This is a genomic window from Actinacidiphila guanduensis, from assembly GCF_900103985.1.
GTDB lineage: Bacteria > Actinomycetota > Actinomycetes > Streptomycetales > Streptomycetaceae > Actinacidiphila > Actinacidiphila guanduensis.
The window spans coordinates 1-56,617 of the sequence record NZ_FNIE01000013.1 but is presented as its reverse complement, the minus strand read 5'-3'; the positions used below and the strand labels follow the sequence as shown (position 1 = coordinate 56,617).

General features: G+C 74.2%; 49 protein-coding genes, 1 rRNA gene and 2 riboswitches (1 of these 52 cut by a window edge). Of the genes, 16 read left to right on the top strand and 34 right to left on the bottom strand.

The window, feature by feature from the left end:
* The 3 genes in view from BLR33_RS25960 to BLR33_RS25950 are tightly spaced (each overlapping or abutting the next) and all read left to right on the top strand, a layout consistent with a single transcriptional unit that may run on beyond the window.
* Positions 1-528, top strand: the 3' end of a protein-coding gene (locus BLR33_RS25960; protein ID WP_093787032.1) for an NtaA/DmoA family FMN-dependent monooxygenase. 867 nt of this gene lie to the left of the window's left edge; 528 of the gene's 1,395 nt are visible here — the last part of the coding sequence; its start codon lies beyond the left edge, outside the window; the stop codon is at positions 526-528.
* Complete coding sequence (locus BLR33_RS25955; protein ID WP_093787031.1) at positions 525-1,661, top strand: LLM class flavin-dependent oxidoreductase; 1,137 nt, start codon at positions 525-527, stop codon at positions 1,659-1,661. The genes BLR33_RS25960 and BLR33_RS25955 overlap by 4 nt, the downstream gene beginning before the upstream one ends.
* Positions 1,658-2,854: an LLM class flavin-dependent oxidoreductase gene (locus tag BLR33_RS25950; protein WP_093787030.1), complete on the top strand. Its 1,197-nt coding sequence runs from the start codon at positions 1,658-1,660 to the stop codon at positions 2,852-2,854. The genes BLR33_RS25955 and BLR33_RS25950 overlap by 4 nt, the downstream gene beginning before the upstream one ends.
* A 286-nt stretch (positions 2,855-3,140) precedes the next feature.
* Here the strand turns inward: BLR33_RS25950 and BLR33_RS25945 are convergent, their stop codons facing one another.
* The 3 genes from BLR33_RS25945 to BLR33_RS25935 form a co-directional block, all read right to left on the bottom strand.
* Positions 3,141-7,010 carry an ABC transporter ATP-binding protein gene (locus tag BLR33_RS25945; RefSeq protein ID WP_456049202.1) on the bottom strand — a complete coding sequence of 1,290 codons (3,870 nt, stop codon included), beginning with the start codon at positions 7,008-7,010 and terminating at the stop codon, positions 3,141-3,143.
* 253 nt (positions 7,011-7,263) lie between these two features.
* Complete coding sequence (locus BLR33_RS25940) at positions 7,264-7,890, bottom strand: TetR/AcrR family transcriptional regulator (protein ID WP_093787029.1); 627 nt, start codon at positions 7,888-7,890, stop codon at positions 7,264-7,266.
* Positions 7,891-8,078: 188 nt separating this feature from the next.
* Positions 8,079-9,509, bottom strand: coding sequence for a dihydrolipoyl dehydrogenase family protein (locus BLR33_RS25935; protein ID WP_093787028.1), 1,431 nt, complete (start codon positions 9,507-9,509; stop codon positions 8,079-8,081).
* A gap of 221 nt (positions 9,510-9,730) precedes the next feature.
* Here BLR33_RS25935 and BLR33_RS25930 point away from each other — a divergent pair, with 221 nt between their 5' ends.
* The 3 genes from BLR33_RS25930 (at position 9,731) to lnt (ending at position 13,178) form a co-directional block, all read left to right on the top strand.
* Positions 9,731-10,327 carry a histidine phosphatase family protein gene (locus BLR33_RS25930; RefSeq protein WP_093787027.1) on the top strand — a complete coding sequence of 199 codons (597 nt, stop codon included), beginning with the start codon at positions 9,731-9,733 and terminating at the stop codon, positions 10,325-10,327.
* 446 nt (positions 10,328-10,773) lie between these two features.
* Positions 10,774-11,322, top strand: a complete 549-nt coding sequence (locus BLR33_RS25925) for a DoxX family protein (protein WP_093787026.1) — start codon at positions 10,774-10,776, stop codon at positions 11,320-11,322.
* 296 nt (positions 11,323-11,618) lie between these two features.
* On the top strand, positions 11,619-13,178 hold the full coding sequence (lnt, locus tag BLR33_RS25920; protein WP_093787025.1) for an apolipoprotein N-acyltransferase: 1,560 nt from the start codon (positions 11,619-11,621) through the stop codon (positions 13,176-13,178).
* Between the two features lie 33 nt (positions 13,179-13,211).
* Here the strand turns inward: lnt and BLR33_RS25915 are convergent, their stop codons facing one another.
* Entirely contained in the window at positions 13,212-14,108 is an 897-nt protein-coding gene (locus tag BLR33_RS25915) for a Gfo/Idh/MocA family protein (protein WP_176930499.1), read from the bottom strand.
* Between the two features lie 152 nt (positions 14,109-14,260).
* Here BLR33_RS25915 and BLR33_RS35325 point away from each other — a divergent pair, with 152 nt between their 5' ends.
* Entirely contained in the window at positions 14,261-14,692 is a 432-nt protein-coding gene (locus BLR33_RS35325) for a hypothetical protein (RefSeq protein WP_176930481.1), read from the top strand.
* A gap of 52 nt (positions 14,693-14,744) precedes the next feature.
* Here BLR33_RS35325 and ung read toward each other — a convergent pair whose 3' ends face one another.
* From ung to BLR33_RS25885, 5 genes are all read right to left on the bottom strand, one after another.
* Complete coding sequence (gene ung / locus BLR33_RS25905) at positions 14,745-15,428, bottom strand: uracil-DNA glycosylase (protein WP_093787022.1); 684 nt, start codon at positions 15,426-15,428, stop codon at positions 14,745-14,747.
* A gap of 100 nt (positions 15,429-15,528) precedes the next feature.
* Positions 15,529-16,290 (bottom strand): SDR family oxidoreductase, encoded by a 762-nt coding sequence (locus BLR33_RS25900; RefSeq protein ID WP_093787021.1) that lies wholly within the window; start codon positions 16,288-16,290, stop codon positions 15,529-15,531.
* Between the two features lie 52 nt (positions 16,291-16,342).
* Positions 16,343-17,104 (bottom strand): 3-oxoacyl-ACP reductase FabG, encoded by a 762-nt coding sequence (gene fabG, locus BLR33_RS25895; protein WP_093787020.1) that lies wholly within the window; start codon positions 17,102-17,104, stop codon positions 16,343-16,345.
* Between the two features lie 145 nt (positions 17,105-17,249).
* Positions 17,250-17,633 carry a DUF3037 domain-containing protein gene (locus tag BLR33_RS25890; protein WP_093787019.1) on the bottom strand — a complete coding sequence of 128 codons (384 nt, stop codon included), beginning with the start codon at positions 17,631-17,633 and terminating at the stop codon, positions 17,250-17,252.
* Entirely contained in the window at positions 17,630-18,448 is an 819-nt protein-coding gene (locus BLR33_RS25885; protein WP_093787018.1) for a HipA family kinase, read from the bottom strand. The genes BLR33_RS25890 and BLR33_RS25885 overlap by 4 nt, the downstream gene beginning before the upstream one ends.
* Positions 18,449-18,500: 52 nt before the next feature.
* Here BLR33_RS25885 and BLR33_RS25880 point away from each other — a divergent pair, with 52 nt between their 5' ends.
* Together BLR33_RS25880 and BLR33_RS25875 are read left to right on the top strand one after the other, a co-directional pair.
* Positions 18,501-20,615 (top strand): S9 family peptidase, encoded by a 2,115-nt coding sequence (locus tag BLR33_RS25880; protein WP_093787187.1) that lies wholly within the window; start codon positions 18,501-18,503, stop codon positions 20,613-20,615.
* Positions 20,616-20,690: 75 nt separating this feature from the next.
* The gene (locus tag BLR33_RS25875) at positions 20,691-21,206 is read left to right on the top strand and encodes a Rieske (2Fe-2S) protein (protein ID WP_093787017.1); all 516 of its coding nucleotides are present in this window, start codon (positions 20,691-20,693) and stop codon (positions 21,204-21,206) included.
* Between the two features lie 223 nt (positions 21,207-21,429).
* On the opposite strand, the gene BLR33_RS25870 is transcribed toward BLR33_RS25875, so the two are convergent.
* Positions 21,430-22,338: a LysR family transcriptional regulator gene (locus tag BLR33_RS25870; protein WP_093787016.1), complete on the bottom strand. Its 909-nt coding sequence runs from the start codon at positions 22,336-22,338 to the stop codon at positions 21,430-21,432.
* Between the two features lie 72 nt (positions 22,339-22,410).
* Here BLR33_RS25870 and BLR33_RS25865 point away from each other — a divergent pair, with 72 nt between their 5' ends.
* Positions 22,411-23,481 (top strand): DMT family transporter, encoded by a 1,071-nt coding sequence (locus BLR33_RS25865; protein ID WP_093787015.1) that lies wholly within the window; start codon positions 22,411-22,413, stop codon positions 23,479-23,481.
* A gap of 235 nt (positions 23,482-23,716) precedes the next feature.
* Here BLR33_RS25865 and BLR33_RS25860 read toward each other — a convergent pair whose 3' ends face one another.
* The 3 genes from BLR33_RS25860 to BLR33_RS25850 all read right to left on the bottom strand — a co-directional run bounded on the left by BLR33_RS25860 (position 23,717) and on the right by BLR33_RS25850 (position 26,649).
* Positions 23,717-24,574, bottom strand: a complete 858-nt coding sequence (locus BLR33_RS25860) for a fructosamine kinase family protein (RefSeq protein WP_093787185.1) — start codon at positions 24,572-24,574, stop codon at positions 23,717-23,719.
* 5 nt (positions 24,575-24,579) lie between these two features.
* Entirely contained in the window at positions 24,580-25,044 is a 465-nt protein-coding gene (locus tag BLR33_RS25855; RefSeq protein ID WP_093787186.1) for a low molecular weight protein-tyrosine-phosphatase, read from the bottom strand.
* A gap of 273 nt (positions 25,045-25,317) precedes the next feature.
* Complete coding sequence (locus tag BLR33_RS25850; RefSeq protein WP_093787014.1) at positions 25,318-26,649, bottom strand: aminotransferase class I/II-fold pyridoxal phosphate-dependent enzyme; 1,332 nt, start codon at positions 26,647-26,649, stop codon at positions 25,318-25,320.
* A gap of 36 nt (positions 26,650-26,685) precedes the next feature.
* On the opposite strand from BLR33_RS25850, the gene BLR33_RS25845 reads away from it, so the two are divergent.
* Both BLR33_RS25845 and BLR33_RS25840 read left to right on the top strand, forming a co-directional pair.
* The gene (locus BLR33_RS25845) at positions 26,686-27,453 is read left to right on the top strand and encodes a pyridoxamine 5'-phosphate oxidase family protein (RefSeq protein ID WP_093787013.1); all 768 of its coding nucleotides are present in this window, start codon (positions 26,686-26,688) and stop codon (positions 27,451-27,453) included.
* Entirely contained in the window at positions 27,453-28,097 is a 645-nt protein-coding gene (locus tag BLR33_RS25840) for an FMN-binding negative transcriptional regulator (protein WP_093787012.1), read from the top strand. The genes BLR33_RS25845 and BLR33_RS25840 overlap by 1 nt, the downstream gene beginning before the upstream one ends.
* Before the next feature lie 254 nt (positions 28,098-28,351).
* Here the strand turns inward: BLR33_RS25840 and BLR33_RS25835 are convergent, their stop codons facing one another.
* The 3 genes from BLR33_RS25835 to BLR33_RS25825 all read right to left on the bottom strand — a co-directional run bounded on the left by BLR33_RS25835 (position 28,352) and on the right by BLR33_RS25825 (position 33,274).
* Positions 28,352-29,326, bottom strand: a complete 975-nt coding sequence (locus tag BLR33_RS25835; RefSeq protein WP_093787011.1) for a DMT family transporter — start codon at positions 29,324-29,326, stop codon at positions 28,352-28,354.
* Between the two features lie 852 nt (positions 29,327-30,178).
* Positions 30,179-30,895, bottom strand: coding sequence for a pyridoxine/pyridoxamine 5'-phosphate oxidase (locus tag BLR33_RS25830; protein ID WP_093787010.1), 717 nt, complete (start codon positions 30,893-30,895; stop codon positions 30,179-30,181).
* 93 nt (positions 30,896-30,988) lie between these two features.
* The gene (locus BLR33_RS25825; protein ID WP_176930479.1) at positions 30,989-33,274 is read right to left on the bottom strand and encodes a glycoside hydrolase family 3 N-terminal domain-containing protein; all 2,286 of its coding nucleotides are present in this window, start codon (positions 33,272-33,274) and stop codon (positions 30,989-30,991) included.
* Positions 33,275-33,470: 196 nt separating this feature from the next.
* Between BLR33_RS25825 and BLR33_RS25820 the strand changes: the two genes are divergently transcribed.
* Positions 33,471-34,499: a LacI family DNA-binding transcriptional regulator gene (locus BLR33_RS25820; protein ID WP_093787184.1), complete on the top strand. Its 1,029-nt coding sequence runs from the start codon at positions 33,471-33,473 to the stop codon at positions 34,497-34,499.
* 76 nt (positions 34,500-34,575) lie between these two features.
* Here BLR33_RS25820 and BLR33_RS25815 read toward each other — a convergent pair whose 3' ends face one another.
* From BLR33_RS25815 to BLR33_RS25790, 6 genes are all read right to left on the bottom strand, one after another.
* Entirely contained in the window at positions 34,576-35,214 is a 639-nt protein-coding gene (locus BLR33_RS25815) for a PadR family transcriptional regulator (protein ID WP_093787008.1), read from the bottom strand.
* A gap of 208 nt (positions 35,215-35,422) precedes the next feature.
* On the bottom strand, positions 35,423-35,878 hold the full coding sequence (locus tag BLR33_RS25810; protein WP_093787007.1) for a hypothetical protein: 456 nt from the start codon (positions 35,876-35,878) through the stop codon (positions 35,423-35,425).
* A 141-nt stretch (positions 35,879-36,019) separates the two neighbouring features.
* On the bottom strand, positions 36,020-36,811 hold the full coding sequence (locus BLR33_RS25805) for a helix-turn-helix transcriptional regulator (protein WP_093787006.1): 792 nt from the start codon (positions 36,809-36,811) through the stop codon (positions 36,020-36,022).
* A gap of 70 nt (positions 36,812-36,881) precedes the next feature.
* Positions 36,882-37,970 carry an ArsR family transcriptional regulator gene (locus BLR33_RS25800; RefSeq protein ID WP_093787005.1) on the bottom strand — a complete coding sequence of 363 codons (1,089 nt, stop codon included), beginning with the start codon at positions 37,968-37,970 and terminating at the stop codon, positions 36,882-36,884.
* A 134-nt stretch (positions 37,971-38,104) separates the two neighbouring features.
* Complete coding sequence (locus tag BLR33_RS25795; protein WP_245771667.1) at positions 38,105-38,893, bottom strand: CPBP family intramembrane glutamic endopeptidase; 789 nt, start codon at positions 38,891-38,893, stop codon at positions 38,105-38,107.
* 376 nt (positions 38,894-39,269) lie between these two features.
* Entirely contained in the window at positions 39,270-40,763 is a 1,494-nt protein-coding gene (locus tag BLR33_RS25790) for a glutamate--cysteine ligase family protein (protein WP_093787003.1), read from the bottom strand.
* Positions 40,764-41,268: 505 nt separating this feature from the next.
* Between BLR33_RS25790 and BLR33_RS25785 the strand changes: the two genes are divergently transcribed.
* Together BLR33_RS25785 and BLR33_RS25780 are read left to right on the top strand one after the other, a co-directional pair.
* Positions 41,269-41,856, top strand: a complete 588-nt coding sequence (locus BLR33_RS25785; RefSeq protein ID WP_093787002.1) for a hypothetical protein — start codon at positions 41,269-41,271, stop codon at positions 41,854-41,856.
* Positions 41,857-42,149: 293 nt separating this feature from the next.
* A complete protein-coding gene (locus tag BLR33_RS25780) occupies positions 42,150-42,356 on the top strand; it encodes a DUF5999 family protein (RefSeq protein WP_093787183.1) in 207 nt (68 codons plus the stop codon).
* Between the two features lie 138 nt (positions 42,357-42,494).
* Here the strand turns inward: BLR33_RS25780 and gcvP are convergent, their stop codons facing one another.
* Entirely contained in the window at positions 42,495-45,383 is a 2,889-nt protein-coding gene (gene gcvP / locus BLR33_RS25775) for an aminomethyl-transferring glycine dehydrogenase (RefSeq protein ID WP_093787001.1), read from the bottom strand.
* A 58-nt stretch (positions 45,384-45,441) separates the two neighbouring features.
* A riboswitch (glycine riboswitch) is annotated at positions 45,442-45,560 on the bottom strand.
* A riboswitch (glycine riboswitch) is annotated at positions 45,561-45,671 on the bottom strand. It abuts the riboswitch before it with no gap.
* A 160-nt stretch (positions 45,672-45,831) separates the two neighbouring features.
* On the opposite strand from gcvP, the gene BLR33_RS25770 reads away from it, so the two are divergent.
* Positions 45,832-46,200 (top strand): PRC-barrel domain-containing protein, encoded by a 369-nt coding sequence (locus BLR33_RS25770; RefSeq protein WP_093787000.1) that lies wholly within the window; start codon positions 45,832-45,834, stop codon positions 46,198-46,200.
* Here BLR33_RS25770 and BLR33_RS25765 read toward each other — a convergent pair.
* From BLR33_RS25765 to rrf, 11 genes are all read right to left on the bottom strand, one after another.
* Positions 46,125-47,678, bottom strand: a complete 1,554-nt coding sequence (locus tag BLR33_RS25765; protein ID WP_093787182.1) for a DNA polymerase IV — start codon at positions 47,676-47,678, stop codon at positions 46,125-46,127. The two genes, BLR33_RS25770 and BLR33_RS25765, sit on opposite strands and share 76 nt — an antisense overlap.
* A 108-nt stretch (positions 47,679-47,786) precedes the next feature.
* Complete coding sequence (locus tag BLR33_RS25760; protein WP_093786999.1) at positions 47,787-48,380, bottom strand: MerR family transcriptional regulator; 594 nt, start codon at positions 48,378-48,380, stop codon at positions 47,787-47,789.
* A 300-nt stretch (positions 48,381-48,680) separates the two neighbouring features.
* Positions 48,681-49,154, bottom strand: a complete 474-nt coding sequence (locus BLR33_RS25755; protein WP_031518684.1) for a bifunctional nuclease family protein — start codon at positions 49,152-49,154, stop codon at positions 48,681-48,683.
* Between the two features lie 139 nt (positions 49,155-49,293).
* Positions 49,294-50,043, bottom strand: coding sequence for a transcriptional regulator FtsR (ftsR, locus tag BLR33_RS25750; RefSeq protein ID WP_093786998.1), 750 nt, complete (start codon positions 50,041-50,043; stop codon positions 49,294-49,296).
* A 50-nt stretch (positions 50,044-50,093) separates the two neighbouring features.
* On the bottom strand, positions 50,094-50,888 hold the full coding sequence (locus BLR33_RS37005) for an FHA domain-containing protein (RefSeq protein ID WP_322987195.1): 795 nt from the start codon (positions 50,886-50,888) through the stop codon (positions 50,094-50,096).
* 106 nt (positions 50,889-50,994) lie between these two features.
* On the bottom strand, positions 50,995-51,891 hold the full coding sequence (locus BLR33_RS25740; RefSeq protein ID WP_093786996.1) for a DUF881 domain-containing protein: 897 nt from the start codon (positions 51,889-51,891) through the stop codon (positions 50,995-50,997).
* A gap of 7 nt (positions 51,892-51,898) precedes the next feature.
* Positions 51,899-52,231, bottom strand: a complete 333-nt coding sequence (locus BLR33_RS25735) for a small basic family protein (RefSeq protein WP_093786995.1) — start codon at positions 52,229-52,231, stop codon at positions 51,899-51,901.
* Positions 52,228-53,139 (bottom strand): DUF881 domain-containing protein, encoded by a 912-nt coding sequence (locus BLR33_RS25730; RefSeq protein ID WP_093786994.1) that lies wholly within the window; start codon positions 53,137-53,139, stop codon positions 52,228-52,230. The genes BLR33_RS25735 and BLR33_RS25730 overlap by 4 nt, the downstream gene beginning before the upstream one ends.
* A 117-nt stretch (positions 53,140-53,256) precedes the next feature.
* Positions 53,257-55,752, bottom strand: coding sequence for a mannose-1-phosphate guanyltransferase (locus BLR33_RS25725; protein ID WP_093786993.1), 2,496 nt, complete (start codon positions 55,750-55,752; stop codon positions 53,257-53,259).
* A gap of 23 nt (positions 55,753-55,775) precedes the next feature.
* The gene (locus BLR33_RS25720) at positions 55,776-56,384 is read right to left on the bottom strand and encodes a CDP-alcohol phosphatidyltransferase family protein (RefSeq protein ID WP_093786992.1); all 609 of its coding nucleotides are present in this window, start codon (positions 56,382-56,384) and stop codon (positions 55,776-55,778) included.
* 112 nt (positions 56,385-56,496) lie between these two features.
* Positions 56,497-56,613, bottom strand: a 5S ribosomal RNA gene (gene rrf / locus BLR33_RS25715).
* Between the last annotated feature and the right edge of the window lie 4 nt (positions 56,614-56,617).

Sequence of the window (56,617 nt, the reverse complement as noted above, 5' to 3'; positions counted from 1 at the left end):
GAGGCCGCCGAGCGGGCGCACGAGGTGCGCCGGGCGCAGGTCAGCGGCCAGACGGCGATCAAACTGCTGGAGCAGGTGTGGAACCGGGACCTGTCGGCCTACGACCCCGAGGGGCCGCTGCCGGAGATCGACCCGGACCCGGGCGAGCACACCGTGGCGCGCGGCCGGGCCAGCGTGCGGCAGGTGCGCGACCCGCTGGCCGTCGCCCGCGAGTGGCGCGAACTGGCCGCCGCCGAGAACCTCTCGATCCGCGAGGTGATCATCAGGACCAGCGCCCGCCAGGTCTTCGTCGGCTCGCCCGCCACCGTGGCCCGCACCATCGACGAGTACGTGCAGGCCGACGCCAGCGACGGCTTCATCCTGGTGCCGCACATCACCCCCGGCGGGCTGGACGAGTTCGCCGACAAGGTGGTGCCGCTGCTGCAGGAGCGCGGGGTCTTCCGCACCGAGTACGAGGGCACCACCCTGCGCGACCACCTGGGCCTGCGCACCCCGCAGCCGGGCGAGCGGCAGGAGGAGGCGTCGTGAGGTTCCTCGCCATCACGCTCATCGTGCACGCGCCCGACCCGGTGACGGGCGTGCAGGTCCCCACCGCCGACCGGTTCCGTGAGGTGGTCGACAACGCGCTGCTCGCCGAGGAGCTGGGTTTCGACGGTTTCGGTGTCGGCGAGCGGCACGAGCGGCCGTTCATCTCCTCCTCGCCGCCGGTGGTGCTCAGCCACATCGCGGCGCTGACCTCCCGTATCCGGCTCTTCACCGCCGTCACCACGCTCAGCCTGCTCGACCCGGTGCGCGCCTTCGAGGACTACGCCACCCTCGACCACCTCTCCGGCGGCCGGCTGGAGCTGATCATCGGCAAGGGCAACGGCTCGGCGCAGCGCGAGCTGTTCTCGGTGACCGCGGAGGACCAGTGGGACCGCAACGCCGAGAGCTACGAGCTCTTCCGGCGGATCTGGCGGCAGGACACGGTGACGGCGAGCCCGCGCTTCCGGCCCGCGCTGGAGAACGCCGAGGTGTGGCCGCGCCCGCTGCAGCAGCCCATCCGGATCTGGCACGGCAGCGCCACCAGCCGCGAGTCGGTGGACCTGGCCGCCCGCTACGGCGACCCGCTGTTCTCGGCGAACGTCACCAACCCCATCGAGCCGTACGCCGAGTTGGTCCGCCACTACCGGGAGCGGTGGGCGCACTACGGGCACGACCCGGCGCTGGCCGCGGTGGGCGCCGGCACCGCGGGCTACTACGCGGCCCGCACCTCGCAGGAGGCGCTGGCGGCCTACCGGCCGGTCTTCGAGGGCACCCTGGCCTTCCAGCGGCGGCTCGGCCTGCAGCCGGTCTTCCCCACCCTCGAGGACTTCGTGGAGCGCAGCTCGGCGCTGATCGGCAGTCCGCAGCAGATCGTGGAGAAGGTCCATCGCTACCACGAGCAGTTCGGGCACACCGTGCTCCATCTGCACGCGGACGCGAGCGGCCTGACGGCGGCGCAGCACCGCTCGGCACTGGAGCTCTTCCAGTCCGAGATCGCGCCGGTGCTGCGCAAGGAGATCCCCGACCCGCCGTGGCCCTGGGGCCCGGCCCCCCTCAGCCCCACGGAGCGGCCGTCCGTACCGGCCGCGCCCGCGCAGCCCGCGGCTCCCGCATCCCAGGAAGGCGGCACCCGATGAGCCCGCAGTTCCCGCTCCCCGACGGCCCCCGCACCGGCCCGGTGCCGCTGTCGGTGCTCGACCTGTCGCCGATCAGCTCCGGCTCCACCCCGGCGCAGGCGCTGCGCAACACCGTGGACCTCGCCCAGCACGCCGAGGCCGCCGGCTACGCCCGCTACTGGCTCGCCGAGCACCACCTGGCCACCGGTGTCGCGGGCATCTCCCCCGCCCTGCTCATCCAGTTGGTGGCCTCGCGGACCGAGCGGATACGGGTCGGCTCGGGCGCGGTGCAGCTCGGACACCGCACCGCCTTGTCGGTGGTCGAGGAGTTCGGCCTGCTGGACGCGCTCTTCCCCGGCCGGATCGACCTGGGCCTGGGCCGTACCGGCTTCCGCAAGCCGAAGCCGGCGGCGGACGGCGGCCCGGCAGACCCGGCCGCCGCCGGCCGGGTGGCGCCCCGGCACACCGAGGAGCGGACCACGCCCGAGGGGCTGCTGATCCCCAAGCCGTTCGACTTCTCCCAGCTGATCGGCTCGCCGCTGCTCGCCCGCTACACCGAGCTGGTGCACTACCCCGGGGCCGAGGTGCCGGACTACCGCGAGCAGGTGGAGACGATCCAGGCGCTGATCCGCGGCGACCTGCGCACCGCCGACGGCCTGCCCGCCCGCGCGCTGCCCGGCGAGGGCGCCGACCTCCAGCTGTGGGTGCTCGGCAGCAGCGCGGGGGCCAGCGCCCAGGCCGCGGGCGCGCTCGGCCTGCCGTTCGGGGCGAACTACCACGTCAGCCCGGCGGCCGTGCTGGAGGCGGTGGAGGCCTACCGGGCGGCCTTCGTGCCGTCCAAGGTGCTCGACCGGCCCTACGTGCTGGTGTCCGCGGACGTCGTCGTCGCCGAGGACGACGCCACCGCCCGGCACCTCGCCTCGCCGTACGGGCTGTGGGTGCACAGCATCCGCTCCGGGCGCGGCGCGATCCCCTTCCCCTCGCCCGAGGAGGCCGCGCAGCACGCGTGGACACCGCAGGAGCGGGCGCTGGTCGAGGACCGCGTCCGCACGCAGTTCGTGGGCTCTCCCGAGACCGTGGTCGCCCGCCTGCGCGCGCTCCAGGCCGCCACCCAGGCCGACGAGTTGCTCCTCACCACGATCACCCACTCCCACGAGGACCGCGTCCGCTCCCAGTCCCTCCTGGCATCCGCCTGGTCCGCCCGAACCCCCTGACCCCCCACACGGTTCCCCACCGACGCCCCCAACCCCCGCGCCCCAAAGGCAAGCCCCCACAGGGGCACCGGGGGTACCTCCCAGCCGAAGCTCCGGGGGAGAAATCGCGCGAGCAACCACCGACCGGCCCGCGGCCGGAAACGGCGAGATCGGGGCACACGCGACGCCGAAGGGGCGCTGGGGGTACCTCCCAGGCGAAGCTCTGGGGGAGGAACTGCGCGAGCAACCACCGACCGGCCCGCGGCCGGGAACGCGCGGAACCCCCGCGGCGAGGAACCCTCCCCGCTCAAAAGGAGTCGCTGAGCTGGTCCACCGTAGCGGCAGCGCCCTGGTGGCGGAAGGCGTCCCAGAGTCGTCGGTAGGGCCCCGCGGCGGCGAGGAGAGCGGCGTGGGTGCCGCTCTCCACCACGGTGCCGTGGTCCAGGACGATCACCCGGTCCGCGCGGGCCGCGGTGGTGAGCCGGTGCGCGACGACGAGGGTGGTGCGGCGGCGGCTCAGCGCCTCGGTCGCGGCGGTGACCCGCGCCTCGGTCGCGAGGTCGAGCGAGGCGGTCGCCTCGTCGAGCAGCAGTACGTCGGGATCGACGAGTTCGGCCCGGGCCAGCGCGAGCAACTGCCGCTGTCCCGCCGACAGGTTGCGCCCCCGCTCGCCGACCGGCTGCAGGTATCCCAGCGGCAGGCCGGCGATCATCTCGTGGGCGCCGACCCGGCGCGCCGCGGCCTCCACCTCGGCGTCGCCGGCCTCGGGCCGCCCGTAGGCGATGGCGTCGCGGACGGTACCGCTGAACAAGTGGGCCTCCTGCGGCACCACCCCGAGCCGCCGCCGGTACCCGGCCAGGTCCAGCTCGCGCAGGTCGTGGCCGTCCACCCGGACGGAGCCCGACGTGGGGTCGTAGAAGCGGGCGATGAGCTTCATGACCGTGGACTTGCCCGCACCGGTGGCGCCCACCAGCGCGACGGTCTCGCCGGGCGCGATCCGCAGGTCCACCGCGTGCAGTACCTCCTGGCCGCCGCCGGCGTAGGCGAAGGAGACGCCGTCGAGGACGACCTCGCCCCTGATCGGCCCGACCGGCAGCGGGTGTTCGGCGACCGGTGTGCCGGTGGGTGTGCGCATCAGGGCGCGCAGCCGCGAGAGCCCGACGGCGGCCTGCTGGTAGCCGTCGAACACCTGCGAGAACTGCTGGATCGGCGAGAAGAACAGGTCGACGTAGAGCAGGAAGGCGATCAGGGTGCCCGCGGTGAGGGTGCCGGAGCGGACCTGGCCCGCGCCGACGGCGAGCACGCACGCGGTGGCCACCACGCCGAGGAACTCCACGAAGGGGAAGAAGGTGGCGATGTAGCGCTGGGCGCGCAGCCGCGAATCGCGGAAGGACCAGGCCAGCGCGGCGAAGTCGCGGGCATTGCGACTCTCCCGGCGGAAGGCCTGGGTGACGCGGATCGCGGTGACGTTCTCCTGGAGGGCGGCGTTGACCGCGCTGACCCGCTCGCGGGCCTCGTGGTAGGCGGGCACCGAGTGACGGCGGAAGACCACGGTGCCGGCGGCGAGCAGCGGCAGGGCGGCCAGCAGCACCAGGGCCAGCCCGGCGTCGATGACGAGCAGGGTGACGAGCACGCCGAGGACGGTCAGCAGCGAGACCACGGCGGTGATCAGGCCGGTCTGCAGGAAGCTGGACAGGGCGTCCACGTCGGTGGTCATCCGGGTCATGATCCGGCCGCCGAGTTCGCGCTCGTAGTAGTCCAGGCCGAGGCGCTGGAGTTGCGCGAAGGTCTTCACCCGCAGCGTGTAGAGCAGGCGTTCGCCGGTACGGCCGGTGGTGCGCAGTTGCGCGACGCTGATCGCCCAGTCGGCCAGGACCACGGCGGCCGCGGCTCCCGCGGCGGTCAGCAGGACGCTGCCGGAGTGGCGGGCGACGCCGGCGTCGACACCGTGCCGGACCAGCACCGGCAGCAGGATCTGGGCGAGCGCGTCGAGCCCGACGAGGGCCAGGCCGAGAGCGAGCGGGAGCCGGAAGGGGCGCAGCAGGGGCCGCAGGCCGAAGTCGGGGTCGGCGGCGCGGGCACGTTCGGCCGGCACCTTCGGATCGGCGGGCCGCAGCGGCATGCGGGCCAGCGCGGCGAGCAACTCCGGTGTGGGCGGGGCCGATCCGAGGACGCCGCGGCCGCGGCCGGCGGTGGCGGAGCTGAGGGCGACGGCCTGGGCGGCCCGCAGGGCGGCGGCCTCGTTGGGGCCTTCGGCGTCCCCGGTGTCCGCGGTGTCCGGATGGCGCCACAAGTGGGCGGTGACGGCGGCCGGTTCGGCCGCGGCGGCGCTCTCGCCGGAGCCTCCCGCGGGCGCCGGGTGCGGCTCAGGTACCTCGGGCGCCGACAGCAGCGAACGGAACAGGGCGGAGCGGGCCCGCAGTTCGTCCATGGTGCCGGTGTCCACGACCCGTCCGCCGTCCAGCACCGCGATGCGGTCGGCGAGTTCCAGAGTGGAGCGGCGGTGGGCGATGATCAAGGTGGTGGGGCGGCGTACGGCGTCGTGCAGGGCGGTGTGGATCTCGGCCTCCACCCGGGCGTCGATCGCGGAGGTGGCGTCGTCCAGGACGAGCACCACCGGGTCGCAGAGCAACGCCCGTGCCAGGGCGACCCGTTGGCGCTGTCCGCCGGACAGGGTGAGGCCCTGCTCGCCGACGACGGTGTCCCAGCCCTGCGGGAGCCGGTCCACGAACTCGTCGGCGCGGGCCACGCGGGCGGCGGCGCGGATCTCCTCCTCGGTGGCGTCGGGCCGCCCGTAGGCGATGTTGGCGCGCACCGTGTCGGAGAGCAGCACGCTGTCCTCGAAGACGAAGCCGATGCGCGAGCGCAGGGAGTCCAGGGTGAGGTCGCGCACGTCGTGGCCGCCGATCAGCACCCGGCCCGCGGCGGTGTCGTAGAAGCGCGGCAGGAGGGCGGCGGCGGTGGACTTGCCCGAGCCGGCCGGGCCGATCAGGGCGACGGTCTCGCCGGCGGCGATGTCGAGGCTGAAGCCGTCCAGCAGCGGGGTCCGGCCGTAGCCGAAGGTGACGTCCTGCCAGGACAGGGTGGGCGGCCGGTCGGGCAGGGTGCCGGCGCCGGGCCGGTCGGCGATGGCGGGCTGCTCGTCCACGACCTCCAGCACCCGCTCGGTACCGGCCCTGGCCTGCTGCCAGACCGTCAGAAGGGTGGCGACCTGGCGGACGGGGGTGACGAGGGAGCCGAGGTAGCTGGTGAAGGCGAGGAAGGTGCCCAGCGAGATGCGGCCGTGCAGGGCGAGCCAGCCGCCGAGGGCGAGGACGGCGACCTGGCCGAGCGCCGGGACGGCCTGCAACGCCGGGTTGTAGCGGCTGGTGCAGCGCACCACTCGCAGCCGGGAGGCGAACAGCCGGCGCACCCGCTCCTCGAGGCCGGCCAGCTCCCGCTGCTCCTGCCCGAAGCCCTTGACGACGCGCACGCCGGTGACGGTGGCCTCCACGCCCGAGGCGACCTCGGCGGCCTGCTGCTGGGCGTGCCAGTTGGCCGGGAACAGGTCGCGCCGGCTGCGCAGGGCGATCAGCCACAGCAGCGGGCCGACCACGAGCGCGACCAGGGTCAGCATCGGTGACAGCCACGCCATGAAGGCCAGCGACACCAGGAACATCAGGACATTCCCTGCCATATTGGGGAGGAACTGCAGCAGGGTCTGGATCAGGGTGATGTCGGAGATGGAGCGGCTGACGATCTGGCCGGTGCGCAGGGAGTCCTGCTGGGCGCCGCCGAGCCGCAGCAGGGCGGCGAAGGCGTCGTTGCGCAGGTCGTACTGGACGCCCAGGGAGAGCCGGCCGGCGGTGAAGCGGCGGGTGAAACCGGCGGCGAAGCGGATCGCGCCGAGCCCGGCGAGCACCGCGGTCCACAGCGTGAGTGCGCCCGTGCGGCCGTCGGCGACGCGGTCCACGACGTGCCGCAGCACCAGCGGCAGGATGGCGGTGGCCACGGCCGCGGTCATGGCGGCACCGAAGGACAGGTAGACGTCCACGCGGTGGCGCATGCAGTAGCCGCCCAGCCGCCGCACCCAGCCGGCGCCGTCCTGCCCCGGGTTCCGGGGACTCGGGGATGCCGCGGACTCCTCCGCGGAGGATACGGGTGGGTCGGCCTTCTCGCGACCGGTACGGCCCGTCACCGGGCGGCCGTCGAAGCGATGCCGGAGGCCGGGTTGTGCGGCTGCCGCCCCGCGGCCTCGTGGTGCCAGACCGACCTCATGGGGCGCAACGTAACCGGGCGGACGGAAAGCGGTCAAAGGGCCGACCACATCGTGGACGGGCCGCCACGCGGTTCCGGCCGCACCTGACTCCCCGTCAACGGGCTCCGGCCGGAGCGCCCGAGGCCTGCGCCCCCACCCGGTGGGCCGGCGAAGAAAGCCGGCGAGGTACGGCTCAGGCCGCCTCGGTGATCCCCGCCGCGTCCAGCAGCGCGGCCGCCGTCGTGACCGCGAGGCCGTCCAGTTCCTCGACGCCGATGCCGGCGCGGGCGGCGGCACCGTCGTAGACGAGGGTGAGCCGGCGGGCGAGCAGCGCGGGGTCGGCGGCACCGGCCCGCTCGCCCTCGGCGCGGAAGAAGTCGGTCATGCCCTGCTTGGCCCGGGCGGCGACCACGCTCGCCACGTGCCCGGGGTCCTTCAGCTCCACCTGGGCCGACAGGTACGGGCAGCCGCAGTAGCCGGGGTCGGCCGCGGCCCGCTCCAGCTGCCGGAAGACGTGCAGGATGCGCTCGCGCGGCTCGGCGGGCTCGCCCGGCGGGGGCAGCAGCAGCGCGTCCAGCCGCGGGACCTGCCGCTCCAGGGCGGCCGCAAGCACCTCGTCCTTGCCGGCGAAGAGCTGGTACATCGAGCGCTTCGAGACGCCCGCGGCCTTGCACAGCGCGTCGATGCCGGTCGCCACGCCGTGCCGGTAGAAGACGTCGGCCGCAGCGTCGAGCAGCCGGTCCCGGGGCGACGCCTTGGCGTCGGGGGCGGACGCGGTGGCGGCGGACGGGCTCGGGGCCTGCGGCGGGGTCGTGGTCATGCCGTCCAGGCTAGCGCGCCGGCTCGACATCGGAAACCGATCGGTCTACGGTAGGGCAAAGGGCGACACATACGACAGTCGCCCCCCGGAATCGTCAAGGCCGGTCTCTCCTCGGACCTCACCGCGCTCTACCGGCGCTGCGGCACTGAGCCGCGCCCGCACCGGGCGGGCGCGGCCAGGGGCGGGGGTCAGCCGCGCAGGGTCTCCAGCAGCCGCAGCCACACCTCGCTGATCGTCGGGTAGGAGGGGACGGCGTGCCACAGGCGGTCGACCGGCACCTCGCCGACGACCGCCACGGTGGCCGAGTGCAGCAGCTCGCCGACCCCGGGGCCGACGAAGGTGACGCCGAGCAGCACGTTGCGGTCCAGGTCCACCACCATGCGGGCCCGGCCGCGGTAGTCGTCGCCGTACAGGCTCGCGCCCGCGACCTGCGCCAGGTCGTAGTCCACCGCCCGCACCCGGTGCCCTGCCTGCTCGGCCTCCTGGGCACTCAGGCCCACCGAACCGACCTCGGGGTCGGTGAAGACGACCTGCGGCACCGCGGCCGCGTCCGCGGTCGCCACGTGCGCGCCCCACGGCCGGTCGTCCACCGGCTCGCCCTTGGCCCGCGCGGCGATGGCCGCGCCCGCCATCCGCCCCTGGTACTTGCCCTGGTGGGTCAGCAGCGCCCGGTGGTTGACGTCGCCGACCGCGTACAGCCAGCCGTCCTCGACCGCGGTGACCCGGCAGGTGTCGTCGACATCGAGCCAGCCGCCGTCGGCGAGCCCCACGGTGTCCAGGCCGATCCCGCCAGTGTGCGGGCGGCGGCCGGTGGCGAACAGGATCTCGTCCGCGGTGAGTTCGCCGCCGTCGTCCAGCCCGACCCGGACCTGGCGGCCCTCGCGCAGCACCGAGGCGACCGACACCCCGAAGCGCACATCGGCGCCGGCCTCGCGCAGCCCGTCGGCGACCAGCTCGCCGACGAAGGGCTCCATCCGCTCCAGCAGCGCCCGGCCGCGCACCAGCACGGTCACCCGCGAGCCCAGCGCCTGCCAGGCGGTGGCCATCTCCACGGCCACCACGCCGCCGCCGACCACCACCAGGCTCTCGGGCACCTGCTTGGCGCTGGTCGCCTCCCGGCTGGTCCACGGCTCCACGTCCGCCAGGCCCGGCAGGTCGGGCAGCGCCGCGGTGGTGCCGGTGCAGACCGCGACCGCGTGCCGCGCCTGCAGCACCACGCTCTCACCGCCGGGAGTGTCGACCACCACCCGGCGCGGCCCGTCCAGCCGCCCGCGGCCGCGGACCAGATCGATGCCCACGGAGTCCAGCCAGCCGACCTGCCCGTCGTCCTTCCAGTGCGAGGTGAAGGAGTCGCGGCGGGCCAGCACCTCGGCGGAGTCCAGCGGCCCGGCCGCGGCCTGACTCAGGCCCGGCAGCCGGCGCGCGTCGGCGCGGGCGATCACCGGCCGCAGCAGCGCCTTGCTCGGCATGCACGCCCAGTACGAGCACTCGCCGCCGACGAGTTCGCTCTCCACGACCACCGTCGACAGGCCCGCGGCCTTCGTGCGCTCGGCCACGTTCTCCCCGACGGGGCCCGCTCCGATCACGACCACGTCGTACGTGCGGGGTGCGTCGTTCATACCGGCTCCTGTGCTGGTCGCTGTCGGACTGCGGGCGGGTGCGGCGCTGCTGACGGGCGCCGCGGGCTCCCCCTGCCGCGCGCCTCATCGTACTGACGCCGTGTGAGGGGAAGCCTTTCGCGCCTCTTACGGTTCTCCGAACGGCGGCACGCACCCGACCGGTGCGAGCCGACCGCATATGATCGCAAAAGGGCGCCGCACGGCGCCGCGGGAGGTGTCCCATGGGCGAACTCGTCCTGATCCGGCACGGCGAGACCGAGTGGTCGCTGTCGGGTCAGCACACCAGCTACACCGACCTGCCGCTGACGGAGCACGGCGAGGACCAGGCCAGATCGCTCGCCCCGCTGCTCGCCTCGCGGCACGTGTGGTGCGTCATCTCCAGCCCGATGCAGCGCGCGCAGCAGACCGCGAAGCTGGCCGGTCTGGACCGGGTCCGCCTCGACCCGGACCTCCACGAGTGGGACTACGGCGGCTACGAGGGCGTCACCACTCGCGACATCCACCGCACAAGGCCGAAGTGGGACATCTGGACCGACGGGGTGATCCCGGGGCCCGAAGGCCATCCGGGTGAGACGCCCGAGCAGATCGGCGAGCGGGCCGACCGGGTGCTCGCCCGGGTGGAGGCGGCGTTCACCAACGGGGACGGCGGCGACGTGGTGCTGGTCGCCCATGCCCACTTCCTGCGGGTGCTCACCGCCCGCCGCCTCGGCCTGCCGCCCGCCGACGGCGCCCTCTTCCAGCTCGCCACCGGCACGGTGAGCCGGCTGGGCACCGAGCACGGGCGCCATGTGCTGACGGCGTGGAACCGGCTGCCATGAGGTCAGTGAGCACAGTGAGCGCCGAGGGTGCCGGGGGCGCCGGGGCCTGACCGGGTGCGGGGCTGCTCCCCCGACCCGGCCGTGGGGCTCCGGGCCGTCCCGTTGCCGGGGTGGGCTCCTCCTTGCACCCTGCCGCGTACGCGACCGTTCCTTTCGTCAAGGTGCGGGGCCGCTCCCCCGGACCCGGCCGGGGGCCACGGGCCTTCCTCCCGGCCGCGGGTGCTCAGGATGCGGGCCCCTCGCACCCCCGAGGGAAGACGCGACGGGTGCTCCCCTTGCCGCCCTGGGCGCCCACACCTGCCCCTTCGCCCACCCGCCGCCCGCCCGTCGCCTCCCTGTCGCCCGGACAGACCGCCTGGCACGGCGTGATCGGGACGGACCCGCCCACACTGGGCAGGACGAGGTCCGCCGTGACGGGGCGGGCCGGGCGAGGAGAGGACGCGGCCATGGGCGCGGACTGCCGCAAGGATCTTGGACTGCTCGCACTGCGGCTCGGCGCGGGCTCCGTGCTCTTCGCGCACGGGGCGCAGAAGCTCTTCGGGTGGTTCGGCGGGGGCGGGCTCGACGCCACCGCGGGCGCCATGGAGCACATGGGCTTCCGCCCGGGCCGGCAGGCCGCGCTGGCCGCGGGCCTGGGCGAGGCGGGCGGCGGCGCCCTGCTGGCGCTCGGCTTCGCCACCCCGGCGGCGGGCGCGGCGGCCGCGGGCGCGATGGCCGGCGCCGTCTCGGTGCACGCGCCGGCCGGCTTCTTCGCCATGTCCGGCGGCTTCGAGCACCCCGCCTTCCTCGGCTGGACCGCGGCCGCCCTGGGCCTGGCGGGCCCCGGCCGCTTCTCCCTCGACGCGGTCACCGGCCACTGCCTGGACCGCCCCTGGGTCATCGCGGGCGCCTTCACCGCGACGGCCCTGGGCGCCGCCTTCGTGGTCACGACCCGCCAGCGCACCGTGGCCGCGGAGGCCCGCGCGGCGGCGGAGAACGGCTCCGAGGGGCCCTGAGCCCCGTTTCCGCCCGGGATCACCGCCCGCAACCCTCACCGGCAGCCGCGCCCCGGCGGACGACGGCGGGCCCGCGCCGGATCGGCGGCGGCCGGCAAGCCGCGTGCCTTCGGGGTCCGCGCCGCCGTAGGCAGGCAGGGCACCCCGGCCTGCGGAACACGATGCCGGACACGCCCGTCTGCCGCCGCCGGTCACCCTCGGGGGTGCCGCGGAACGGATCGGGGGCGCGGGGCACGCTCGACGGCAGGCGCGGGTGGGCAGGATGGGGGGAGGGTCGGGCGAGGTGAGGAGGGCTGATGGCGGTCACCGTCGGGGCGCGGGTGCGGGCGGAGGCCGGGCCGGCGCGGGCGCGGTTGGCTTCCGGGTGGGTGCGCGGGCCGGTCGCCGCCGCGGCGGGCGCGCTGCCCGCGCTCGCGTTCCCCGCCCCCTCGCTGTGGTGGTTCGCGTACGTCGCCCTCGTGCCCTGGCTGCTGCTGATCCGCTCGGCGCCCACCGCCCGCCGGGCCACCCTCGACGGCTGGCTGGGCGGCGCCGGCTTCATGCTCGCCGTGCACCACTGGCTGCTGCCGAGCCTGAACGTCTTCCTCGTCGTGCTGGCGCTGCTGCTGGGCGCGCTGTGGGCGCCCTGGGGCCGGCTGGTGCACCGGCTGCTCGGCGCGGGCGGCTCCCCCCTCGCGGCTTCGGTCCTCGTGCCGTGCGGCTGGCTGATGGTGGAGCTGGTGCGCTCCTGGCAGTACCTCGGCGGGCCCTGGGGGCTGCTGGGGGCGAGCCAGTGGCAGGTGCCGGCCGCGCTGCGGCTCGCCTCGATCGGCGGGGTGTGGCTGGTGAGTTTCGCCGTGGTGCTGGTCAACACCTGCCTGGCGGTGCTGGTCGCGCTGCCGCGGGCCCGCAGGCGTGCGCTGGCCGCGCTGCTGGCCGTCGCGGTGGTGACCGCGGGCGTGTGGCTGTGGGCGCCGCGGCCGCACCGTACCGGCTCGGTGCGGGTCGCCGTGGTGCAGCCGGGCGTGATCACCGGGCCCGACGCGCGCTTCGCCCGCGAGGAGCAGCTGACCCGCGCGCTCGCGGGCACCCACCCCGACCTGGTGGTCTGGGGCGAGAGCAGCGTCGGCGTCGATCTCGCCGACCATCCCGCGACCGCCGCCCGGCTCACCGCCCTGTCCCGCGCGGTCGGCGCCGACGTCCTGGTGAACGTGGACGCGGAGCGGGCCGACGGCACCGGCATCTCCAAGACCTCGGTCCTGGTCGGCCCGCACGGCGTCACCGGGCCGCGGTACGACAAGATGCGGCTGGTGCCCTTCGGCGAGTACATCCCGCTGCGGCCGCTGCTGGGCTGGGCGACATCCGTGGGCAAGGCGGCCGGGCAGGACCGCAGGCCCGGCACCCGCCAGGTGGTCATGGACACCGGCTCGCTGCGCTTCGGGCCGCTGGTCTGCTTCGAGTCGGCGTTCCCCGACATGAGCCGCCATCTCGCCGGCGACGGCGTGCAGTTGCTGGTCGCGCAGTCCTCTACGTCGTCCTTCCAGCACAGTTGGGCGCCCGCGCAGCACGCCTCGCTCGCCGCCGTGCGGGCCGCGGAGGACTGGCGGCCGATGGTGCACGCCACGCTCACCGGCATCAGCGCGGTCTACGGCCCGGACGGGCGGCCGGTGGGGCACCGGATCGGCACCGCGAGCAGCACCTCGGCGGTGTACGAGGTGCCGCTGGCGACCGGGACCAGCCCGTACGTGCGGTTCGGCGACTGGGTGCCGCACCTCGCGCTGCTGCTGCTCGCGGCGGCGGGCGCCTACGCGGGTGTCCACCGGCTGCGGGCGGTACGCACCCCCGCGCCGGTGCTCGGCCGCACCACCGACCTCTGAGCGACGCCGGGTCCCCGGTCGCGCCCCGGCCTCCTATGCGGCCGCGGTGATCTCGGCGACGATCCGCTCGCACAGCTCGTGGGTGCGCAGCGCGTCGGCGCCGTCCAGGGGCTTGCCGGTGCGGACCGCGTCGAGGAAGGCGAGGGTGATCTGCTCGATGCCGCGCTGCCTGGCCACCGGCACCCAGTCGCCGCGCCGCCGGACGGTCGGCTGGCCCTTGTGGTCCACGACCTCGGCGAGGTTGAGGACTTGGCGGCGGGTGTCGGCGCCGCTGACGTCCAGGCTCTCCTCGGTGGAGCCGCTCATCCGGTTCATCGAGCCGATCGCGGTGAAGCCGTCGCCGGACAGGTGGACCACGACGTGGTGCAGGAGCCCCTCGCGCACCCGGGCCGAGACCCGCACCTGCTCGACGGGCCCGGGGGCCAGGAAGCGCAGGGTGTCGACGACGTGGATGAAGTCGTCGAAGACGACCGTGCGCGGGTCGTCGGGCAGGCCGATCCGGTTCTTCTGCATGAGGACCAGGTCGCGCGGGTGGTCCAGGCACTGCGCGTAGCCGGGCGCGTAGCGGCGGTTGAAGCCGGTCATCAGCGGGACGCCCCGCTCGCGGGCGCGTTCGGTGAGGCGGCGGGCGCCCGCCAGGTCGTAGGCGAGGGGCTTGTCGACGTAGAGCGGGACGCCGGCCTCGACCAGCCGCAGGCCGATGGCGACGTGGTCGGCGGTGGGGGCGTGCACGAAGGCGGCGTCGAGGTCCTGGTCCAGCAGCGCGTCGAGCGTGGCGTGCCGGTGCGGCAGGCGGTGGGCGTCGCCGACCGCGTCCAGGGTGGCGCGGGTGCGGGTGTGCAGGTGGAGTTCGAGGCCGGGTTGCGCGGCCAGCACCGGCAGGTACGCCTTCTGCGCGATGTCGCCGAGTCCGATGACGCCGATCCGCAAAAGGGCGCTGCCTGCCATGCCTGCTCCTGTCCTCGGTGGGCGCCGGGCCCGGCGCGGCGGTGGTGCGGTGGCGGGCGGCGTCCACCGCAGCATACGGGGCTCACTCCTGCGGGGAATGGCAGGTCAGCGGGAGGGTGCGGGACAGTGGCGGGGTGCGTCGACTCCCCGCGTTCGTGGTGCTGGTGCTCGCGGTGTCCGCCACCGCCGGCTGCACGACCGTCTCCGCCCCGCCCGACCCGCGCCGGGCCCCGCAGCAGCCCTCCGCCGTGCCGGAGAGCCTGCCGGACCGTGCGAACGACCTGCGGGTGGCGAGCCCTTCGGCGCCCGGAGCGCGTCCGGACGGGCATCCGGCGCCGGCCGCGCGCCCGGCGCTGTCCCCGCCGGCCGCCGCCTCGGTGCCGCCCCGCACCGCGCCCTCGGCCCGGCCGCCGGCCCGCGCCGAGGGCGCCCGCCGCCCGCGCGGGCCCGTGCCCAGCGCGAGCGGCACCCTGCGGATGAAGGACGTGTGCGCGATGGGCGAGTCCTACGGCACGTGGGAGCCGAGTCCGGCGCGGACCATGTGCCGCCAGGTGTACGGACGTTGAACCAGCACGCTGCGGGCGGGGCCTTGAGCGGCCGGCCCCCTCCCGCGGCCGCTCAGTCCTGCTTCAGGTCCGGGATGCGCCAGTCGATCGGCTCGTGGCCCTGGGCCTTGACCGCCGCGTCGATCCGCCCGAAGGGGTGGCTGCCGAGGAAGAGCTTGGCCGACAGCGGGGAGGGGTGGGCGCCTTCGATGACGGTGTGCTTCGCGGTGTCGATCAGCGGCAGCTTTTTGCGCGCGTAGTTGCCCCACAGCACGAACACCGCCGGGTCCTCGCGGTCGGAGAGCGCGCGGATGACGGCGTCGGTGAACTTCTCCCAGCCCTTGCCCTTGTGCGAGTTGGCCTCGCCCTCGCGGACGGTGAGCACCGCGTTGAGCAGCAGGACGCCCTGCTCGGCCCAGGGCATCAGGTAGCCGTTGTCGGGTACGGGGTAGCCGAACTCGTCCTTGAGCTCCTTGAAGATGTTCCGCAGGGAGGGCGGGATCTTCACGCCGGGGCGGACCGAGAAGCACAGCCCGTGGCCCTGGCCCGCGCCGTGGTACGGGTCCTGGCCGAGGATCAGCACCTTCACCCGGTCGAACGGGGTGGCCTCCAGCGCGGCGAAGACCTCCTCGCGCGGCGGGTAGATCCGGTGTTCCGCCCGCTCGGCCTCCACGAAGGCGGTGAGCTGCTGGAAGTAGGGCTTGTCCGACTCCCCGCCGATGGCGGCCTGCCAGGAGTCGGGCAGCTTGCTGAGCACGTCGGGAACCTCCGGTACGCGATCCGTTACTGCCCCGAACGTACCGCGCCCCACCGACAGTGCCGCGCCCGCGCCTGGCCTGCTCCCCCGGGCCCGCAGGTCAGGCGCCGCCCGCGTGCAGGAAGAGGCCGCCGTCGATCACCAGGTTCTGGCCGGTGATCCAGGCGGCCTGGTCGGAGAGCAGGAAGGCGGCGGCGCCGCCGATGTCCTCGGGCACGCCGAGCCGCCGCAGCGGGTAGGCGGCGGCCGCCTCCTCCTCGCGGCCTTCGTAGAGCGCGGCGGCGAACTTCGTCTTCACCACGGCGGGCGAGATCGCGTTGACCCGTACGCCGGGGGCGAGTTCGGCGGCGAGTTGCACGGTGAGGTTGGCCATCGCGGCCTTGCTCATGCCGTAGGCGGCGATGAACGGGGAGGGGGCCAGGCCCGCGATCGAGGTGATGTTGACGATCGCGCCGCCGTTCTCCTTCTGCCACGCCTTCCAGGTCTGCTGGGCGAAGCCGAGGGCGGAGACGACGTTGGTCTCGTAGACCTTGCGGACGACGGCGAGGTCGACCTCGGCGAGCAGGCCGTAGACCGGGTTGGTGCCGGCGTTGTTGGCGAGGTAGTCGACGCGGCCGAACGCCTCCATGGTGCGTTCGACGGCGGCGGCCTGGTGGGCTTCGTCGTGGGCCTTGCCGGCCACGCCTATCGCGCGGTCGGCGCCGAGCCGCTCGACGGCCTCCTTGAGTGCGTCCTCGTTGCGGCCGGTGATGCAGACGCGGTCGCCGCGGGCGACGAGCGCCTGGGCGATGCCGTAGCCGATGCCGCGGCTGGCGCCGGTGACGATCGCCACGCGCCCGCTGTCCGGGGGGAGTTCGGTCATGGTGAAAGGGGTGCCTTCGCAGTCGGGGGGCGGTCGGGGGGCGGGGTGGGCGTCAGTCGAGCGGGCCGCCGGCGACGTAGAGCACCTGGCCGGAGACGAAGCCGGCCGCGTCGGAGGTGAAGAAGGCGATGGCGCCCGCCACGTCGTCGGGGACGCCGACCCGCTGGACCGGGATCTGGCTCGCGGCCGCGGCCTGGAACTCCTCGAAGCCCATGCCGACCCGGGCGGCGGTGGCGGCCGTCATGTCGGTGGCGATGAAGCCGGGGGCGACCGCGTTGGCGGTGACGCCGAACTTGCCCAGTTCGATGGCGAGGGTCTTGGTGAAGCCCTGCATGCCCGCCTTGGCGGCCGAGTAGTTGGCCTGGCCGCGATTGCCCAGCGCCGAGGAGGAGGACAGGTTCACCACGCGGCCGAACTTGGCGTCCACCATGTGCTTCTGGACGGCGCGGGTCATCAGGAAGGCGCCGCGCAGGTGCACGCCGAGCACCGTGTCCCAGTCGGCGGCCGACATCTTGAAGAGCAGGTTGTCGCGGAGCACGCCGGCGTTGTTGACCAGGATCGTCGGGGCGCCCAGCTCCTGGGCGACGCGGGCGACGGCGGCCTCGACCTGGGCCTCGTCGGAGACGTCCGCGCCCACCGCGAGCGCCTTCCCGCCGGCCGCGGTGATCGTTTCGACGGTCTCCTTGCAGGAGCTCTCGTCGAGGTCGAGGACGGCCACGGCCCGCCCCTCGGCCGCCAGCCGCACCGCGGTGGCGGCGCCGATCCCGCGGGCGGCCCCGGTCACGATCGCCACCCGCTGCTCGCTGCTCGGCATCTGTCTCTCCTCACGCCCGGCCGGCCGGCCGCCCGTACGTCGTCCGCGCACATGAGCGACCGCTTAGTAGGTCCCGCCGGAAACCGTAGGATCACGATGACCCAGTGTCAACGGCATGCCGCCGCGGGTGTGGCGCCCCGCCGGGTCAGTGCACCAGGAGCCGCAGCAGCCGGTCGGCCTCCTTGTCCGCCTCGGCGGTGAGCCCGGTGTGGACGGGGCCGGGCTGGACGATCGTGCTGCGCGGCGCGGTCAGCCAGCGGAACCGCCGCCCGGGGTCCTCGCCGGCCGCCTGGCCCGCGCGCTCGCCGCCCTCGCAGATCCCCTCGTAGCCGCGCAGCGCCGCCCGCACGCCCTCGACGTCCACCTGCGGGTCCAGGCAGCGCAGCCGCCCCTCGTCCAGGTGCACCCGGGCGCCGACGTAGGTCTGGGCCCGGCAGTAGACGAGCACCCCGGCGTTGATCATCTCGCCGCGCTCGATCCGCGGCACCACGCGCAGCAGCGCGTACTCGAAGACGTCCCGGCCGCTCATCGCGCGTTCTTCCCCTCGACCCAGGTGCGCAGCCATTCCGGCGGCGGCTGCTGCTCGCGGCTGCGGCCGGTGGTGATGCGGGTGTGGATGTCCGCCGCCCGCGCGGCCAGCAACTCGCGGTAGGCGGCGCGTACGTCGTCGGGCGAGCCGAAGCCGGGCTCGTCGACCAGCCACTCGTCGGGCACCAGCGCGGTCACCTCCGCCAGCAGCTCGGGGGTCACCTGCGCGGCCATCTGCGGTGCCACGGCGGCCGGTTCGGGCGAGAAGCGGGCCAGCGCGTGGTCCGAGGCGTCGTACGGCTTGGCCGAAGCGGCCTTTGCGGAGGGCCAGTTGTGGTGCCAGATGAGGGAGGCGCCGTGGTCGATGAGCCACACGTCGCGGTGCCATACCAGCATGTTGGGGTTGCGCCAGGAGCGGTCCACGTTGCCGATCAGGGCGTCGAACCAGACGACGCGGCTCGCCTCGACCGGGTCGACGGTGAACACCAGCGGGTCGAAGCCGAGCGAGCCGGGCAGGAAGTCCATCCCGAGGTTGAGGCCGCCGCTCGCCTTGAGCAGGTCCTGGATCTCCTCGTCGGGCTCGCCGAGCGCGATGACCGGGTCGAAGTCGAAGCGCACCAGCTCCGGCACCCGCAGGCCCAGCCGCCGGCCGAGCTCCCCCGCGATCACCTCGGCGACCAGCGCCTTGCGGCCCTGGGCGGCGCCGCTGAACTTCACCACGTACGTGCCGAGGTCGTCCGCCTCGACCACCCCGGGCACCGAGCCGCCCTCGCGCAGCGGCGTCACGTAGCGGATGCCCGTCACCTCTCTCAACATCCCCCCAGGTTAAGCGGTGGAGGAGGCCGCCCAGGACCGGGAGACTGTCCGGATGGACACGACCCCCGCACCCGGGACCACGGCCGGCCGCCACGGCTTCCCCGCCCAGTACGCCCGCACCGCCCGCTTCTCGCTGGGCGTCCCGCGGGCCTTCGTCCTCGCCCCCGACGGCCGCTCGGCGCTCTTCCTGCGCACCCGCGGCCCGCAGGACGGCACGGGCTGCCTGTGGCGGGTGGACGCAGCCGGCGAGCACTTGCTGGCCGACCCGGCCGCGCTCGGCGGCGCCCCGGGCGAGGTGCCCGAGGCGGAACGGGTCCGGCGCGAGCGCGCCCGCGAGCGCACCTCGGGCATCACCGCCTACAGCACCGACACCGCCGTGCGCCGGGCCGTCTTCGCCGTCGACGGCGCCCTGTGGCGGCTGGACCTCACCGGCGGCGAGCCGCGCCCGGTGGCGACCGCCGGGCCCGTGGTGGACCCGCGGCTCGACCCGACCGGGCGCCGCGTCGCCTACGTCACCGGCGGCGCCCTGCACGTCGTCGACCTGGAGACCGGCGCCGACCGGGCGCTCGCGGTACCGGAGGCCGCCGAGGTGACCTACGGCCTGGCCGAGCACGTGGCCGCCGAGTCCATGTACCGCTACCGCGGCCACTGGTGGGCACCGGACGGCGAGCGGCTGCTGGCGGCCCGGGTGGACACCTCGCCCGTCACGCGCTGGTGGATCGCCGACCCGGCCGACCCGGCCCGCCCGCCGCGCGAGCTGGCCTACCCCGCCGCGGGCACCGCCAACGCGGAGGTCACCCTGCACGTCCTGGGCACCGGCGGCACCCGCGCCGAGGTCGTCTGGGACCGCAAGGGGTACGAGTACCTGACCTCCGTGGCGTGGGACGCGCACGGCCCGCTGCTCGGCGTGCAGAGCCGCGACCAGCGCAGCCTGCTGCTGCTGGCGGCCGACCCGGACACCGGCGCCACCCGCGTGCTGCACGAGCGGCGGGACCCGGCCTGGGTGCAGATCGTCGTCGGCACCCCGGCCCGCACCGCCTCGGGGGCGCTGGTCGGCACCGCCGACGAGGGGGACACCCGGCACCTGTCGGTCGGCGGCCGCCCGGTCACACCCGAGGGCCTGCAGGTGCACGAGGTCGTCTCCGTGGACGGGGAGTCCGTGCTGTTCGTCGGGAGCGAGGAGCCCACCGAGGAGCACCTGTGGTCCTACGACCCCGGGGCGGGCGCGGTGCGGCTCAGCGAGGGCCCCGGGGTGCACACCGGGCAGCGGGCCGGCGACGGGCTGCTGCTGGCCTCGCACACCGAGGACGGCCACACCTTCCGGCTGCGTGCCGGCGGCGAGGAGCTGGCGGTGGAGTGCCTGGCCGCCGAGCCCGTGGTGCGGCTGCGCCCGACCTGGCTCACGGCCGGCGGGCACGGCATCCGCACGGTGCTGCTGCTCCCCTCCTGGTACGAGCCCGGCAGCGGCCGGCTGCCGGTGCTGATGGCGCCCTACGCCGGCCCGGCCCAGCAACTGGTGCTGCGGGCCCGGACCTCGGCGCTGCTGACCGCGCAGTGGTTCGCCGAGGAGGGCTTCGCGGTCGTGGTCGCCGACGGCCGCGGCACCCCCGGGCGCGGGCCGCGATGGGAGAAGAGCATCCACAAGGACTCGCTGGGCAAGCCGGTCGAGGACCAGGTGACGGCGCTGCACGCGGCCGCCGCGGCCTGTCCCGACCTGGACCTGGACCGGGTGGCGATCCGCGGCTGGAGCTTCGGCGGCACCCTGGCGACGGCCGCCGTGCTGCGCCGCCCCGATGTCTTCCACGCCGCGATCAGCGGCGCGGGCCCCAGCGACCAGCGGCTGTACGACACGCACTGGCGCGAGCGGTTCCTCGGCCACCCCGACGAGGACCCGGCCGCCTACGAGCGCTCCTCGCCCATCGGCGAGGCGGCCTCGCTGCGCCGCCCGCTGCTGCTGGTGCACGGCCTGGCCGACGACAACGTGGTGGTCGCGCACACCCTGCGGATGTCGGCCGCGCTGCTGGCCGCGGGCCGCTACCACCAGGTGCTGCCGCTCTCGCAGGCCACCCACGCGCCCAGCGACCCCGTGGCGATGGAAGGGCTGCTGAGGCACCAGTTGGGATTTCTTCGCGCCTCGTTGAACACCTCGCCGCCGGCCGCCGTATGAGAGGGCACGCGTGACAACGCGTGCCGGGCGGCGTAGCCCCGCCGCCCGGCTCCATCGGCGGAACAGGAATGCACCATGGCCGAATCCCCCCGCTCCCCCGAGTTCCTCACCCGCCGCGGCGTGGTCGCGGCGGCAGGCGGGGCCGGGCTCGCCGCCGTGCTGACGGCCTGCGGCGGCTCCGGCTCCTCCTCCGACGACTCGGCCTCGGACACCGCGTCCGCGGGAGCCGGCTCGGGCGGGTCGAGCGCTCCCTCCGACACCTCGACGGGGACGCAGAGCCCGTCGGGCTCCGGTGGCTCGGGCGGCACGCCGCTGGGCAAGACCTCGGACGTACCGGTCGGCGGCGGCAAGATCTACGACGCCCAGAAGGTCGTGGTCACCCAGCCGACGGCCGGCACCTTCAAGTGCTTCTCCGCGGTGTGCACGCACCAGGGCTGCACGGTCGCCCAGGTCTCCGGCGGCGTCATCCACTGCCCCTGCCACGGCAGCGGCTTCCACATCGCCGACGGCAGCGTCGCCAACGGCCCGGCCACCGCACCGCTCCCGGCCAAGCAGGTCACCGTCTCCGGCGGCGAGATCACCCTGGCCTGAGCCCGCCCGGGCCGCGCGCCGCGCGGCCCCTCGATCGGCCGGTCCGGGCTTCCCGGGGGCGGGCCCTGGTCCCGGACCGGCTCCGCGCCGCCGCGGGCACCCTTCGCGGGTGCCCGCGGCGGCGTTCTCCTTCCTCCGCTTCCTCCGCTTCCTCCGCCCGGCCCGCCGCCGCCCCGAGCCCCGCGTCCATCCGGCCGCGCCGACGCGGCCGCTGCCCGGCCCGTCACCCCTCGGCCAGGTCCGCCCCACAGGCGGCCAGCGCGTCCACGGCGGCCCGGATCGCCGGACGGCGGTCGGCGTCCTCGCGCCAGACCGCGTACACGTGCCTGCGCATGGTGTGCCGGACGGGGACGATACGGGCGCCGGGCGGCATCGGGTCGCGGCCGAGCCGCGGCATCACCGCGACGCCGAGCCCCGCGGCCACCAGGGCGAGCACGGTCGCGTGCTCCATGGCGCGGTGGACCACGTGCGGTTCGATGCCCTTGCCGCGCAGCGTGAAGAGCAGCCACTCCTGGCACAGGCCGCCGTCCGGCCAGGCGATCCAGTCCTCGTCGGCGAGTTCGGCGAGGTCGAGTTCCGCCCGGTCCTCCAGCCGGTGGCCGGCCGGCAGCGCGACGTCCACGATGTCGTCCACCAGCGGGGCCTTGGCGAGCCCGGGCGGCAGCGACAGCGGCTTGTTGTACCAGTCGAGGACCACCGCGAGGTCGATGTCGCCGCGGGCCAGCCGCGCCAGCGCGTCCATCGGCTCCAGCTCGTGGACGACCGTGTGCAGGTGCGGGTGGTCCGCCCGCAGCCGGCGCAGCACGGCGGGCAGCAGGCCGCGCACGGCGGTGGGGAAGGCGCCCGCGACCAGCTCGCCGACGGCGGCGCCGCGGTGCGCCTCCAGGTCGGCGTGGGCGAGTTCGACCAGCGAGAGGATGCGCTCGGCGTGCCCGGACAGCAGCCGCCCGGCGTCCGTCAGCCGCACCCCGCGGCCGTTGCGCCCGAGCAGGGTCTGGCCGGTCTCGCGCTCCAGCTTGGCCATCTGCTGGGAGATCGCCGAGGTGGTGACGCCCAGAACGTCGGCGGCGGCGCTCACCGAGCCGTAGGTGTCGATGGCGTGCAGGACCCGTAGCCGCTCCAGACTCAACATGTTAGAGATGCTACGTCGTCGGCTCACGAATTCTCGCTTGTGCTACGACGTGTGAGCCGCCAAGGTGTCGCCATGAGCACACCCGCCGAGAGCCGCAGCCTTGCCGTGCCGCCCGTGGAAGCGCCTTCGGGAGCAGCTTCCCGAGCCGCGGTGGAAAGCCGAGCGGCGGCCCCGGCGGAAGTGGCGGCCACAGCGGGCAGCGCCGTCCGCCCGGCGCTGCGCGGGCTGCTGGACTGGCGGGTGCGGTTCGCCGCGCTCGGGCTGGTGTGGGGCTTCAGCTTCCTGTTCATGAAGGTGGGCAACGAGGCGTTCGCCCCGCTCCAGGTGACCCTGGGACGGCTGGTGTTCGGCACCGCGGTGCTCGCCGTCGCCGTGGTGGTCAAGCGCGAGCGGCTGCCGCGGTCGGGGCGCACCTGGCTGCACCTGTGCGTCGCGGCCTTCTTCCTCAACGCACTGCCGTTCAGCCTGTTCGCCACCTCGGAGCAGACCATCTCCTCGGTGCTCGCCGGGATGTGCAACGCGGCCACCCCGCTGTTCTCGATGCTGGTCTCGCTGGTCGCCCTCTCCGAGGACCGGCCCTCGCGGCAGCGGTTCGCGGGTGTCGGCGTCGGCTTCGTCGGCGTCCTGATCGTGCTCGGCGCCTGGCAGGGCTTCTCCGGGGAGGACCCGAAGGGCACCGTGATTGCGCTGACGGCGGCGTGCAGCTACGCGGTCGGCTGGGCGTACGTGCGGCGCACCCTGTCCGGGGGCGGCAGCTCGCACCTGGCGATGTCCACCGGCCAGCTCCTGCTGGGCGCCCTCCAAGTGCTCGCGCTCACCCCGTTCGTCACCTCGATGCCCTCCTCCTATCCGCTGCGCCCGGTGCTGTCGGTGGTCGCCCTGGGCGCGCTCGGCACGGGGCTGGCCTTCCTCGTGCAGTACGGCCTGGTCGCCGAGAAGGGGCCGACGATCGGCGCGATGGTGACCTATCTGATCCCGATCGTGGCCACCGCCGCCGGGGTGCTGCTGCTGGGCGAGTCGCTGTCCTGGAACGAGCCGGTGGGCGCGGCCGTCACCCTCGCGGGCGCGGCCCTCACCCAGCGCCGCCCGAAGCCGCGGGGCCGGGGGGACACGCGGCCCGCGTCCGGCTCCGGGCGCGGCTAGGGCGTCTCTGACAAATAGCGGCGTCCGCCCGTGAGGGCGGGGGCGGCGGGGTCTGGTGCGTGCGATCGCAAGGCGGAGGGTGGGGGTACCTCCCGGGCCGCAAGGCCCAGGGGGAGAGAGCGCTGGGGGTACCTCCCTGGCCGCAGGCTCAGGGGGAGGGCTGCGCCGACGACCGACAACGCAGCGAGCGTGCGTGCCAGACCCCGCCGCCCAGGCGGGATTTGTCAGAGACGCCCTAGAGCGCGAGTGCCGCGCGGGCCGCGTGCAGGGCCTGGCCGGCGTAGGAGCGGCCGAACAGGACGGTGTGGACCAGCAGCGGGAAGAGCTGGTGGAGGGGGACGCGGGCAGTGCGGCCGGGGGCGAGCGGGGCGGCCCGGTCGTAGGCGGCCAGGACGGTGTCCAGGTGCGGGCAGCCGAAGAGTTCGAGCATGGCGAGGTCGCTCTCGCGGTGGCCGCCGTGCGCGGCCGGGTCGATGAGCCAGGCGTCGGCGGACCACAGGACGTTGCCGCTCCACAGGTCGCCGTGCAGCCGGGCGGGCGGTTCCGCGGGCCCGGCCAGCTCCGGCAGCCGTTCGCAGACCTGCTCGAAGGTGCGCGCCTCGGCCGGCCCCAGGGTGCCCGCGTCCACGGCCGCGCGCACGTAGGGCAGGACGCGGCGCTCGGCGTACCACTGCGGCCAGTCGCCGCCCGGGGTGTTGTCCATGGGGGCGCGGCCGATGGTGGCGTGCTGCGGTCCCCCGGGGGGCGGGGAGCCGAAGGCCGTGGCGCCGGCGGCGTGCAGGGCGGCGAGGCCGCGGCCGAAGCGCTCGGCGGCGCTCGCGGTGGCCCGGCCGTCGGGGACCCGGGTGGTGACCAGCCAGGCGTCGTCGGCGCCGCGGACCTCGGGCACGGGCACCGTGCCGGGCTCGGCCAGCCAGCGCAGCCCCGCGGCCTCGGCCTGTACCGCACGGCGGCTCTCGCCGCGTTTGACGACGACCTCCGTGCCGTCCGCCAGCACCGCCGCGGTGAGGGCGCCGGTGAGCCGCCGCCCGCCATTGACCTGCTGCCCGGTGAGCCGGGCTGCGGCCGCCAAGGGCTCCTCGCTGTCCGGCACCGGGCTCACACCCCCAGGTGCTCGCGGACCCAGTCGAGCAGGCCGGGTGTGGCCGCCTCGATCATGGCCAGCACCTCCTCGAAGCCGTCCGGGCCGCCGTAGTACGGGTCGGGGACCTCGGCGCCGGCGGGCGCGGAGGGGTCGAAGGAGCGCATGAGGCGGACCCGCGAGGGGTCGGGGACGAGCCGGCGCAGCGCCTTGTCGTGCCCGCGGTCCATGGCGAGGAACAGGTCGGCGTCCAAGTGCTCCGCGCCGACCTGCGCGGCCACGTGCTCCACCGGGTAGCCGTGCCGGGCCAGCACCTCGCCCGCCCTGGCGTCGATGGGCTCGCCCACGTGCCAGGGCCCGATGCCGGCGCTGGTCACCCGCACGCGGTCGTCCAGCCCCTCCCGGCGGAGGTGTTCGGCGACGACGAGTGCGGCGGAGGGCGACCGGCAGATGTTGCCCGAGCAGACGAAGCACAGATGCAGCACGGGGACCAGGGTACGGGGGCCCGGGCTGCGTACGGGGGCGAGGTAGGGCGGACGGGTGCCGCGCGAGGGCTGCGGGGAGGGCGCCGGACGGGGTACTGCGGGAACCGTACGCGCCCGGCGTCGGCCCGGGGCCCGAACCCGAAACCGATTGCGCTGGGACGGGAGCCGTACGTGCGCGGCCTCGGGCCGGAACCGGAAGCCGACTGCGCTGGGACGGGAGCCGTACGTGCCTCGGCCCTGCCGCACCGGTGCCGACCCGGGCCGTCGCGGTCAGCCCAGCCGTTGCGCGCCCGCCCGCGACAGGACGGCGGCGACGGCGTCGGCGAGCGGTCCGACGTCCGCGGCCGTCAGCGGGGAGACGGTCAGGCGGATGCCGGGGGCCGAGCGCAGGCGGAAGCGGGCGCCGGGCGCGACGGCCCAGCCGCGCTGCAGCAGTCCGGCGACCGCGCCGGTCTCGTCGCCGACGGGCACCCACACGTTCATCCCGCAGCGCCCCTGGGCGGCGACCCCGCGCCGGTCAAGGGCGTCGAGCAGGGCCTGGCGGCGGGCGGTGTAGCTGCGGGCGGTGGCCGCGGGGTCCACGGCGCCGCTCTGCCACAGGTGGACGACCGCGCGCTGGAGCAGGTGGCTGACCCAGCCGGCGCCCAGGCGGTGTCGGCCGCGCACCCGGCCGACGGTGACCTCGTCGCCGGTGCAGACGGCGAGCCGCAGGTCGGGGCCGTACGCCTTGGCGGTGGAGCGGACCAGGGCCCAGTGGTCGGTGGCGCCGGACAGGCAGTGCAGGGGGTGCTCGACGAGGCCGTGCAGGTGGTCGTCGTCGATGACCACGACGTGGCGGTGGGCGGCGAGCAACTGCCGAAGTTCGGCGGCCCGTTCGGCCGACAGGGCGGCTCCGGTCGGGTTCTGGCCGCGGTCGGTGACGATCAGGGCGCGCACCCCGGCGGCCAGCGCGCGGGCCACCTCGGGGGTCAGCGGACCCTCGTCGTCCAGCGCGACGGGCACCGGGCGCAGGCCGAGCGCGGGGACGAGGTCCATGACGCTGCCCCAGCCGGGGTCCTCCACGGCGACCGCGTCTCCCGGGCGCAGGTGGGCGGACAGGACGCGCTCGATGGTGTCGAGGGAGCCGGAGGTCAGGGCGATCGGCCCGGCGGGCACGCCGTCCTCGTCGAAGGCGGCGCGGGCGAGGCGGGCGAGGTCGGCGTCGATGGGCGGACCGCCGTAGAGGGCGGGCTCGGCGGCGTGCTGGGCGGCGGCGTCGGCGAGAGCGGCCGCCAGCGGCGGCAGCAGGGCGGTGTCGGGGTTGCCGGTGGAGATGTCCCGCACGCCGGCGGGCACGTCGATGCGGATCGTCTCGCGGGCGCTGGTGGCCGGGCGCGGCCGGACCCGGCTGCCGCGGCGGCCGGCGGTCTCGATGACGCCGCGGTCGCGCAGCAACCGGTAGGCGGCGGCCACGGTGTTGGGGTTCACGTCGAGGTCGCGGGCGAGGTCGCGCAGCGGCGGCAGCGGCGCGCCGGGGCGCAGGGTGCCGCTGCTCACGGCTGCCTCGATGTCGGCCGCAATCGCCGATGCGCCGCGACCGGTGATTCGATACTCTCCTATCACAAACAACAGTATGCACTAGTGCAAAGGAGAGTGCCAATGAGCTCCGCGCTCCCGGCGCCCGAAGTGTCGACGGCGTCCACCACTGCGTCCACTGCACCGATCGAGGCGGGGCAGGCGCCCGAGGACCCGCCCCCGTACCCGCCCACCGAGCGCACGGTGCCCACCCGCTCGCGCGAACGGGCTTCCTACGACCGGGAGTTCGTGCACGCGATCCTGGACGAGGGGTACCTGTGCCACCTCGGCTTCGTGCGCGACGGCGCCCCCGTGGTGCTGCCCACGCTCTACGCCCGGGTCGGCGAGCGGCTCTACGTCCACGGCTCCACCGGCTCGCGCCCGCTGCGGGGGGCGGCCGACCCCGGGCTCGCGGTGTGCCTGACCGTCACCCATCTCGACGGGCTCGTGCTCGCCAAGTCCGCCTTCCACCACTCGATCAACTACCGCTCGGTCGTGGTGCACGGCACCGCCCACCAGGTCACCGACCCCGAAGAGCGGTCGCTGGCGCTCGATGCGATCGTGGAACAGGCCGTGCCGGGCCGTTCGGCCGACGCGCGCCGGGCGAACGGCAAGGAACTGGCCGCCACCGCCGTCATACGGCTCGACCTGCGCGAGGTCTCGGCCAAGTCCCGTACCGGCGGCCCCAACGACGAGCCCGAGGACCTGGCGCTGCCGCACTGGGCGGGCGTGGTCCCCGTCGCCCCCTCGTACGGCTCGCCGCTGCCCGCCGACTACAACACCGCTGCCGCGCTGCCGGATTACCTCGCTCCCGGCACCGCACGCGCTGCCGCCCGGAAGGAGCCGGCCTGATGCTCATCCACCCCTGGGACGCGGCGGCGGACGACGAGGAGTGGCAGGAATGGCTCTCCGGCCACGACTTCGGCCAGCTCGCCGTCAACGGCCTCGCCGGCGGGCCCCCGTTCGTCCAGCCGGCGCACTTCCTCTACGACGCGGCCGCCGGACCGCGCGGGCAGGTGCTGCTCCACCTGGCCCGGCCCAACCCGGTGTGGCCCGCGCTGGAGGCGTGCCCGCAGGTCGCGTTGAGCGTCGTGGACGACTACACGTACGTCCCCGGCCCCTGGCACGCGCCCGACGGCGAGCCGCCCGAGCACGGCACGCCCACCAGCTTCTACGCGGCCGTCCAACTCCTCGGCACCGCGCACCTCGTGGACGACCCGCAGGCCAAGTCGGCGCTGCTGGAACGCCAGCTCGCCCATTTCCAGCCGGGCGGCGGCACCGCACCGGTCACCCCGGACGCGCCGCCCTTCGCCCGCATGCTCGCGGGCATCCGCGGTGTCCGGATCGACGTCACCGAGGTGCGGGCGAAGTTCAAGTACGGCGCGAACAAGGCGGAGCCGGTACGGCGGCGGGTCACCGCGCTGCTCACCGAGCGCGGGGGGCCGCACGACGCTGCGGCCCGCGCGCACCAACTGCGGCAGCTGGCACGGGGGTAGCGGGCGCGCGACGGGCACGGACCGCCGCGGGCTCCAACGGGCTTGCGTCTTGCCCGGCTTGCGGGCGTCACGAGTGCGGGCGCGGCGGATACGGGCCGCCGTACCCGCCACCGACTCCACGGACTCGCCTGCTTCACAGGCGTCCAGGTGTCACGAACGCAGGCGCAGCGGACAAGGGCCGCCGTACCCGCCACCGGCCCCACGCGCTGTGCGGGTGCCGCAAGCGTGCGGGGCCACGGGTCAAGGCACCGCTGTCACACCGGTGTGGGGGCCACCGCCCGCTCCCGCGCGGCCTGGCGGGCCTCCTGCCAGGCCAGAGCCGTCACCGCGGCCAGCAGCACAACGGTGCCGGCCACGGTCGCGGCCGTGAGGTGCTCGCCGAGCAGGGTGACCGCGATGGCCGCGGCCGAGACGGGCTCGATCAGGGCGATCACCGAGACGGTCGCGGCCCGCAGCACAGCCGCGCCCGCGAAGTACAGCGCGTAGGCCAGCGCGGTGGGCACCGAGGCGAGGTAGCCGAGCAGCAGCAGGGTGCGGCCGGTGTGCACGGCGTGCGGCCACAGTCCCTGCGAGCAGGCCGCGGGCAGCAGCACGAGGGCACAGATGCCGAAGGACCACAGCGAGGTGTCCAGGGGGTCGGCGTTCGTACCCGTACGGCCGTGCCAGCGGGTGAGCACGGTGATGCCCGCGTAGCCCGCGGCCGAGAGCAAGGCGAGGACGATGCCGGCGGGGCGGGCGGCTGTCCCGCCGTCGCCGAGGACCAGCACCGCGAGCCCGGCGAGCGCGCCGCCGACCGCGCCCGCGCCGGCCCGGCCCAGGCGCTCCCCCATGGCCAGGCGCGCGGCCAGGGCGATCATCACCGGGCCCGAGCCGAGGGTGACGACCGTGGCGACGGCGAGGCCGGTGGACTTCACCGCGCAGAAGTAGGCGGCCTGGAAGAGGGTGAGGCCGGCGCCGGTGACGACGATCCTGAGGGCGGCCGCCCTCAGGTCGGTCCGTGCGGGCGCCTGCGGGCGGTGGGCGCGGCCGCGCAGCGCCCGCACGGCCGCGAGCAGGACGAAGCCGCCGGCCGCGCGCCAGAAGGTGAGGGCGAAGGGGCCGAGTCCGCTGCCCCGGTAGAGCAGGGCGGCGGCCGCGCCGGCGGTGCCCCAGGCGGTGGCGGCGAACACGACGTACACGAGGCCCCGGCCGGGGGTGATCCGGGCAGGGCCGAGCTGCGAGTGCGACAAGGGTTTTCTCCCGCGAGAAGGGTGAGGCGGCTTGTGCGTGTCACCGTCTGCGGGCAGCACTCCTCGCCGCCGGGCGGGTCTCACCCGTCGCCGGCGGCACCTGCCCGCGCGTCAGCGCGCGGGAGGGGGAAGTACGGAGCTGTGCACGACGCTCACTCTACGGTGTCCGGGGTACCGCCCGTCCCCCGTACGGGCCTCGCGGGGGCCGCCCCCGCGCCCCCACTCCGTGCCAAGCCCGCTCACACGTGCCGGGGTTGCCCCGCGTCCCCGTACGCGAGCTCCGTACGGCGGTCACGGGGCGCCGAGCGGCCACCCGCCGCGGGGGTTTCTCCACGGTGCCGCGTGCCGCCCGGCGGATGGCCGGGCGCGCAGTTCCCCGCGCCCCTATCAGCTCGGCTCCGTACCAGGGCACCCCAACGGCCACCCGCCGCAAGGATTCCTCCACAGTGCCGCCTGCCGGCCGGTCACTGGCCGGGCGTGCAGTTTCCCGCGCCCCTTTCGGCAACCCGCCTGCCCCCATCGGACTCCGGCCGACCTACCCCCGGTGACCGGTACCCGCGCAGTTCCCCGCGCCCCTACCAGCTCGGCTCCGTACCAGGGCACCCCAACGGCCACCCGCCGCAAGGGTTCCTCCACGAGGCCGAATGCCGGCCGGTCACTGGCCGGGCGCGCAGTTTCCCGCGCGCCTTACTGGCTCGGCTCCGCCCAGCCGCACCCAAGACCGGTTGCCGCCGTTGCTCTCGGCTACGCCGCCCAGCGATCGGATGTCGACACACAGCTCTGCTCTCGGCCGAGCGGCCACCGGCCTCGTGCGGGGGGCCGGGCGCGGCTGGAACCGCGGAAGGGGTTCCGTCAGGGCCAGAGGAGGGTGCGGGTCCAGGAGGAAGGAGAGGTGCGGGTGTAGAGGAGGCGGAGGTGGAAGCGTGGGGGGTCGGCCTGGAAGAACTCGACGCGGTGGGCGTGGAGGCGGTGGAGGGTGTGGGTGGCGGGGACGCGGGAGGGCTCGGCGGAGACGATGCGGTGGCCCTCGTCCAGGGCCTGGTGGTAGGCGTGCGGGCCGTCGAGGGGCGCGCTGGTGGGGCCGGCGAAAGCGGCGGCGCGGGCGCGTTCGCTGCGGCCGAGGAAGTCGCGCCGGGTGGCGTCCTCGCCGAGGAGGGTGACCGGGCCCGCCATGCGGATCTGCCGGCCGTGCGCGGGCCAGTACCAGGTGAGGGCGGCCTGCGGATTGGCCGCGAGGTCGTGGCTCTTGGGACTGCGGGAGTCGGTCGCGAAGTCGTACGCGCAGGCCGCGGTGTCGATGCCGCGCAGGATGAGCACGCGGGCGCTGGGCACCGCGTCGGCGCCCGCCGTGCTGAGGGTCATGACCTGCGGCTCGGGCACCCCGTCGTCCAGCGCCTGCGCCAGCCATTCGGCGAAGAGCGGTCCCGGCTCGGCGGGCGCGGCCTCGGGGTCGAAGTGCGGCAGCGTCCCGGCCAGGACGGGCGCCGAGCGGGTCCGTTCGAGCAGCTCGGCGTCGGCCCGCGCGACCGCGTCGCCGTCCGCACCGTTCGCGCCGCCTGCCGTGCCCATGCCGTCCTCCCGGGGGTCGCCTCGGGGACCATCACACCGCACGGGGCGGGCCGCCGGCGGGAGGACCCGCCGACGGCCCGGGACGTGACCCGCTCAGCGCAGGGTCACCGTGGCGGTGCGGGTGCCCGCGGTGAAGACGTAGGAGCCGGGGGCGACCTGCTGCGGACCGGCGCCGTCGATGTCGCCGGGGGTGACGGCGAGTTCGCTCGGCGGGACGCTCAGCGTCACGCTGCGGGACTGGCCCGCGCCCAGGTGCACGCGGGTGAAGGCGACCAGCTTGCGCGCGGGCGCGAGGACGTCGCTGGAGGGCTGCGAGACGTACACCGGCAGCACCAGGTCGCCTGCGCGGTCGCCGGAGTTGGTGACGCCCACGGTCAGGTGCAGGGTGTCGCGGGTGCGGGCGGTGGCGGCGGCCTTGATCGAGTCGATGCCGTAGGTCGTGTAGGACAGGCCCGCGCCGAACGGGTAGGCGGCATCGTAGGAGGACTCGGGGCCGGAGTTGGTGCCGGGCAGCTGCTGGTAGTACAGCGGCTCGTTGCCGATGTCCTTGGGCCAGGACGCGCTCAGCCGCCCGCTCGGGTTCACCTTGCCGAACAGCACGTCGGCCACGGCGTTGCCGCCCTCGCTGCCGGGCAGCCAGGACATCAGCAGGCCCTGCGTGCCGTCGGCGTCGCCGAGGACCAGCGGGCGCCCGGCGACGACCACGGTGACCACCGGCTTGCCGGTCGCCTTCAAGGAGGCGACCAACTGCTGCTGGTCCGCGCTGAGTTCGGGCCGCGGGCTGTCGGCGGCGCCCTCGGCAGCGGCCTTCTCGCCGACGACCACGACGGTCAGGTCGGCGTCGCGCGCCTGGGCGACGGCGTCGGCGTCGCTGCTCGGCCGCACCACCTGGGTGCCGGAGGGCGCGGCCTTCTTGATGCCCTGCAGGATCGTGGTGCCCGGCAGCGTCACGCCGTCGGGGACGCCCTGCCAGCCGACGGTCCAGCCGCCGGCCTGGTCGTTGATGTCGTCTGCGTAGGAGCCGGCCACGACGATCTTCTTCGTCGAGGGCGCGATGGGCAGCACACCGCCGTCGTTGCGCAGCAGCACCTGGGACTCGTCGGCGGCCTGGCGTGCCACGCCGGTGTCGGCGCCGAGCACGCGGGAGTCGGCCTTCGAGGCGTCCACGTAGGGGTGTTCGAAGAGGCCGAGCTCGAACTTCAGCGTGAGGATGCGCCGTACGGACTGGTCGATGCGCCGGGTGCTGACCAGGCCGCGCTGGACGGCGGTGCGCAGGCCGTCGCTCCAGCCCTGCGCGTCGTAGGGCTCCATCGCCATGTCCAGGCCCGCGTTGACGGCCTTGGCGATGGCCTCGGGGTAGTCGGCGGCCACGTGGTAGGAGGTCTGCAGGGCGCGCACGTCCTGCCAGTCGCTGACCACGACGCCGTCGAAGCCCCACTTCTTGCGCAGCACGTCGGTGAGCAGGTAGTGCGAGGCGGTGGCCGGGATGCCGTTGATGGCACCGGAGTTGACCATGACGGTCCGCGCGCCGGCGTCGATCGCCTGCTTGTAGGAGGGCAGCAGGGTGTCCTGCAGGTAGCGCAGGGAGACGTCGCCGGGCACGCGGTCGTGCCCGTTGCCGGGTTCGCCGTAGCCGGCGAAGTGCTTGACGGTGGCGGCCACGTCCTTGGCGCCGCCGGCGTTCTGGATGCCCTTGACCGCGGCGGCGGCGAGCGTGCCCGACAGCAGCGGGTCCTCGCCGTAGGTCTCGTAGTAGCGGCCCCAGCGCTGGTCGCGGGCGATGTCGGTGACGGGGGCGAAGTTCCAGTCGATGCCGGTGGCGGCCACCGAGCGGGCGGCCGAGGCGCCCTCCGCCTTCACCAGGTCCGGGTCCCAGGTGGAGCCCATGCCGATCTCCTGCGGGAAGATCGTGGCGCCCAGCACGTTGTTGTGGCCGTGCACGGCGTCCACCCCGTAGAGGATCGGGATGTGCAGCCGGGAGTGGGTGACCGCGTACTGCTGGACGGTGTTCACCATCGTCGCCCAGTTCTCGGGGGTGTTGACCGAGGGGCCGGCGCCGCCGCCGGAGAGCACCGAGCCGGCCGCGTTCTTCACCAGTACGTCGTTCATGCACGACTCGGTGAAGGCGCCGCCGCTCCACTGGCAATCGCCCTGCATGTTGACCACCGAGATCTGGTCCATCTGACCGATCTTCTCGTCCAGTGTCATGCGGTGCAGCAGGTCGTTGACACGGACGTCCACGGGCGCGTTGGGGTTGGTGTACGTCGGGTCGCCGCCGGCCTGGGCGGGCACCGCGGCGACGGCTGCGATGCAGGCCGCGGCCGTGGCGAGCACGAGCAGGCGGCGGATCGCGGGGCGTGGTGCGTTCGTTGGCATCATCAGGAGTCCCGTTCCTGTGGGGTTCGGTCCCGGTGTCGGTGGGACCGTTGGTGCCGCAAACGTTTTCGAATGGCGGGAAGTCTGACCCGGACTCTCACGGATCGTCAAGACTGTACGCAGCAGTCGTTTTGCCGCACGCTTGCCAGGACGCTCCCTCACGTCGTTCCCTGTCCGATCACGCAGAACGGGACTTGCGTTGAACATCCGTGAACTGGCCCGCCGCAGCGGTGTGTCCACCGCCACCGTGTCGCGGGCCCTCAACGACCGGGCCGAGGTGAGCGAGGAGACCCGGGCGCGGATCAGGCGGCTGGCCGTCGAGTTGGGGTACGCGCCCAATGAGCCGGCCCGCACCCTGGTGCGGCGCCGCTCGGACACGATCGGGCTGGTGTGGGACAGCGGCCAGGAGGCCGCGGGGCTGCACAACCCGTTCCTGCTGGGGCTGCTCAGCGCGGTGCGCACCGCGCTGTCCGAGGCGGACTACCACCTGATGCTGCTCACCACGGCCGGCGAGGACGAGCCGGACGCGGCCTACGTGCAGGCGGTGCGGCGGCACAACCTGGAGGGCGTGATAGCGCTCACCACTCCCCCGGACGACCGCTGCCTGCGCGCGCTGGCCGCCTCCACCGTGCCCTGCGCCGGCATCGACACCGCGTTCACCGGGCCGCGCACGGTGCGGGTCAGCTCCGACAACGCGGCCGGCGCGGAGGCCGCGGTGCAGCACCTGTACGACCTGGGGCACCGCAGGATCGCCACCGTCACCGGCCCGCTGCACCTGCCGCCGGCCGCCGAGCGGCTGGCCGGCTACCGCCGGGCGTGCGTCCGGCTGGGCCTCGCGGTGCCGGACTCCTACGTGGTGGGTGGCGACTTCTTCCTGGCCAGCGGTGAGGCGGCCGGGCGCCGGCTGCTCGCGCTCGACGAGCCGCCGACGGCGATCTTCGCGGCCGGCGACCAGATGGCCATAGGGGCGATGCACGCGGCGGCGGACGCGGGGCTGTCGGTGCCGCGCGACCTGGCGGTGGTGGGCTTCGACGACGTGGACGCCGCAGGGCTGGTCCGCCCGGCGCTGACCACCGTGGCCCAGGACCAGCGGGCGCTGGGCGCGGCGGCGGTGGCGGCACTGCGCGACATGCTCGACGCGGGGCCGTCCTCGCCGGTGCCTGCGGCCGAGCCGCGCATCGTGCCGACGAGGCTCGTGGTGCGCGGCTCCAGCGGGCCGCGCCGCTGAGGGGCACGAGGGAGAACCGAGAACGGCGGAGGGGCCGGACCGCTTGTCGCGGACCCGGCCCCTCCGGTGCCGGACCTCACTCGCCGTCTTCGTCGGCCAGGATGAGGTACAGCTTCTTGCGGGCGTCGTTGACCACCGCGAGCGCCTTGTCGCGCTGCTCGGGGGTGCCTGTCGCCCAGACCTGGCGGAACGCCTCGATGAGCCCGCCGCCGGCCTTCCTTATCTCGTTGAGCGCGTCCCAGTCGACGCCTCGGCCGGCGTCCTCCCAGGGTGCCTCCGGGCCGGCCTCGGCCTCGGTGCGGCCGCCCTCGGTGAGCGTGAACAGCTTCTTGCCGCCCTCGCTCTCGCTGCTGATCAGGCCCTCGTCCTCCAGCAGTTGCAGCGTCGGGTAGACCGAGCCGGGGCTCGGCCGCCAGGCGCCGCCGCTGCGCTCGGCGATCTCCTGGATCATCTCGTAGCCGTGCATCGGCCGGTCCTTGAGCAGCGCCAGGATCGAGGCCCTGACGTCGCCGCGCCGGGCCCGCCCGCGCGGTCCGCCGCGGCCTCGTCCGCCGCCGGGGCCGAAGGGGCCGAACGGGCCGCCGCCGGGGCCGCCGAAGGGCGGTCCGAACTGGCCGAAGGCCGCCCGCAGCCCTTCGCGCTCGCCCCAGCCGCGGCCGCCGCCGCAGGGGCCGTGGTGTCCGTGGTGTCCATGTCCGTGGTCGTGGGAGTGCATGATGTCGTTCCTCTCATCGTTGATCGTTCACGATGCTTCAACGATATATCGGAACCCATCGTGCGGCAAGCCCCTCTCGGAGCTTCTGCTTCAGGGCGCGCAGGGTGGGGCGACTCCCGGGTCGCGGGCGCGCCAGAAGGGCCGTACGGCGCAGAGGAAGCGCGTACGGCCCGGCCGGACGGGGTCGGACGGGGGCGGACGGGGCCGATCAGTCGCCGGCGGGGGAACCCGGGATGCGGACGGTCACCTCGGCGGCCACTGCCTCGACCTCGGCCGGGCCCTCGATGCGCAGCCAGGCCAGCTCGTCCAGCCCGTAGAGGCGGCGGGCGAAGCCGGCCGTGCCGGCCGGCCAGGGTTCGGGGGCCTTCGGCAGGTGGTGCAGCGCGATCCGCTCGACGAAGCAGTCCTGGATCTCGGCGGGCTTGGAGATCGCCAGGTGCCGCAGCCCGCCGAGGCGGACCGTGGCCTCAAGGGTGCCGGCGCCGTCGCCGACGGCGACCTCCAGCATGTCCTGCCCGCCGAGCGAGTCCAGCGCGATGCGGGTGACGAAGTGCCCGGCGAGGGGGGCGAGCCGGTACGCGGCATCCGCACACCGCACCTTGAAGGTGTCGTACCCGAAGGCGCCGTCGCTGAAGGCGTCCGCCGCCTCGGCCGTACCGCTCACGGGGGTGAGGCTACGGCGCGGGGGCGTCCCGCGTCGACCGGAAGTCCCTGATCCGCCGTCAATTTCCTTGTCAGGCACCGCTGCCGGCTCTGAGCGGACGCCGAGCCTCCCTCCGGGACTCGTCCGCTGACCGTCCCGGCCTCAACTCCCCTGCGCCAGCGGCCTGTCGGCCGCCGACAGGAGCCGTTCGCCGTCGCGCCAGGCGTTGGCCGCCGCGACCCGTCCGGCCACGTGCAGCTTGGGGTAGGCGTGCTCCAGGTGCTTGTCCACCGTCCGCGGGCTGATCGCCAGGCGGCGGGCGATCTGCTCGTTGGTCAGGCCGTCGGCGAGCAGGCCGAGCACCGCGGCCTCACGGCGGGTGACGCCTTGCGGGGCCTCCTGCGGCCGCCCGCCGGGTACCGGCGTGGCACGCGCGAGGCGGTCCATGGCGTGGGCGAGCCGGACCCGCAAAAGGGCCGCGGTCCGTACGTCGGCGTCGGTGAAGTCCGGCCCCGCGGCCCGGTTGACCGCCAGGCACACACGGCGCCGCTCGGTGCCCGCGTATCCGGCGGGAAAGGCCATGGCGAGCTGGTGCTCGGCGCCGACCGGGCGGTAGACCTCCGCGTACACGGCCGAGTCCAGCAGCGCGCGGCGGCTCTGCAGGTCCGAGCGGCGGGCGGCGCTGCCCGGCCCGAGCCGAGTGTGCGCCACCAGCGGATCGGTCGCCGCCTCGCGTTCGAAGGCGGCCATCACCTCGGGGTCGAGCAGCGCCGCGGGCAGGGTCTGCGGCATGCCGCTGCCGGGGTGCGGCGTCCACACGACGCTGTCGCCGGGCACGGCCCGCAGGAGCAGCGGCAGCAGCGCCGGGACCAGCTCGCGCTCGTCCACGGCCTCGATAAGCAGGTCGACCACCGCGAGCACCCGCCGCAGCCCGGCCTGATCGGCCGCGTCCATACTTCCACTGTTCCACGCGGCCGGGCCGCGGGCCACCGCCCGATTCCGGTGTCGGCGGTGCCGAGCCGCCTCAGTGGGCCAGCGCGTACACGCGGTTGACCTGCGACTCCGCGGCGAGCTGCCAGGTGGGCAGCCCCGCCTCGGCGGCGATCCTGCGGACCGCGTCCTCGCCCGCGTGGTTGCCCAGCGCCTCCGGGCCGGGCTCGGCCATGGCGGCGGGCAGGCACACCGCGACCGAGGCGGCGGTCAGGCCGCGCCCGATGGGGTTGGCGTTCTCCTCGACCTGCGCCGACGCGTTCGGCTCCACGAGCATGCAGGTGCCGTCCTCGGCCATCGCCTGCGCGGTGTGGCGCAGGGCGGCGCCGGGGTCGCTCATGTCGTGCAGGCAGTCGAAGAACGTGACGAGGTCGTACCGGTCGCCGGGGTAGTCCTGGGCGGTGGCGACGTCGAACTCGACGCGGTCGGCCAGGCCCTGCTCGGCGGCGATCCGGCGGGCGGCCTCCACCGAGGGCCGGTGATAGTCGAAGCCGTGGAAGTGCGAGGCGGGGAACGCCTGCGCCATGAGCATCGTGGACCAGCCGTAACCGCAGCCGATGTCGGCGACCTCGGCGCCGCCCTCCAGCCGCTCGACCATGCCGTCCACCGCGGTCAGCCACTCGGGTACCAGCGAGGCCGCGTAGCCGGGCCGGAAGAACTTCGCGGTGCCCTCGAACAGCGCGCTCCCGTGCTCGCCCCAGGCGACGCCGCCGCCGGTGCGGAAGGCGTCCATGAGCCGGTCCTCGGTGCCGTACAGGGCCTGCAGCATGGTGAACATCCCGGCCGCGTACGTCGGCGCGTCGGGGTCGGCGAGCACGGCGGCGTGCGCGTCGGGCAGCTCGTAGCGGTCGCCGTCGCGGTGGTGGACGACGTAGCCGCCGGCCACCTGCGAGGCCAGCCACTCGCGCACGTAGCGCTCGGACAGACCGGTGCGCTCGGCGAGTTCGGCGCTGCTCAACGGCCCGGCGCCGGCCATCGCCCGGTAGATGCCGAGCCGGTCGCCGAGCGAGGTGCACAGCCCGGCCATGGCAGCGGCCCCGTCGGTGACCACCTGCTCCAGGAACTCCATCACCCGGTCCTGGTCCGCGCCCGTCGCGGCTGCTGTGCGTTCTGCCGTGGTCATGGCGACCACCTCCTCCGCACCTCCACTGCACCAGCCGCCCGCAGAGGGGCGCAAGCGGCCGCGGGGGCGGGTACGTGCTTCCCCGTACCGGCCGGTCGCCTTCGTCGGCTGCGCGGTGCGGACCCGGTCCGGCGTCAGCCCGTCGGCAGCCAGCCGACCTTCCCGGCCAGCACCGCGTAGCCGACGAAGGCGACCGTGTCGATGAGGGAGTGCGCGGCCACCAGCGGTCCGATCCGGCCCCAGCGGCGGTAGAGCAGCACGAAGACCACGCCCATCACCATGTTGCCGACCATCCCGCCCAGTCCCTGGTAGAGGTGGTACGAGCCGCGCAGCACCGCGCTGGCGGCCAGCGCCCGGTTCGGCGCCCAGCCGAGCTGGTCCAGCCGCCGCAGCAGGTAGCCGACGACGATGACCTCCTCCAGCACGGCGTTCTGCACGGCCGAGGCGACCAGCACGGGGATGCGCCACCAGACGGCCGGCAGCGATTCGGGGACGACGGTGAGGTTGAAGCCGGCCGCCCGCACCCCGAGGTAGAAGGCGAGGCCGGTGCCGCCGATGACGGCCGCGATCACCGCCCCGCGGGCCAGGTCGCGCCGGGGCTGGCTGCGGTCCAGGCCGATCACGGGCATCCCGACCCGCTCGCGGGCCAGCAGGTGGGCGACGAGCGCGACCGGGGCGAGCGCGGTGGCGATGGCGAACACCTGCCAGGCCAGGTCGAGCCAGGGCCGGCCGGGCGCCTGCGAGCCGACGAGGGTGGCGGCCTGGTTCTTCAGCGCGCCGGGCCGGGTGACCGAGCCGACGAAGCTGATCACGGCGGACACCCCGCTGGCGCCCAGCGACAGCGCGAGCACGATCAGGGTCTCGCTGCGCAGCGTCCGCGCCTCGAAGGGCGGTGTCTCCACCGGCCGTACCTGCTCTGCCACCACGCGGTCCTCCCGTGTCCTCGCCCCACCGCGGCGCCTGGTGCGCGCCGGCCCGGGAGTCGCTGCTGGACACGATACGAAGATCCGGCCCGTCCCGGCGCCACCGCCCCCACCGGAACGCCGGCGGCTGTGAGCTGCCCGGGAGCGGGCCGTGCGGGCGCTGTGCACGCCCGGGCCCGGCCCGCCTGCACGGGCAAGCCGGTGCGGCGCCCGACCGGCTGGCGGGGCACCGCACCGGCCGAGCCACCGGAAGCACCCGCGTGCCGGCGGCCCGCGGGCGGAGGACACCCGGGCGGCCCGTGCGGCCGCGGCCGACCGTCCGGGGGCCCGGACGGCCCGGGTAGGTCCGAGCCGCGCCTGCGGCGCCCGGGTCGGATCAGGCCGGGACCGGCCAGGTGTGGACCGGCTCGCCGGCGAACGACAGGTCGCGGTAGCGCTGGGTCATCGCAGCCAGCGCCGCCCTGCGGTCCAGGCCGCGGCCGAGGTAGTGGTGGAAGGCGTCGGCCTGCCAGCGGGCGCCGTTGGTGCGGGTGTGGCAGCGCCGCTCGATGATGCCGAGGTACAGGTCGCGGTCGGCCGCGTCGATGCCCCAGGCGTCGAGCCCGGCCGCGGCCAGCGGCAGCAGCTCCTCGCGGACGAGGTCCACCGCGGGCACCTGGGCGAGCGCGCCGCCGCGGCCGCGCGGCCAGTGCAGCACCGCCGCGATGCCGTCGCGGCAGGCGGCGTCGAAGTTGGCCGCGGCCGCGCCGAAGGGCATCCGCTGCCACAGCGGGCGCGGCTGCTCGGCCAGGGCGCGGACCAGCCCGTAGTAGAAGGCGGCGTTCGCGACGACGTCGGCGACGGTGGGCCCGGCGGGCAGCACCCGGTTCTCCACCCGCAGGTGCGGCACGCCGTCCACCACCTCGTAGACCGGGCGGTTCCAGCGGTAGATCGTGCCGTTGTGCAGGGTCAGCTCGCGCAGCTGCGGCACCCCGCCCTCGTCGAGCACCCGCAGCGGGTCCTCGTCGTCGCAGATCGGCAGCAGCGAGGGGAAGTAGCGCACGTTCTCCGCGAAGAGGTCGGCCGCCGAGTCGATCCACCGCTCGCCGAACCAGGCCAGCGGCCGCACCCCCTGGCTGCGCAGCTCCTGCGGGCGGGTGTCGGTGGCCTGCTGGAAGAGCAGGGTGCGGGTCTCGCGCCACAGCTCGCGGCCGAAGAGGAAGGGCGAGTTGGCACCCAGGGCCACCTGGGGCGCCGAGACGACCTGGGCGGCGTTCCACACGTCGGCGAAGCGGCCCGGGGTGACCTGGAGGTGCATCTGCATGGAGGTGCAGGCGGCCTCGGGCGCGATCGAGGCGGAGGTGTAGACGAGGTGCTCCACACCCTCGATGTCCAAGGTGATGTCCTCGCCCCGCATGGCCAGGATGCGCTCGTTCAGCAGGGTGTAGCGGTCGGCCCGGGAGAGGTTCGCCGAGACCAGGTCCTGGGCCTGGAGGGTGGGCAGAATTCCCACCATCACGATGCGCGCGCCGACCTCCCCCGCCATCCGGTCGGCGTAGCCGAGGCCGGTGCGCAGTTCCTCGGCGAGCCGGTCGAGCACACGGCCGGAAAGCCGGTGCGGCGCGATGTTCACCTCGATATTGAACTGGGCCAGCTCGGTCTGGAAATCGCGGCTCGCGATGCGCTCCAGCACCTCTTCGTTCATCATGCGCGGCAGGCCGTCGGAATCGGCGAGATTCAATTCGATCTCCAGCCCCATGAGATTCCGGGGCCGGTCGAATCGCTTCTCGTCCAGCAGCCGCTCCAGCCCCAGCAGGCACTGGCGGAGCTTGTTCCGGTACATCCTGCGGTCGGCCAGGTCGAACGCGTCTGCGGTGACCTTCTCCCCCATCGAAGCGTCCCTCCTTGTGCGGGTACTCATCGGAGGATGCCCACTCCGGGCGGGAGGATGCCCATCCAAAGGATCGATCCATCGCCGCCCCTCGGGACGCGCCGCCCGCTACGCTTGCAAGTGCAGCGGGCGGGCACTGGACGTCCGGCATGTTCCGCGGGCACATTCCGCGCGACGGCCGGGAGGAATCACACGGGATAACCACCGGTGGTTTCCGGCCGTCCGTGACGGGCGGAAATATCCACCGACCGCCCCATAACCTGCGCAAATGCCGCGGTGGGCTGCCGCGAAGAAGGCAGGTAATCGCCTTGCGGGCAATACGGGCGGCGACTAGACGAAACACGCAGTGAACAAAGTTCGTATAAACTCCGCGCACGAGGCAGGAGTATCCGCCGTCGCCGGGCGTCTTGAGCAGTAACCCTCACCGGGTACTGACCGCGCCGTCCGCCACCCGCCCGCACCTCCTTGTGCCCGCACCACGTGTCTCCCAGTGAGAGGCGACATCATGCCGCTGCTTGTCCCCCCTGCACCCGCACCCGCCCTGCTGAGCGTCCTCGCGGCCCTCAGCTCGCCCACCGCAGTCCGGGAGGCCAGGACACCGGCGCTGCGCAGCGCCGAGGGCCCGCTGGACGCCGAGCACCCGCTGCCGGTCCACGTCTTCGAGCCGGCCACCGTCCCCGGCGGCCTGCCGCAGGCGCGGCTGGCCGGCTGGCGGTTCCATATCAGGGCAGGTGCCCAGGTGGCGGCGGCGGGCGAGACCGTGGCGACCCCCGACGGCTGGGTCTTCTCCCGCTTCTCCGAGGGCCCGTACATCGCCTCGACCGAGCGGGCGCTGCGGCAGGCCGACGCGCTGCCGGAGACCTACCAGCCGCACCTGCTGTCGCTGCCCGCGCGCTACATGATGGCGCTGTGGCTGCACTCGGTGCCACGGGCGGACGCGGCCACCGCCCAGCCGGACCCGGCCGACCTCCTCATCCCGCTGGCGCCCGCCCCGCCCGGGATCGCCTCCCACCGGGTCTACCGGATGCTGGAGCTGGCGCCGGTGCTCAGCGTGTGGCTCGCCCCGCCGCCGCTGGCGGGCTCGCCCGCCTGAGCCGCGCGGGCAACGGCGGCGCCCCCGGTCCGGGCCGGACCGGGGGCGCCGCTTTCGTGACCGCAACCGTGCGCGCGGGTGACGCGTCCTGTACCGGTGAGTACCGGAAGGCACCGAGGACTACCGAGTAGTACCGCATCCGCGAAATCCCTGCGGAACGACCTTCGTGGGGCAAGACTGGGACCGCCGCACCACACGACGGGGGACGGATGAACCAGGCCAGGCAGGCCGTGACCACGGCAGGCAGCGCGACCGACCGCACCACTCACCTCTCGCAGCGAAAGACACCGCCCATGTGCAACCACCAGCCGCAGTGCCCCACCGCAGACAGCCCCGACCGCGAGGCCGCCGTCATCGTGGCCGGCCACCCGGAGCAGGGCTGGAGCCTGCTGTGCAACGGCGTGCTCGTCTTCGAGGACACCGGGGAGATCCTGCCCGACGGCGAGATCATCGCCCCGCACCGCCCGCTGGGCACCGGGCGCGTCACCACCGCGGCCTGACGGCCCCGGCGCCCGCGGCCCCCGAAAGGAGCAGCGCGCGGGCGGGAACGTACGACCGAGCCGGTTCCCCGCGAGGGGGGAGCCGGCTCAGCCATGCCCGGCCCGCGCCGAGGGACGCGGGCCGCTCGCCACGTGGGGTCAGCCCTCGTAGGCGTCCACCGGCGGGCAGGAGCAGACCAGGTTGCGGTCGCCGTAGGCCCCGTCGATCCGCCGCACCGGCGGCCAGTACTTGTCGGCGGCGCTCACCCCGGCCGGGAAGACGGCCTCCTCGCGGGTGTACGGGTGCTCCCACCGGCCGGTCAGGGTCGCCGCGGTGTGCGGGGCCGAGCGCAGCGGGTTGTCGTCGGCCGGCCACTCGCCCGCGCCGACCCGGTCGATCTCGGCGCGGATGGCGATCATCGCCTCGCAGAAGCGGTCGAGTTCGGCCAGATCCTCGCTCTCGGTGGGCTCGATCATCAGCGTGCCGGCCACCGGGAAGGACATGGTGGGCGCGTGGAAGCCGTAGTCGATCAGCCGCTTGGCGACGTCGTCCACGGTGACGCCGGTCTGCTTGGTCAGCGGCCGCAGGTCCACGATGCACTCGTGGGCCACCAGGCCGCCGGGCCCGGTGTAGAGCACGGGGTAGTGCGGCTCCAGCCGCTTGGCGACGTAGTTCGCGCCGAGCACCGCGACCTGGGTGGCCTTCTTCAGCCCCTCGGCGCCCATCAGCCGCACGTACGTCCAGGAGATCGGCAGGATGCCGGCCGAGCCCCAGGGCGCCGCCGAGACCGGTCCGACCCCGGTGGCGGGGCCCGCGGCGGGCTGCAGCGGGTGGTTGGGCAGGTGCGGGGCGAGGTGGGCGCGCACCGCGACCGGGCCGACGCCCGGGCCGCCGCCGCCGTGCGGGATGCAGAAGGTCTTGTGCAGGTTCAGGTGGGAGACGTCCGCACCGAAGCGGCCCGGGCGGGCGAGGCCGACCAGGGCGTTGAGGTTGGCGCCGTCCACGTAGACCTGGCCGCCCGCGTCGTGCACCGCGGCGCAGATGTCGGTGATGTGCTCCTCGAACACGCCGTGCGTGGAGGGGTAGGTGACCATGAGGACGGCGAGTTCGTCGCGGTGCCGGTCGATCTTGGCGTGCAGGTCGGCCACGTCCACGTCGCCGTCCTCGCTCGTCTTGACCACGACGACCTTCATGCCGGCCATGACCGCGCTCGCGGCGTTCGTGCCGTGCGCGGAGGAGGGGATCAGGCACACCGTGCGGGCGGTGTCGCCGTTCGCGCGGTGGTAGGCGCGCACGGCGAGCAGGCCGGCCAGCTCGCCCTGGGAGCCGGCGTTGGGCTGCAGGCTCACCTTGTCGTAGCCGGTGACGGCGGCCAGCTGGTCCTCCAGGCCGCGGATCAGCTCCAGGTAGCCCTCGGCCTGCTCGGCGGGCGCGAAGGGGTGCAGGGCGGCGAACTCCGGCCAGGTGACCGGCTCCATCTCGGTGGTCGCGTTGAGCTTCATGGTGCACGAGCCGAGCGGGATCATGCCGCGGTCCAGCGCGTAGTCGCGGTCGGCGAGCCGGCGCAGGTAGCGCAGCATCGCCGTCTCGCTGCGGTGCTGGTGGAAGACGGGGTGGGTCAGGTAGGCGTCGGTGCGGGCCAGCATCTGCGGCAGGGCGTCGGGGGTGTCGGCGTCCAGCGCGTCGAGGTCGGCCCCGGGAGCGCCGAAGGCGGCCAGGACGGCGGTCAGCTGCGCGCGGGTGGTGGTCTCGTCGCAGGCGATGCCGACGTGGTCGGCGTCGGTAAGGCGCAGGTTGACGCCCTCGGCCCGGGCGGCGGCAACGACATCGGCGGCCCGGCCGGGCACGTGCGCGGTCAGGGTGTCGAAGAAGGCGGTGTGCGCGGTCTCGACGCCTGCGGCCCGCAGGCCCGCGGCCAGCACGGCGGCGTAGCGGTGGGTGCGGCGGGCGATGGCGGCGAGCCCGTCGGGGCCGTGGTAGACCGCGTACATCCCGGCCATGACGGCGAGCAGCACCTGCGCGGTGCAGATGTTGCTGGTCGCCTTCTCGCGGCGGATGTGCTGCTCGCGGGTCTGCAGCGCCAGCCGGTAGGCGCGGTCGCCGTCGGCGTCCACGGAGACGCCGACGAGCCGGCCGGGCAGGTTGCGCGCGTAGGAGTCGCGGACGGCCATGTAGCCGGCGTGCGGGCCGCCGAAGCCCATCGGCACGCCGAATCGCTGGGTGGTGCCGACCGCGATGTCCGCGCCCAGCTCGCCCGGCGAGGTGAGCAGGGTGAGGGCGAGCAGGTCGGCGGCGACGGTGACGACGGCGCCCAGGGCGTGCGCCTGCTCGATCACCGGGCGCAGGTCGCGGACCGCGCCGGAGGCGCCCGGGTACTGCAGCAGGACGCCGAAGACACCGCGTTCGGCGATCTCGGCGGGGATGCCCGCGCTCAGATCGGCGGTGACGACCTCCACACCGGTGGGCTCCGCGCGGGTCCCGATCACGGCCAGGGTCTGCGGGAAGGTGTCGGCGTCGACCAGGAAGACGCCCTGCTTGACCTTGCCGACCCGGCGGGAGAGCGCCATCGCCTCGGCGGCCGCGGTGCCCTCGTCCAGCAGGGAGGCGCCGGAGGTGGGCAGCCCGGTGAGGTCGGCGACGACGGTCTGGAAGTTGAGCAGCGCCTCCAGGCGGCCCTGGGAGATCTCCGGCTGGTAGGGCGTGTACGCCGTGTACCAGGCCGGGTTCTCCATGACGTTGCGCAGGATGACCGGCGGGGTGAAGGTGCCGTAGTAGCCCAGGCCGATCATGGGGGCGAGCACCTGGTTGCGGTCGGCCAGCGCCCGCAGTTCGGCCTGCATCTCGGCCTCGGTGACGGCCGTCGGCAGGCCCAGGGCCTCGGCGCTCTTGATGGTGTCGGGCACGGCCGCGTCGGTCAGCTCGTCCAGCGAGCCGTAGCCGACCTGGGCGAGCATCTTGGCCAGCGCCTCGGCGTCGGGCCCGATGTGGCGCTCGGCGAAGGGCACGCCGGCTTCCAGTTCGGCGAGGGGAATGCGGCGTTCACTCATCTTCGGGGGCCTCCTGGTCTGCCGACCTTCGGGGGGTGCCGTGCACGGCACCCGTACGGCCTCCCCCTCTGTCAGAGAACCTGAGAGCTTCACCGCCCGGGGGCGGTTTTCACCGTCGGTGAGGACGCCACCCGGCGGCCGCGCCGCCTCCGGGCAGGTCCTGCTTTCCAGAGTGACCTCGCCCGTGCGGTACGGATGCCTGAGAGATTCCGGGGAGGATTTGCTCCTTCGGCGCCCCCGCCGCCGGCCGCTGGGCCGGGTGACGGTGGACTCTCCCGCATGGGTTCTGCGGCCGCGTTCAGCCTACCAGCGCCTGCTCCGGCACGTCGGGGCGAGGATGGGGGGGCGGGGGTGGGGCGGTGGACGGGGCGCCGCGCCGAGTCGACATCCCACCGGTTGTGGCTTTTGGTGGTAATCAGCAGCTGTCACCCCGTGGGTTGGAGGGACCGTGCAGACCGACATCGATCCGCGCAGCCTGATCGGCCGCCGCGCCTTCGACCAGGACGGGGCCAGGATCGGCACGGTGGACGAGGTCTACCTCGACGACGCCACCGGCATCCCCGAGTGGGCGGCGGTGCGCACCGGGCTGTTCACCCGCGACGCCTTCGTGCCGCTCGGGCCCAGCGAACTGGTCGGCGACGAGCTGCGCGTGCCCTACCGCAAGGCGCTCATCCGTGACGCGCCCGACTTCGGCGTGGGCCGCCACCTCTCCCCCGAGCAGGAGCTGCAGCTCTACCACCACTACGGCATGGACGTGCCGCGCTCGGGCCCGGAGGCCGCCCCCTCTGGCGACTTCGGCAAGCTGGCCGGCGACTGACCGCCACTGCCGGCATCCCCGCCGCTCTCCGCCCCCCGGGGGTTTTCCCCTGCGTCCCGGGGGTGGCCCGTACCGTCCGCCTCGCCGGTGTCGCCCGGGCCCTCCGCGACCGCGCCGCCGATCTCCAGGCCCCGCTCGGCGTTCCAGGCGGCCTCGCGGGCCAGGGGCAGCGGGTCGCTGTGGGACAGCGCCGGGTCGTCGGCGGGAAAGGTGCGCACCCGTCCGGGCCGGGTGTCGGTGGGCACTTCGAAGCGCACGGTGACCCGCCCCACGCCGCTGCCCTGCACCCACCCGGGCCCGTACTCCTCATGGGTGACGTCGTGGCCGGGCAGCCATTGGCGGGCCCGCTCGCCCTGCGGCGGCGGGGCCGTGGGCAGCTCCGGGACGAGTGCCTCCGCGGCGGCCGACCCGTCCTCGGGGGCCTGCGCGAACAGGTCCTCCTGGGTGAAGTCGGCCAGGCCCGCAACGCCCACCCCCAGCAGCCGCACCCCGCCGGTGGTGTCGACGGCCTCGGCCAGCCGCCGCGCGGTCTCGCGGACCACCGCCGGGTCGTCGGTGGGGGCCCGGAGCGTCTCGGAGCGGGTCAGGGTGGAGAAGTCGTACCGCCGGATCTTGACCACCACGGTGCGGCCGGAGCGGCCGGCCCCGCGCAGCCGCTGCACGCAGCGCTCGGCGAGCCGGTCGATCTCGTAGCGGACATGGGCGCGGTCGGTGAGGTCGGTGTCGTAGGTGTCCTCCACGGAGATGGACTTCACGTCGCGGTCGGCGACGACCGGGCGGTTGTCCAGCCCGGAGGCCATCGCGAACAGCCCGGCGCCGTGTGCCTTGCCGAGCAGCCGCACCAGTTCGGGCTCGCCGGCGTGGGTGATCTCGGCGACGGTGAGGATGCCGGCCTTGCGCAGGTGCTCGGCGGTGGCCGGGCCGACCCCGGGCAGGGTGCGCACCGGCATCGGGTCGAGCAGGGCCTGCTCGGTGCCGGGTTCCACCACGACCAGGCCGTCCGGCTTCGCCTTCTCCGAGGCGATCTTGGCGAGCAGCTTGGAGCCGGCCAGGCCGACGGAGGCGGTCAGGCCCGTGGCGGTGCGGATGTCGGCGCGCAGCCGCCGGGCGACCTCGCGCGGGTCGTCGCGGCTGGGGCCCGCCTCCAGGTCGACGAACGCCTCGTCCACGCTGAGCGGCTCTATCAGCGGGGACGCCTCGCGCAGCAGCGTCATGACGATGTCGCTGATCCGGCGGTAGACGGTGAACCTCGGGTAGAGGTAGGCGGCGTTGGGGGCGAGCCGGCGGGCGTGGGCGGTGGCCATGGCGGAGTGCACGCCGTGGACGCGCGCCTCGTAGGAGGCGGTGGAGACCACCCCGCGCGGCCCGAGGCCGCCGACCACCACCGGCTTGCCCCGCAGGCTGGGCTTGGACGCCTGCTCCACCGCGGCGAAGAACGCGTCCATGTCCAGGTGGAGGATCGTCGGCGCACTTCTCACACCACCGATGGTCGCGCATGCCACCGACATCGGCCGTACACGCGTACGGGAACGGCGGGTCGGGCCGCTCCCGCACAGCGCTTCGGCGGGGCCTCGGTGGGCTTGGCCCTAGACCGCCCGGTTGCGGCGGCGGGCGAGTTCGTCGGCCGGGTTGTGGCCGACCAGGGTCTCGCCGGTGTCGACCCGCTCGCCGTGCATCTGCGACAGCGCGCTCTGCACGTCCCGCCAGACCACGCCGACCGCGATGCCGAAGATGCCCTGGCCGCCCTGGAGCAGCTCGACGACCTCGTCGGGCGAGGTGCACTCGTAGACCGTGGCGCCGTCGCTCATCAGCGTCATCCGGGGCAGCTCGTCGGGCACCACCGAGCGCAGGTGCTGGACCGCGGTGCGGATGTTCTGCAGGGACACCCCGGTGTCCAGCAGCCGCTTGACGATCTTCAGCACGACCACGTCGGCGAAGCTGTAGAGCCGCTGGGTGCCCGACCCGTAGGCCGGCCGCACGCTCGGCTCCACCAGGCCGGTGCGCGCCCAGTAATCGAGCTGGCGGTAGGTGATGCCGGTGGCCGCGCACGCGGCCGGGCCGCGGTAGCCGATCTGCTCGGCCGGGACGCCGTCGCCGCCCGTGGCCGCAGTGGCGTGGGCGAGCGGCCCCCGGGTGGGATACGGGCCGCCGGTCGCCAAACCGTCGCCGGTGCTTCTCACGCCGCCCTCCGTCCCTCCACATCCGGTGGCCGCGTGTCACGTGCCACCGGACTTTCCATTCTGACGGTAGGCAGTCGTCACACGTGCGTCAACGATCGCCACGCTCGGCACGCCGAGTGAAATCCACCCCAGGAGTGGTTTCATCCGACCGCAGAGCGGGAACGACACCCCGGTTGGGCGCAAACGGGCCAACCTTGCCCCACCGGGCTCCCACCAAGCCGGGTCCGCACGTGCCGACCTGCCGGCCGGCGGCGCGGGTCCCGTCCGCCACCGGGCGGTTGCCGTGTGCCTACCGCGCGCCTACTGGTTGCTGGTCCCGAAGTCCTCGGGCGAGATCTGGTCGAGGAACTCGCGGAACTTCTCGACCTCGTCCTCCTGCTCGTCCGGGATGGCGATGCCCGCGTCATCGAGCACGCCGTCGCTCCCGTAGATCGGGGTCCCGGTACGCAGCGCGAGCGCTATGGCATCCGACGGGCGCGCGCTCACCTCGACCCCGCTGGCGAACACCAGCTCCGCGTAGAACACGCCTTCCCTCAGGTCCGTGATACGCACCTCCGTCAGCGTCTGTCCCACCGCCTCGAGCACGTCCTTGAAGAGGTCGTGAGTCAGCGGTCGCGCAGGCGTCATGCCCTGCTGCGCGAATGCGATGGCCGTCGCCTCGCCCGGCCCGATCCAGATGGGCAGGTACCGGTCGCCTCCCACTTCACGCAGGAGCACGATCGGTTGGTTGGAGGGCATTTCGACCCGGACACCCACAACGTCGAGCTCGTTCACACAGCAACCCTAGGCCGTGCCCGCCGGGTTTGGGTAGTCGGGCACGGCCTGGTGCCGCCACCCGGTGGCCGGGCACGTCCCGTGAAGGCACCGTGAAGGCCCGCCCGCGGGCTGCCGGGACCCGCGGACCCGGACGGCCTCAGTCGAGCCGCAGCCGCAGCGCCGAGTACACCATCGCGGCATGCAGCCGCACCGCCAGCGCCGCCAGCTCGCGGGTGCTCGCCTCGGCGCGGGTGCGGGTCTGCGGGTTGCGGTGCCGCCGCAGCGGCGCCACCACCTGCTCGATCAGGCCGGCCTCGCGCTCGGCGGCCGCCTTCACCGCCCGCAGGTGCCGCGGCTCCAGGCCGAAGGCGCCCAGTTCCGCGACGAGCCGGCCGATCGCCACCGCGTCGGCGTCGTAACCGCCGTCGCCGCCGGCCTCGACCAGCCCGTAGGACTCCCACTCCGCCAGCGTGTCGCCGTCGGCCCCCGTGGCGGCCAGCAGCTCCTCGCGGCCGATCCGCAGCCGCACCGCGGCCGCCTCGGGCTCCAGGCTGCCGTCCAGCACCTCGCGGGACTCCGCGGGGCCCGGCAGCGCCACCGGCTCCCCGCGGTCCAGGGCGTCCAGGTGCTCCCGGATCACCCGCAGCGGCAGGTAGTGGTCGCGCTGCACCCGCAGCACGTACGCCAGCCGCTCCACGTCGGCGGCGCTGAACTTCCGGTACCCCGAGGGCGTGCGCTGCGGTTCCACCAGCCCCTCCGCCTCAAGGAAGCGGATCTTGGAGATGGTCACCTCGGGGAACTCGTCCCGCAGCCGGGACAGCACCGCGCCGATGCTCATCAGCGGGCCGTCGGCCCGGGCGGACACGGCGGCGGTGCCGTCCCCGGCACCGCCTGGCGTTCTCGGCATGCACACCTTCCTCGGGGTTCCCCGGGATCTCCCGGGCCGGGTCGGGCAGGTCACAGACTCCGCTGGCTCGCGTAGAACACCAGCCGGTACTTGCCGATCTGCACCTCGTCGCCGCTGCCGAGCCGTACCGAGTCGATCCGCTCCCGGTTGACGTAGGTGCCGTTGAGGCTGCCGACGTCCGAGACGCTGAAGGAGCCGTCGGCCTCCCGGCGGAACTCCACGTGCCGGCGCGAGACCGTCACGTCGTCCAGGAAGATGTCGCTCTGCGGGTGCCGGCCGGCGGTGGTCACCGCGTCGTCCAGCAGGAAGCGGCTGCCGGAGTTCGGGCCGCGGCGGACCACCAGCAGCGCCGAGCCGGCCGGCAGCGCCTCCACGGCGGCCTGCGCCTCGGGCGACAGCGACGGCACCGGGGTCTGGCCGGTGGCCTCCGCCTCGTACGCCTCGATGCCGGAGATCGAGATCGTGGAGGTCGTCTCCGAGGAGCGCTCGGCGGGGACGGCGCCCCCGCGCAACGGCGCACCGCAGTTGTTGCAGAAGCGGCTCGCCTCCGCGTTGCTGTGACCGCACCTGCCGCAGACCAGCACCCCGTAGCCTCCACCCGTAGCGGCCGATGGTTCCCCGAAACCTATGCGGGGGGCCGAACCGGGGTCAACAGGCGCCACGCCGGGCGCGGCGGAAAAGCCGCCGCCGCTGCCGGACGGCTCGTTGCGGAACAGCGGCCGGTCGCCGCCCTCCTGGCCGCGGCCGGGCTCCTCCTGGAGACCCCGCGGCGCGCGGTGCCGCGCGGTCGCCGGGTCCCCCGACTGGCGCGCGCTCTTGCCGAACAACTTCCCAAACAACTTCACGGGCGATTCCCCTTGGAAGAAGCAGACCCGCCCGTGGGGCAGGACGAACTCTCGCTACTCACAGTTTCCACCACTCGACACGCCACCAGTGCCCCGACCCCCCACCTCACTGGGATGACCGAGCGTAGTCAGGCTGCTTCTGCGGCCGCAAGGCGTCCACAGTGATCTTCTGCGACCTGACGACATCCGCGGTGGCCTGCTCCTTCTCCAGCGTCTGCACGACCCCTCCGGGGATGTTCAGCGCCGGTTCGAGGTCCGGCGGGTTGCCGATGACCTTGACGACGTAGGGCTGTGCCACCTGGTGCCCGTCGATCCGCACGCCACTTCCGCTGTCGGTGAAGTAGGTGCCCGCCACGACGCGCACATTGTTGATCTGGATCGCCTCCGCACCGGCCGCCCGCAGCTCCTGGACGGTGTCCAGCAGCGAGTCGGACTCCACCCCGCCGTGCGGGTCGGTGATCGTCAGCGTGATACCGGGCCCCTGGGCGGCCTCGGTGCCGGCCAGCACGCCGAGCTCGCGCGCCTTCTGCCGGGTCTGCTTCAGCGCCTCCGCGGCCTGGTCGGAGCTGGTCTCCAGCTCGCTGCGCTGGCTCTCCAGGCCGCGCTTCTCGTCCTGGAGCCGCTGGCTGCGGTTGTCCAGCTCGGTGAGAATGCGCACCAGGTCCTCCTGGCGGGCGCCGCGCAGGGTGCCGTTGTCGCTCGTGGTGCGCACCTGGATGGCCAGGCCCAAGCCCAGCACGAACAGCAGCAGCGCGACGATCAGCTGGGCGCGGGTCAGCCGCGGCGGCCACAGCCCGGCCTTCAGCCGCTGCCGCCCGGTCACGGCGGGGGCCTTGTCCTGCGCGGCGGCCGGCCCGGCGCTCGCACCCGCGGCCTCGTCCTCGGGCTCGGCGGCGGGCCCGGCGGGCTCCTGCGGGGCCCTGCCGTCGTGCTTGTGATCGTGCCGGTGCTCGTGCCGCTCGTGCTTGGGCTCGTGCCGGTGGTGGTGGTGCTCCTCGGTCATGCCCGGTTCACGCCCGGAAGACATGGCGGCGGATCGCGGCCGCGTTGGAGAAGATCCGGATGCCGAGGACGACCACCACGCCGGTCGACAGCTGGGCGCCCACCCCGAGCTTGTCGCCGAGGAAGACGATCAGCGCCGCCACCACCACGTTGGACAGGAAGGAGACGACGAAGACCTTGTCGTCGAAGATCCCGTCGAGCATGGCCCGCAGGCCGCCGAAGACGGCGTCGAGCGCGGCCACCACGGCGATGGGCAGGTAGGGCTCGAAGCCGGAGGGCACCACCGGGCGGACCACGAGTCCGACCACGACGCCCACCACGAGGCCCAGTACGGCGATCACTGTCCACCCCTCCCGGTCACGGCGGGGTCCGGCGTCGCGTACCGCAGGATCAGGCTGGGCGCGGCCGGCAGCTCGATGTGCGACTGCACGCTGACCGAGGCCCGAATCCCGTAGGTGGTCTGCAGCACGTGGAGGTACTCACCGTCCGCGCTGTGCCGGAATGCCGTGCTCAACTTCTTCCCGTCCCCGATCGCCAGCACCGTGTACGGCGGCACCAGCGGCTTGTTGTCGACCAGTATGGCCTGCCCGGCCGCCCGGATGGCCGACAGAGCCGTCAACCGCTGCCCGTTGATCGAGACGGCCTCCGCGCCCGAGGACCACAGGCCGTTCACCACGTGCTGCATGTCGCGGTCGCGGACCCGCCCGGTGTCGGAGAAGCTGTCGCTCTCCCGCGGCCCGCCCGTGCCGCCCTCGGACGCCTCCGCCGCGTCGTCCACCACCAGCTTCACCCCGGGCCCCTGGGCCGGTGTGGCGGCCGCCATCAGCTCCAGGGTGCGGTCGGCGTCGCCGTCCGGCCGGTTCAGCGCCGACTGCTGCTCGCCTGCGACCGTGCCGCGCAGGGTGTCCACGTCCTTCTGCAGGGCGTCGGCGTCGCGCGTGTCGGCCTGGATGCGGTCGATCAGCCGCTGCCGCTCCTTGGCCTCGGTGGGCGCGGAGAACTGCGCCTGGGCGGCGCCCACGGTCACCACGATCGCGGCCAGCACCAGGCCGAGGGCGAGCCCCAGCTTCCCGCTCAGCGCCTTCGGCAGCCGCGAGGTGCCGGTCGCGCCGCGGCGGGCGGCGGCCTCGGCGTACCCGTCGTCGAGGCTGTGCTCCATGATCGTGGTCAGCAGCGACATGGACGCATCAGGGCGCCGCGGAGCAGCCCCGGGCGCGGGGCTGCTCCGATCGGGTTGCTGCGGCGGCATGCGGGACATCGTCGCACGTCGAGTGGTCGGCACTCGAACGGACCCCTCACGGTGAGCCGTTCGTGCCGAAGATCACCGATCGGCGGGGGCCGGCGCACCCTTCCGGGGCGCCGGGGCTCACCGTCCGGCGTTCTCCACGGCCTGCGACCACTCGTCCAGCAGGGCCTGCGCCGAGGCGTCATCCGGGCCCTCCGCCCACAGGTGGGTGACGGCTTCCGCCGGGTCGGGCAGCACCATCACCCAGCGCCCGTCGGACTCCACCACCCGCACACCGTCGGTGGTGTCCACCGACCGGTCGCCGGCGTCCTCCACCACGCGCCGCATCACCGAGCCCTTGACCGCCCACGGCGTCGGCACGTCGCGCTTGAGCACGTGCGCCTTGGGGATGCGGGCGTCGATCTGGCTGAGGGTGAGCTGCGTCCTGGCCACCAGGCCGATCAGCCGTACGAAGGCCGCCGCGCCGTCGAAGACGCTGCTGAACTCCGGGACGATGAAGCCGCCGCGGCCGTCGCCACCGAAGATCGTGCCCTCCTCGCGGCCGACGCGGGTCAGGTCGTCGGGCGAGGTCGTCGTCCACGTCACCTGCGTGCCGTGGTACGCGGCCACCTGCTCGCCGATCCGGGTGGTGGTCACCGGCAGCGCCACCCGCCCGCTGCGCCGCTCCGCGGCGACCAGGTCGAGCAGCACCAGCAGGGCGCGGTCGTCCTCGACGATCCGGCCGCGCTCGTCCACCAGCGACATCCGCTCGCCGACCGGGTCGAAGCGCACCCCGAAGGCGGCCCGCGCGGAGGCGACCATCTCGCCCAACCGCACCAGGCCCTCCCTGCGCGCCTGCTCGGTCTCGGTGGGCCGGGCCTCGTCCAGGCCGGGGTTGATGGTCAGCGCGTCCACGCCGAGCCGGCCGAGCAGGCTGGGCAGCACCAGGCCCGCACTGCCGTTGGCGGCGTCCACCACGACCTTCAGGCCGGACTCGGCGATGCCGGAGGTGTCCACGGCCCGCAGCAGCGCACCCGTGTAGGAGTCGAAGACCGTGGCCGGGAAGGTGAGGTCGCCGATCTCGCCGGGGAAGGCCCGGCGGTACTCCTGGCGGGCGAAGACGCGGTCCAGCTTGCGCTGGCCGGCGGCCGAGAGGTCGGCGCCGCGCTCGTCGAAGAACATGATGTCCAGCGAGTCCGGTCGGCCCGGGCTGGTGCGGATCATGATGCCGCCGGCGCCGCCCCTGGCGGTCTGCTGGCGCGCCACCGGCATCGGCACGTTCTCCAGGTCGCGCACGTCGATGGCGCTGGCCTGCAGGGCCGAGATGACCGCGCGCTTCAGGGCGCGGGCACCGCGGGAGTGGTCGCGGGCCGTGGTGACGGTGGCGCCCTTCTTCAGCGTGGTCGCGTACGCGCCCGCGAGCCGTACCGCGAGCTCGGGGGTGATCTCCACGTTGAGGATGCCGGAGACACCGCGGGCGCCGAACAGGTGCGCCTGGCCGCGGGACTCCCAGATCACCGAGGTGTTGACGAAGGCGCCGGCCTCCACCGTCTTGAACGGGTAGACGCGCACGCTGCCGGCGATGATGGACTCCTCGCCGATCAGGCACTCGTCACCGATGACGGCGCCCTCGTCGATCCGCGCGGCCCGCATGACGTCGGTGTTGCGGCCGATCACGCAGCCGCGCAGGTTGGTCTGCGGGCCGATGTAGACGTTGTCGGCGATGACGGCCTTGTGCAGGAAGGCACCGGACTTCACCACGACGTTGGACCCGACGACGGTGTGCTCGCGGATCTCGGCGCCGGCCTCGACCTTGGCGTAGTCGCCGATGTAGAGCGGGCCGCGCAGGATCGCGTCGGGGTGCACCTCGGCGCCCTCGGCGACCCACACGCCCGGGGAGATCTCGAAGCCGTCGATGTCGACGTCGACCTTGCCCTCCAGGACATCGGCCTGCGCCTTCACATAGCTCTCGTGGGTACCGACGTCCTCCCAGTAGCCCTCGGCGACATAGCCGTAGATCGGCTTGCCTTCCTTCATCAACTGCGGGAAGACATCGCCGGACCAGTCCACGGACACGTCGGGCTCGACGTAGTTGAAGACCTCGGGCTCCATCACGTAGATGCCGGTGTTCACCGTGTCGGAGAAGACCTGGCCCCAGGTGGGCTTTTCCAGGAACCGCTCGACCTTGCCCTCGTCGTCCACAATGGTGATGCCGAACTCGAGCGGGTTGGGCACCCGCGTCAGGCAGACCGTGACGAGTCCGCCCTTGCGGCGGTGGAATGCGATCAGTTCGGTGAGGTCGAAATCTGTCAGGGCGTCACCGGAGATCACCAGGAAGGAGTCGTCCTTCAGCGCCTCCTCGGCGTTCTTGACGCTTCCGGCCGTCCCCAGCGGTTTCTCCTCGTTGGCATAAGTGAGCTCCATTCCCAATTCCTCGCCGTCCCCGAAATAATTCTTCACCAGGGACGCGAGGAACTGGACGGTCACCACTGTCTCGGTGAGTCCGTGCCGCTTGAGCAGGTTCAGCACGTGCTGCATGATGGGGCGATTCACCACCGGCAACAGAGGCTTCGGCATGCTCGATGTCATCGGGCGAAGGCGAGTGCCCTCGCCGCCGGCCATCACAACCGCCTTCATGTCGGAAACGTCCTCCTCGTGACTCAGTCAGCCGTGGCGTCCGCCCGGACAAGTCTCCGGACCTGCACCACGTAGAGGATTCCTGCCCACCAGTACAGGGTTGTACCCCATCCGGTGAACGCCCAGCCGAAAACTGACGCCAGGGTTGCGAGCCATCCGCTGCCGTCGCTCAGCAGGAGCAGCGGAAAGGCGTACATGAGGTTGAAGGTAGCCGCTTTCCCGATGAAGTTCACCTGGGGTGGGCCGTAGCGGTGCCTCCGCAGAATCAGCAGCATCACCGCCATCATCGCCTCGCGGGCCAGCAGCAGCACGGTCACCCACAGCGGCAGGATGTCGCGCCAGGTCAGGCCCACCAGGGTGGACAGCACATACAGCCGGTCGGCGGCGGGGTCCAGGACGCGGCCGAGGGCGCTGATCTGATTCCACCGGCGGGCGAGCTTGCCGTCCAGGTAGTCGCTGACGCCGCTGAAGGCGAGCACCAGCAGCGCCCAGCCGTCCATCTTCGGCCCGCCGAACTCCGGCCACAGAATCAGCCACAGGAACACCGGAACGCCGACCAGGCGCGCCATACTCAGGATGTTGGGGATCGTGAAGATGCGATCCGTTTGCACCCGTGTCTCCTGGACCTCCACGGGTCCCCTCCTGATGAACTTCACGCGCGGACGATGCCGCGACTCTACCCCAGCCCGGAAAACGCCAAATGCCCGGCCCCGGATCGAAGATCCGGGGCCGGGCTCAAGAATTGTTCGGCGGTGTCCTACTCTCCCACAGGGTCCCCCCTGCAGTACCATCGGCGCTGAAAGGCTTAGCTTCCGGGTTCGGAATGTAACCGGGCGTTTCCCTCACGCTATGACCACCGAAACAC

What these genes read in the sequence shown, in the direction of transcription:
- lnt (WP_093787025.1), top strand. Translation starts at nt 11,619, where the DNA reads ATGGCGGTCACCGTCGGGGCGCGGGTGCGGGCGGAGGCCGGGCCGGCG.
- BLR33_RS25725 (WP_093786993.1), bottom strand. Translation starts at nt 55,752, where the DNA reads ATGAAGGCGGTTGTGATGGCCGGCGGCGAGGGCACTCGCCTTCGCCCG.
- BLR33_RS25825 (WP_176930479.1), bottom strand. Translation starts at nt 33,274, where the DNA reads ATGATGCCAACGAACGCACCACGCCCCGCGATCCGCCGCCTGCTCGTG.
- ftsR (WP_093786998.1), bottom strand. Translation starts at nt 50,043, where the DNA reads ATGCCGAGAACGCCAGGCGGTGCCGGGGACGGCACCGCCGCCGTGTCC.
- fabG (WP_093787020.1), bottom strand. Translation starts at nt 17,104, where the DNA reads ATGCCGAGCAGCGAGCAGCGGGTGGCGATCGTGACCGGGGCCGCCCGC.
- BLR33_RS25785 (WP_093787002.1), top strand. Translation starts at nt 41,269, where the DNA reads ATGCCGCTGCTTGTCCCCCCTGCACCCGCACCCGCCCTGCTGAGCGTC.
- BLR33_RS25840 (WP_093787012.1), top strand. Translation starts at nt 27,453, where the DNA reads ATGCTCATCCACCCCTGGGACGCGGCGGCGGACGACGAGGAGTGGCAG.
- BLR33_RS25890 (WP_093787019.1), bottom strand. Translation starts at nt 17,633, where the DNA reads ATGAGCGGCCGGGACGTCTTCGAGTACGCGCTGCTGCGCGTGGTGCCG.
- BLR33_RS25780 (WP_093787183.1), top strand. Translation starts at nt 42,150, where the DNA reads ATGTGCAACCACCAGCCGCAGTGCCCCACCGCAGACAGCCCCGACCGC.
- BLR33_RS25925 (WP_093787026.1), top strand. Translation starts at nt 10,774, where the DNA reads ATGGGCGCGGACTGCCGCAAGGATCTTGGACTGCTCGCACTGCGGCTC.
- BLR33_RS25830 (WP_093787010.1), bottom strand. Translation starts at nt 30,895, where the DNA reads ATGGGCACGGCAGGCGGCGCGAACGGTGCGGACGGCGACGCGGTCGCG.
- BLR33_RS25805 (WP_093787006.1), bottom strand. Translation starts at nt 36,811, where the DNA reads ATGGACGCGGCCGATCAGGCCGGGCTGCGGCGGGTGCTCGCGGTGGTC.
- gcvP (WP_093787001.1), bottom strand. Translation starts at nt 45,383, where the DNA reads ATGAGTGAACGCCGCATTCCCCTCGCCGAACTGGAAGCCGGCGTGCCC.
- BLR33_RS25950 (WP_093787030.1), top strand. Translation starts at nt 1,658, where the DNA reads ATGAGCCCGCAGTTCCCGCTCCCCGACGGCCCCCGCACCGGCCCGGTG.
- BLR33_RS25880 (WP_093787187.1), top strand. Translation starts at nt 18,501, where the DNA reads ATGGACACGACCCCCGCACCCGGGACCACGGCCGGCCGCCACGGCTTC.
- BLR33_RS25930 (WP_093787027.1), top strand. Translation starts at nt 9,731, where the DNA reads ATGGGCGAACTCGTCCTGATCCGGCACGGCGAGACCGAGTGGTCGCTG.
- BLR33_RS25730 (WP_093786994.1), bottom strand. Translation starts at nt 53,139, where the DNA reads ATGCCGCCGCAGCAACCCGATCGGAGCAGCCCCGCGCCCGGGGCTGCT.
- BLR33_RS25940 (WP_093787029.1), bottom strand. Translation starts at nt 7,890, where the DNA reads ATGACCACGACCCCGCCGCAGGCCCCGAGCCCGTCCGCCGCCACCGCG.
- BLR33_RS25870 (WP_093787016.1), bottom strand. Translation starts at nt 22,338, where the DNA reads ATGTTGAGTCTGGAGCGGCTACGGGTCCTGCACGCCATCGACACCTAC.
- BLR33_RS25935 (WP_093787028.1), bottom strand. Translation starts at nt 9,509, where the DNA reads ATGAACGACGCACCCCGCACGTACGACGTGGTCGTGATCGGAGCGGGC.
- BLR33_RS25865 (WP_093787015.1), top strand. Translation starts at nt 22,411, where the DNA reads ATGAGCACACCCGCCGAGAGCCGCAGCCTTGCCGTGCCGCCCGTGGAA.
- BLR33_RS25875 (WP_093787017.1), top strand. Translation starts at nt 20,691, where the DNA reads ATGGCCGAATCCCCCCGCTCCCCCGAGTTCCTCACCCGCCGCGGCGTG.
- BLR33_RS25790 (WP_093787003.1), bottom strand. Translation starts at nt 40,763, where the DNA reads ATGGGGGAGAAGGTCACCGCAGACGCGTTCGACCTGGCCGACCGCAGG.
- BLR33_RS25800 (WP_093787005.1), bottom strand. Translation starts at nt 37,970, where the DNA reads ATGACCACGGCAGAACGCACAGCAGCCGCGACGGGCGCGGACCAGGAC.
- BLR33_RS25845 (WP_093787013.1), top strand. Translation starts at nt 26,686, where the DNA reads ATGAGCTCCGCGCTCCCGGCGCCCGAAGTGTCGACGGCGTCCACCACT.
- BLR33_RS25900 (WP_093787021.1), bottom strand. Translation starts at nt 16,290, where the DNA reads ATGACCGAACTCCCCCCGGACAGCGGGCGCGTGGCGATCGTCACCGGC.
- BLR33_RS25815 (WP_093787008.1), bottom strand. Translation starts at nt 35,214, where the DNA reads ATGCACTCCCACGACCACGGACATGGACACCACGGACACCACGGCCCC.
- BLR33_RS25740 (WP_093786996.1), bottom strand. Translation starts at nt 51,891, where the DNA reads ATGACCGAGGAGCACCACCACCACCGGCACGAGCCCAAGCACGAGCGG.
- BLR33_RS25885 (WP_093787018.1), bottom strand. Translation starts at nt 18,448, where the DNA reads ATGTTGAGAGAGGTGACGGGCATCCGCTACGTGACGCCGCTGCGCGAG.